The following is a 57671-nucleotide window of genomic DNA, read 5'->3' as shown; positions in this document are numbered from 1 at the left end:
ATGAACACGAACTGGAGCTGGCGCCGCGTTTCCTTGCACCGGACTACGCCGGCAGCGGCAAGCTGCAGGGCATGCGCGCGATCGTCACCGGTGGCGATTCGGGCATTGGCCGTGCGGTGGCGGTGCTGTTCGCACGCGAAGGCGCCGATGTGGCAGTGCTGCACCTGGACGAGGTCGAAGACGCGGACATCACCCGCCAGCACGTGGAGCGCGAAGGCGGCCGCTGCGTGGTGATCGCCGGTGATGTGCGCGATCCGCGCTTCTGCAACAAGGCGGTCAAGCAGGTGGCCAAGGCGTTCGGCGGCATCGACATCCTGGTCAACAACGCCGCGTTCCAGCTGCATTGCAAGCGGCTGGAAGACCTGGAAGACGCGCACCTGCAGGAGACCCTGCAGACCAACATCGGCGGCTACATCCAGATGGCGCGCGCGGTACTGCCGCATCTGGGCGAGGGGGCCAGCATCATCAACACCGGTTCGGAAACCGGCATTTTCGGCAGCAAGGCGCTGATCGATTACTCGGCCACCAAGGGCGCCATCCATGCCTTCACCAAGGCGCTGGCCAGCCAGCTGCTGCCACGCGGCATCCGGGTCAACTGCGTGGCGCCGGGGCCGGTATGGACGCCGCTGAACCCGGCCGACAAGCAGGCCGGGGACGTCGCCGAGTTCGGCAGGGACAGCGATATGGGCCGGCCTGCACAGCCCGAAGAGTTGTCACCGGCGTATGTGTTCCTGGCCTCGCCGGTCTGTGCCAGTTACATCAGCGGGGTGATCCTGCCGGTGATGGGCGGCCCACGGGGCTGAGTGCCGGCGTGATCTGCCTGAATACGGCGTGGCAGTGAGGGTGTGCAGTGCGTCAAACGCCCCAGCGGGGGGCTGGGGTAGGCTGACCCTGTACTGATCACGTCCCAGGACCGACCATGCCCGAGATGGATATCAATGCGGCGGCCGACGAAGTCGTCGCCCTGCTGCGGCAGAACGATGCGCGCGCTGCCGCCACCCGTCTGCAGGTCCTGCACGACGGCCAGAGCGCCGTGGTGCAGGAATCGCTGGATCGTTACATATCGGTGCGTGCCGCCACCGAGCTCGAGGCGTTGCGACGGAATGGTGGTGTTGCCGCAGCGGATGCGGCAACGGTGAACCCGATGCTGGATCGCCTGGGCGAGGCGACGCGGCCACCGCGAATGCCGGATGCGGCGGAGACCGCAGCCCTGAGCCAGGCCCAGCAGTACGATGTGTATGGCAGCATGGTGGCCCAGCGCGGCAACACCGCAGCGAATGACGCGATGGCAACGCAGGACCGCGTGGTGCTGGGGCTGCGCGACGAGAACCGCACCACCGAGGCACGTGGGCGTGGCGTCTACGACGATCGCATCGTGGTGCTGTGGAGGGATGCGCAGGGCCACGGCCATGTGCGCGAGTTCAACCAGGCCACGACTGAGCCGACCGCCCAGTACGACGGGCATGCCAAGACCACGCCACGCAGCCCGGGCTTTGGCAACGTGGCGCCGCGCACCAAGACCGAGGGTGAGGACGTCAACGGCGACCGGGTCAAGGATCTGGGGCGCCTGGGTGAGGGCACCACCGAGATGCGCGCAACGACCCATCCGCGCAATGGCCATCCGAATGAGTTCGCGCTGCGTCCTTCGCAGGACGCGATCACTGCTGGCGCCGGACGGGTGGAGCGCGACAGCAATGGCGACGGCTGGTTCGATGCGCGAGATACGCAGGGCGTGCAGGACCTCAACGACACCTTCAAGATCCATCGGGGCAGCCGCTCCAACACCGATTCGGCCGGCTGCCAGACCATCGGCGGCGGCGAGTACGACGACTTCGTGTCGACGGTGCGCGGCACGCCCGGGCAGAACCGTTGGCAGTACGTGCTGACCTCGGTCGCACCCGGCCAGGCGCGTGAGCTGGGGCAGGACGTGCCGCTCGCGGCCAATGACGACCCCCGTCAGCCGCAGCATCGCGACCATGCCCTGCAGCAGCAGATCAGCACGCGCCTGCAGGCCTTGGGCGGACGCTACGCCGAGCATGCTGATGACTATAGTCTGGTGATGCTGCGCGAAGCGAAGGCCGCGGGCATCACCCGGGTCGACCAGATCGTGGCCAGCAATCCCAGTGCTGGACGTGCGGCGGGCGAGACACTGTTCCTGGTGCAGGGCAGTCCGGGCGATCCTGCGGCGCTGCGCGCAGGCGTCAATGCGGCCGAGGTACGCGAGACTTCGGTGGAAAGCAGCCTGCGCCAACTGCAGCAGCAATCGCGCGAACAGGCGGCACCCACACCCGCGCCTGCACAACTGCAGGAAGCGCCGGCGATGGGAGGGCGTTGAGCGATGATCCGATCACACCTGATGCCGGGCATTTCGTTGATGCTGTTGCTGGCCTGCAGTGCCTGCGCGCCCGCTGGAGAGCGCGTCGCGCCGGTAGCGCCCACTGCCAGCCCGGCGGCGAAACCGGAGGCCTTGCCTGCGCAGACCCTGCCCACTGATCGTGGATTGCCCGCACTGCCGGAAGCCTCCGGCAGCGCCTATCCCGGCGGCCGCTACGCTGCGCTGCCCGAACCTGACAGGCAGGTGCTGGCGCAGTTGAAGTGCAACGTGGAGGGCGCCAGCAAGGTGCAGGTGCTTTCCATTCCCGCGCAGGATGGCCAGCAGGATTTCATGGTTACTGATCGCAGCGGGCCGCGTTTCCGCTACTGGATGCGGTCGTTCTCCGGCACTGGCGGTACCACCGGGTATCTGGTGCAGCTGCAGGATTGCCCGGCAACCACCACGGGCATGCGCGCCTACATCGCACAGGGAGCCGCACCGCTGCAGGATGTCACTGCATCCATCCTGGCGCAGGCGGGGTTGCCCGATGCGGCGACCCTGACGGCGTACCAGGACAAGGGCGCGGGCGATCTGTTCGCCTTCATCGGCGTGCTGGACAAAGTGCCAGTGCTGCGCTGGGTGGCCGAAGCCGACCCCGAACAGCCACTGGCCGCCGATGCGCGGAGCTTCGACCATGGCAATGCCATCCACGCCGGTTTCCTGCGCTGGAACCAGGACCACTTCGAAGTGGCCAGGACCGTTCCCGCCACGCTATGGCCCTGCGACGACAGCCCGTTGCTGCCGTGCAAGGGCGACCCGTTCGTGACGGGGCGCTGAGGGGGTAGGCCGCCCCTACCGTTCGTCGGCCCATGACTTTCGGGGGGTTGACTACAGTTGTCGTCACGCAGACAGTGACGACACGTGTAGTCAAGGGAGTGGTGTCATGCGTGGCAAGACGATCGGGGACCAGGAACTGGCCCTGCTGCAGTACATCGATGAACATGCGCCGGCCACGGTCGGCGAGGTCGCCAGTGGCTATGGGGAGGCCCGTGGCCTGGCCCGCTCCACCGTGCTGACGATGATGGAGCGGCTGCGGGCGAAGGGGTATCTTCAGCGCCAGCAGCAGGACGGTGTCTATCGCTACCAGGCCACGCGTGGCCCGGAGAGCGTGCTGCAGGGCGCCGTGGCCCAGTTCGTCGACAACACCCTGCAGGGCTCGGTGTCGCCGTTCGTGGCCTATCTGTCGCAGCGCAAGCAGGTCAGCGACAACGAGCTGGCCGAGCTGGAAGCGCTGGTCGCCCAACTCCAATCGCGCCGCCACGAGGGCTGAGCCATGGACACCACGATGCTGATCCCGATGTTGGAACGGCTGGGCTGGACCAGCCTGCAGACCGTGCTGCTGGTGGCCCTGGTGTATGGCGTATGCCGCGCGCTGCCGTCGCTGTCGGCGGCGACCCGCTGCCGCCTGTGGTGGCTCGTCTCGCTGCAGGCCGTGCTCGGCCTGTTCTGGAGCCAGCCGCTGCAGCTGGCCTGGCTGCCGGCGCCGCAGGCGGTGGCGATGAGCGCGACTGACGTGGCCGCCGATATCGTCTACCCGCTGGCCCCGGAGGCCTCGGCACAGCTGTTGGCCGCAATGCCGGTGCCTGCCGCGGATGTGCCGGCGGTGGCATGGTGGGCCGTCGCACTGGCCGCGCTGTGGATGTCCGGCGTGCTGCTGATGGCACTGCGTACCTTCGGTGAGTGGCGTCGCTGCCGTGCGCTGCTGGCAGCGGCCTATCCCTGCGAGGACCAGGCGCTGGTGCAGGCCCTGCAGCTGGCTTCCGATGCACATGGCGTGCGTCCTGCGCCGCGGTTGTGGATGAGCACGCAGGTGGACGCACCGCAGCTGGTCGGTCCGTTCCGCCCGGTGCTGCTGCTGCCGGCCGGCGACAACGCCCTGCAGGGCGATGCGCTGGACCTGGCCCTGACCCATGAATTGCAGCACCTGCAGCGGCGTGACCTGCAGTGGGGCCTGCTGCCGGCGCTGGCCCAGCATCTGTTCTTCTTCCACCCACTGCTGCGCCTGTCGGTGCGCGAATACGCACAGGCCCGCGAAGAAGCGGTGGATGCAGCGGTGGTTGGCCAGCATGGCGCGAGCCGCCAGGCCTATGGGCGCCTGCTGCTGCAGCTGGGTGTGGCACCGCAGCCGCACCTGGGCGTGGCCAGTGCCGCACCGGATACCACCAGCCTCAAGCGTCGCCTGCTCTCGTTGCAGCCACGCCGGGCCTGCCCGCGCATCCTGGCGATGGCGTTGACCGCTGTGGTGCTGGTGGTGGGCGTGGCGCCGATGCGACTGGTCGCTGCGCCGGTGCCGCCGGCACCGCCCGCGCCTCCTGCGGCGCCGAAGGTCGCTGTGCCGTCGCCGCCGAAGGCTCCGAAAGCACCGCCCGCACCGCCTTCGTCCGCGCGCGTTCCGGCCGTGCCTGTGGCGCCCGCGCCGCCTGCCGAGCCGGCTGATGCCGAGGCGTTGTCAGGTCCGGACGATGCGGATGTGGCGGTCGACGTGGATGCGGATGTCGATGTCGATACCGGCATGCACAGTCAACACACGACCTCCCGCGCCACCTCCATCACCACCTACGGCCGCCTGGACCTGGGCAAGTCGCCGCCGGAGGCCTTCGTGCTGGTCGATGGCGATTCGACCTTCGCCAATGGCGGCATGGACGACGTGACGGTCGCCCGCAGGCAGCTCGGCAAGGGCCCGGCGCTGTGGTTCCGCCAGGGCGACAAGCGCTACGTGGTGCGTGATCCGATGATGATCCAGACCCTGCAGCGTGCCTACAGCGGCGCGGCGGATCTGGGCCGCCAGCAGAGCGAACTGGGCCGCCAGCAGAGTGCGCTGGGTCGCCAGCAGGGCGAACTCGGCAAGCAGATGGGCGAGATGGGCCGCCTGCAGGGCGAGGAGGCGCGCCGCATGGCACTGGCTGCCGCCGAGGCCGCGCGCAGCGCGATGGCCGCGCATGACATCAACCGCGAAGCGGCGGCGGAAGCGGCGAAGGCGGCGCGCGGCGCGACCAACGATGCGGCTGTTGCCCGTGAGGCCGCACGTGAGGCCGCTGCAGAGGCACGTCGTGCGATGCAGGAAGTTGATAAAGAAACCGCGCGGGCCACTCACACCCGCGACATGCAGCGCCTGGCCAGCCAGCAGTCTGAACTGGCCAGCCGCCAGGCGGCGCTGGGCAGCCAGCAGGCCGCGTTGGGTGAGCGCCAGGCACGCGTGCATGAGCAGGCGTCGCGGCAGGCGCAGCAGGTGATCGCGCGCGCACTGGCCAGCGGCAAGGCCGAGCGGCTCTGATCGGTGGTGCCGGCCGCTGGCCGGCAATGTGTGGGGTGCCGGCCAGCGGCCGGCACCCCGTTGATCAACCGCAGCTGGCGCGCTCGATCCGGTTCTGACCGTCCACCTGCACCGTCACGCGGTCCTGGCGGAAGTCCATGGTCACCGCCATGCCCGGCTTGACCACCCGCGCGTTGCGCGCGCCGCTGTCGGCCACCAGCTTCTTGATCGTGGCCTCGTCGGCGGTCTTGCCGGTGAAGGCTTCCAGCGCTTCCGGCCTGCATTCGTGCGCGGCATCGGCCACCGGCGCCGGTGCGGCATCGTGGCGGGTGGTGCTGCCGGCGTGGCTGCAGGCGGCCAGCGGCAGGATGGCGAGCAGGGCAAGGGGATTGAGGCGCATCGTCGGGCTCCAGGCGTGGATGGTGGCGGCAGTGTCACCGCTGCCAGCGTCAGGGCATGTCAACGCGGCCCCATGCCGTTACTGCCCGACCAGCGCCAGCGTCTCACGTTCGCGTTGTTCCTCGTGCACCAGCCGCTGCAGCAGCAGGGCCAGGGTCACCACGTCCTGGTGGTTGTGGTCGGCGACCCGGCGCAGGTCCACCGCGTCGCCTCCACGCAGGAAACGCAGCCATGCGCCCGGGGCTTCGGAGCCAGGCAGGTCGTCCTCGCGTACCACGCGCAGCAGCTGGCGCTCGATGGTGGACAGCTTGCAGTTCTCCCACGTGCCGCGATAGCGGCGGCGGGTCGGATAGAGCAGGTCGACGTGATCCAGCGCGCTGATCGGGCAACGCTGGCGGGCCAGCCGGTAGCGCGCCTTCAGCAGCGGCGCATCGTAGCTGCGCCCGTTGTAGCTGCAGAACACGGTGGACGGCTGCAGCCAGCGGGCGAAGGTGGCCAGCATCGCGTCCTCGGCGGCCATCGTGGCCATCAGCAACTGGCGGATGCGCAGGCCTTCGCCACGTTGCGGGCACACATGCCAGTCGGCGGCGCCGATCATGAAGGCGCGGGTGCCGGTGCCGCCGGCCAGGCCGGTGGTCTCGGTATCGAAGAACAGCAGGTCGCGCGCGGCGACGTATTCGTGCTCGCGCTTGGCGAAAGCCAGGGAAAGCGGTTCTGCGGGAATCGGCTGCGGCTGCAGCGATTCGATCAGGAACAGGCCCGGTGCGATTTCCTCACCGGGAAGCTGGCGATCCTGCGCACTGGCGCGTGCCGGTGCGGCTCCGCCCCGCGAGCGCAGGCCGAGCAGGCGGTGCAGGCTGCCCACTTCCGGTCGACGCAGCGGTGCGGCGGCCGTCACGGGCGCGGCAGCGCCGGTCGGCTTGTGGCGGATCTCCTGCTCGACCCAGGCGAACACCGAACGCTCGGCCGGCGGCTGCTGTGCATCGTTGGCGGCTACCGGGGCCGGCGCTGGCGGCGGTGGCTCGGGCGCCACCGGCGTGACTGCTTTCGGGTCGCCGGCCTGCTTCCGCAGCAGGCGCAGCTTGTCCAGGCTCAGGCTCACGGGGCCAGCAGCTCCATCGGGTCGCGCGCGGTCACCACCACGTCGGGTACGTGCTGGCAGGCGTCGGCATCGAACAGGTCCAGCACGCGCAGCGCCAGCGCACGCGGCGAAGTTTCATCTTCTTCCTGCGCGGCCAGTACCGGGCCCACGCAGGCCGGGCAGCCGGCCTTGCAGTCGCAGCGCTGCACCAGTTCGCGCGCGCGCTGCACCAGCTCGGCCTGGCGCTGCCACAGCGGTTCGCTGAGGCCGACACCCCCGGGGAAGTTGTCGTACAGGTAAACAGTGGGCACGAACTCCTGCAGCAGCTCGACAACGCCAGGATCGCCCTCGCTGCCGCGCAGCTGGCCACGGCCACTCTGGTCGGCAATCGCGAACCAGGCACCATCGCCGTTGCCGACCGACTTCTGCAGGTCGCGCGCATCGGCCATCACCGCCACGGTGGCGACGATGTGCAGCGCGTAGGCCGCGCCGAGGAAGCCATCCAGTGCATCCTGCCTGCTGGCGAACGCGCGCAGCAGCAGCGCCTGCGGCAGCTGCCACCACACCGCGGTGGTGTGCAGTTCCTGGTCGGGCAGGTTCACCGGTCCATAGCCGATGTTCTCGTGGGTGTAGTAGCGGATCTTCTTGTAGCCGGCCACGCGCCGTACCACGTGCACTTCGCCATGGTGCGAATCGCCACGCCCGGCCACGCCGCCGTCGAAACGGTCCAGCACCTTGAGCTTGGTGAAGTCGATGCTGTCGGTGTAGTAGTCCACATGCGTGCGGGTGACATAGGCCTTGCGGCCGTCCCAGTCCAGCGTTTCCACCTGGTAGGGCGTGGACTGCACCATGTGGATGGCGCCTTCGTACAGGGTGAGTGCGGCGGCGGAATAATCGACTTCGGCGATGATCTGCTGGCGGCCGTCGCTGCGGTCGACCACCACGAAGTTGCCGTCGGCCACCGCACGCAGGCTGACCGCGTTGGCCGGATAGCTGTCGGCGATCCATTCCCAGCGCTCGCCTTCGCGGTGGATCACCTCGGTCTCGGCCAGCGCCTCCAGGAACACTTCCGGGTCGATCGGGCCGAAGCCATCGCCGACCCGGAACGGCAGCTCGAACGCCGCGCAGCGGATGTGGTCGAACAGGATCAGCGGCTGGTCCGGCGCGATGCGCGCGTGTTCGGGCGAGGCTTCGGCGAAGAAGTCCGGATGCCGCACCACGTACTGGTCCAGCGGCTGCGAACTGGCCACCATCACCCCGAGCGCCGGCTGCTGGCGGCGGCCGGCGCGGCCGAAGCGCTGCCAGGTGGCGGCCACGCTGCCGGGGTAGCCATTGAGGATGACCACGTCCAGGCTGCCGATATCCACGCCCAGTTCCAGCGCCGACGTGCTGACGATGCCGTCGATGGTGCCGGCGCGCATCGCACGCTCGGTCTCGCGGCGCTCGGTGGGCAGGTAACCGCCGCGGTAGGCGCGGATGCGTGGCGGCTTGCGTGGGTCGTGGTCGAAGATGTCCTTCAGGTACTTGGTCAGCACCTCGACCATCAAGCGGGTCTGCGCGAACACCAGGGTCTTCAGCCCGGACTTGATCGCGATGCGCGCGATGCGGTTGCTCTGCGAACGTGCCGAGGCGCGCAGGCCCAGGTCTGGATTGATCACCGGCGGGTTCCACAGCAGTACCTGTTTCGGTCCGCTGGGCGCGCCGGATTCGGTGATGGCGGTGACCGGTGCCTCGATCAACGCCTCGGCATGCGCCTGCGGATTGCCGATGGTGGCCGAGCACAGGATGAACTGTGGTTGCACGCCATAGAACGCGCAGATGCGCTTGAGCCGGCGCAGCACGTTGGTGACGTGGCTGCCGAATACGCCGCGGTAGGTGTGTACTTCGTCGATGACGATGTAGCGCAGGTTCTCGAAGAACTGCGCCCACTTGGTGTGATGCGGCAGGATGGCCTGGTGCAGCATGTCCGGGTTGGACACCACGATGTCGCCATGCAGGCGGATCGCCTGCCGCGCATCGCCGGGGGTGTCGCCATCGAAGGTGAAGGCCTTCACGCCGAGGTCGCCGGCACGGTTGAGTTCCAGCAGCTCGGCCACCTGGTCCTGCGCCAGCGCCTTGGTCGGGAACAGGTACAGCGCCTTGGCCTTGTCCTGCATCGCCGCGCTGACCACCGGCAGGGTGTAGCACAGCGACTTGCCGCTGGCGGTGGGGGTGACGATGGCCACGTGCTCGCCGCGCTGGCTGGCCTCCCAGGCCTCGGCCTGGTGGCTGTAGAGCTGCTCGATGCCACGTGCCTTCAGGGCCGCGGCCAGTGCCGGTGGCACCGAGTCGGGAATGGGGGCGTAGCGGCCCTCGCGGCCGGGAATGGCGAAGCTGCCGGTGATGCGGTCCTGGTAGCGGCGCTGCAGTCGCGCGCTGAGCAGGGCGCCGTCGCGGGCGGGCAGGCCATCGCGGGTGGCGAGCTTCTGCTCGGCATCGGCGGTGCGCTTGGCGAGTTCGTAAGCCATGGAAAGTGGAGCCGGGACGGATTGCGAGGGGTCACATGGCACCACATCCACGTCTCAGGATGTGAGACATCGGCATGGGACGGAGTGAACCGTTCAGTGCGCTGGCGGCGGCCGATTGGCCAGTGCGGCGGTGTACCGGGCCGTCCGACGCAGCGCATGCCGTGTCCTGCGCAGGAACCCGATGGGCTGCCACAGCGTGATGGCCAGGGCCAGCAGCCACCACAGCCGCCACGCGTCCGCACGCGCGGCGCCCGCATCGCTGATCAGGTCCGGGCTTGTCCCGCCGAACAACAGCACCACCAGCATCATCCCCAGCCAGGCCAGTGGCCACAGCGCGCCGCTCGGCGGATAGTGGTGGTGGTCCTCCACGCGGGACCAATGCGGTCCCGCACCCAGTACGACGCCGTCGCTCTCGCGCACGTCCAGCCGCACGCATCTGCCGCTGACGAAGTGCCCGCTGCCCAGCCACTCCGCCGGCAGTTCAATGCGGCGGTCACTGCCGATCAGCCACAACGGCGGATGCTGTGGGTGCAGCGCGAAGTCGGCGAGCCTGCCGCGGACCTGCAGGACACGCTGCGGCACCGCCGGCCCGCGTCGTCGCGGCCGCGACAACCAGAGCGCAAGCGCGGCGATCGCGAGCAGCGGACTGCACAGCAGCAGCTGCAACCAGAACGGCGAGTCGTCATGCAGGGCGGCCGCTGCTCCGAGGGCCAGCAATGCCACCAGCAACCCCGTCCAGCGTGGGGGGCGGTGGCGGCGAAGACGGACTTCCGCAGCATTCTCCATTCGCATGCCAAGTACTTCACTGGGTGCCAGCGAATGCACCCGGTGTCGCCGGGGCCGCAGGACGAGGGGTTCGAAAGGGGCCTCCTCGACCGCAGCTGCGCGGTCGGCTCGCCGCTGTGCGCCGACGATATGGAAGCCGTTCAGACGCACGACCACGGCCATGCCATCGGCCAGTACCACCTCGGCGTGATTGTCGGTGGCGATGTGGCGCCAGGCATCGAAGGGCAGCAGGACCGGGATCTCCCCCAGGTCGGCATGATTGATCGCGCGCGCGCCGAACAACGAGGCATTGCCGAATGCCCCGGATACCACGCGGACCTGATGGTCGTGGGCGCAGCCGGTCAGTGCGCGCACCACGGCCAGGGCTGCGTCTTCGTTGTCGCTGAGCACGCGGCAAGGTGGCTGCCGGCGCAGCTCGGCAAAGGCCCGCCTGCGGCGCGACGCCCATTCGGCACGGGCGATCAGCACCATCGGGGCCAGCAGGAACACCAGGACCAACGCCAGCGCCGGCGACATCAGCGGTGCCCGTGGCGTGGACGGCGGGAGGGGAGCGGCATGGGCTTCATCGACAGCGGGTGCAGGGCAGTCCGCAGACTGGGTTCTTCTGCCTGCAAGGGGAATGCAAGTAGTTGCAGATCGCGGTCGGGGTCACCACGTAGGGGGCGCCGATGGAAGCTGAACACCGACGCAGGTCACAACGAAATCTGAAGCCGGCATCCGTATCCTTGAGCGCTGGACGCAACCAACAGGGCGGATGGCTGTGGCACGACGTGGAACGCAGGGAGCACTCCTGGCCGGCCTGCTGCTGGCGGGTCTCGCGCAGGCGCAGCAGGCCGCACCGGCAGCGGCGCGTGATCCCGCGCCCGTTCCCCCCGCAGATGCGCCGGCTGCAACCACCGCACCGGTCTCCACCGCCTTGCCGCAGGACAACGTCACCACCCTTGGCGAAGTGCGTGCGCTCAAGCCCGATGACGAGCCGCTGGACCTGTACCGCTTCAAGAACCCGGTGAAGTTCGGCGACAACCGTTTCAGCCGCGACTGGAGCGAGCCACCGTCACCCGAGCAGGTCAGCATGGGCGGCGGCTACATCATGATGGGCGTGGTCAAGGGCGTGCTGGCGGCGGGCCGGGGGTTGAACAAGCTCACCGGCGGCCCCGACCAGATCCAGTCCGCCATTGCCCGGCCACCGCCGGAGCTCAGTCCCGAACAGCAGCAGCGTGCGCTGCGTTTCTGCCAGCAGCAGGACGGCTGCGATCCGCCGCCGGTGAAGTAGGCCGGTATATCCTGCCGGTTCCTCAACCGGTAGCGCTGCCATGTTCCTGCGTTCGTTCTGCCTGCTGGCTGCCCTGTTGCCGGCGTCCGCCTTTGCTGCCGGCATCGCCGGTGATGGCGCCTGCCGCAATGGTGCGTTCCCCTCTGAACAGAGCCGGTTCGCGCTGGCGCGGGTGGTCGATGCACCGCGCCTGTACCTGCTCGGCGACATGGACGGCTGCCCGCAAAAGGGCGAGCCGGCCTGCCGGCAGCGCAGCTACGTGGTCAACGGCGATACGGTGGTGACCGGTCGCGACCTGGGCCGCTACCGCTGCGCGTTCTTCCCGAACAAGGTGGGCGGCAGCGCCGGCTGGGTCGACCGCAGCAAGCTGCAGCCGTTGCCCGTGGTCGTGCCAACGCTGCAGGAGTGGACGGGCCACTGGAAAGATGGCGACAACGGCCTGCGCATCACCGTGCAGGGTGGACAACTGCATGTGGATGGCGACGCCTACTGGCCCTCTGCCAACCCCACGCCGGAACAGCGCCCGTATGGGCCGAACCTGGGCCAGGTGGAAGCACGCGCGACGCCGCGCGGCGCCGATGTGGAATTCGTTGAAGACACCTGCAAGGTGCGGGTGCACTCGCTGGGTGATGTACTGGTCGTGGCCGACAACAGCGAATGCGGTGGCATGAACGTGCGCTTCAATGGCGTGTACCGGCGCGCGGGGAAACGTTGAAGGACGCATGAGGGGGGGGCCAGTAGATCCACGCCATGCGTGGATGCTGTTTGCGATCCAATCGGTGGGGTCAGAGCCCTTTCGTGGACGAATGGGATCCGACCCCGGGCTCAGCGCCGCCGCTCCAGCCACCACAGCAGCGATGCGCAGAGCACGAACGCCAGCCACCACGGCCAGCGCGAGCCCGGCACGGGCTGCATCACCGACGCGTTTGCCGGCGTGCTGGTCGCCAGTGCACGTGTGGTCGCGTCGATCATTGCCTGCCGATGCAGTGCAGGTGCGTCCTTCGGGTCGAACACATAGCGCCAGACCGTGATATCGCCGTGCTGCAGGCGCTGCCAGCCCCCCTCACGCGGCCACCAGCCGGCGCAGCGCAGGGCCGACGTCGCGCCGTCGACGATCAGGGGCACGCTGTCGCCGCGTGCGTTGAACACCTGCAGTGGCGACTGCACGCCGCACAGCGCCTGCCGTTCGCCCGCCCAGCTGAGCGCCTGCGGCGACCACAGCGCATCACCGCTGCCCTGCGCACGTGCCAGCGTGGCGACCACGCTGCTCCAGAGTTCACCGTGGCGGTCATCGCGCCCGGCCAGCACCCAGCGCCAGCTGTCGGTGATTGGCAGCAGGCCGATGCGGCCCTTGCCGGCAGCGCGCCAGCCGCCGACAGCCTTGCCGGTGCCATCCTGCAGCAGGGCGGTGCTGCCCGGTGCCTGCAGCGCGAGTGCTTCCAGCGCAGGCAGGGGAGCATTGTGCGAGCTGCGGTCAGCTTCCTCGCCGTAGCCCGTCGGCAGCGTACCCGCGGCGAGCGGGCCACGCCGTGCGGCGAGGACCGCGCTGTCGCCGCCGCCGGGAAGTTCGAGGGCGTGGCTGCTGCCATCGCCCTGCACCGGTAGACCCAGGTCGTGCAGGCGCTGGCGCGCGCTGGCAGCAGGTGTGCCCGCACTACGCACCAGAACGCCGAGGCCGTCGCGCAACGCCTGCCGCACGGCAGCCAGCTGGCCGGCACTCAAGGCGGCCAGACTGCGCTCGTCCAGCAGCAACAGATCGCTGCGCGTGAGTGACGCTGCATCCAGCGCGACCACGCCATCTCCCACGCTGACGCCCGCCCCGGTATCGGCCTGCACCTGCACGCGGATGCCGGTATCGGCGGCCCAGCGGCGCAGGTACTTCAGCTCCGGGCCCGGCGTACTGGCGCGCACCAGCAGGCGCAGCGGTGCCGCCGGCAGGGTCTGCTGCGGTACCGGCGTGCTGTCCACCACATGACCCTCGGCATCGAGCAGGCGCAGCTGGAACACGCTGCGGCCTTCGGCACGGGCGATGCCGCTGAGCTGCACGCGGCCGTCCTCGGCAACGTCCACGCGATCGACCACGCTGTCGGCGGGGTCCAGCAGTTCCGCCCGGGCCCTGGCGACGCCGCGCGCCTGTGCATGCACGTCGAAGCGTGCGCCGGGCGCGGTGTCGGCGGGTGGCTGCAGTGCGATCCACCCGCGCGGCGGAGCTGCCGACTGCCAACGCACGTCGCGTGGCAGTACCGCGTCGCGGTCACGAGCGACCAGGCCGGCACCGACCAGCGTCAGCGTGGAGGCCGGATGCTGGCGCAGCGCGGTGGCCAGGTCCGGCACGCGCTGGCCACCGGGCACATCGGTAGCTTCCGGCAACAGCAGCAGCGGGCCTGCGCTGGCCGGCAGCGCGCCGGCCTTGCCGGCATCGATTCCCAGCACGACCAGGCCGACCGCGGGTTGCTGGCGGGTGGGGGGGACCAGGCAGAAGTACAGCAGCGCGGCAGCGATCAGCTGCAGCGCGATCACGATCCACTGGCGGCCACGACGCGTGGCAGTGCCACGCAGCTGGCGCACGCTGGCGATGACCACGATCAGGACGAGTGCCGGCGCAATCCACAGGTTCACGGCGGAGGCGTTCATGGCTGCGCCTCCAGCGCATCAAGGTACCGCTGCCCCATCGCATCGGCGGCGTTGCGCCGCATTGCCTGCGGCAGTGGTCGCTGCAGCGCCCGCCACAGCTGTGCGCGCAGGCGCTGGCGGCAGTCACGGCAACTGGGTTCGATGCGCAGCTGCTCGATGGCGGCGGCCAGATCCAGTGCATCGGGCAGGTAGGCGGCATTGCGCTGCTGCCAGCTGGCGAGTGCGTCGAGGTCGGGCACGCTGGTGTCATCGCCGAGGCGTTGCCAGGCTTCGATGATGGCCGGGTCGGGCGGCGTGCGTGCGGCCAGTGGCAGTTCGCGACTGGCCAGTCCGGCGCGATCGCCACCCAGCCGGCGGCCTTCATCGATCGGTGGCAGCTCCGGCCCGACCCGCGCCAGGTAGATGCGTTCGGCCTGCTGCACCTGCTTGATGAAAGCCAGCGCCTTGTAGGCAAACGGCAGCGCCTGCTCTGGCCGGCCCTGGCGCAGCTCGCCTTCGGCCGACCACATCTGGTCCAGCGCGGCCTTCAGCGTGGCGCGGGTCTGCGGGTCGAGCAGGGTCGCGGCCTCGGCATGGTCGTGGGTGTGGCCGTATTCGGAGAGCACATCGGTGGCGCTGCCGAACACCGGTGGCGCATCGGCATTGGACGCCTTGCCGCCGTGATCGTGGCCATGCTCATCGTGCGCTCCGGCCTCGGCGCCATGGTCGTGATCGTGATCGTCGTCGTGGCTGTCTGCAGCCGGTGCATCGCTGGTGGGCAGGTCGCTGGCCGGCGGCGGCTTCGGTGCGCCCTCGCTTTCTTCGCCCAGGAACTGGCCATAGCGCAGGCGCAGGATGCGCTGGTCGACGCCGATCGCATCGCTGCGCTTCATGAAGTCCTCGGCGGCGAGACTGCGTCGCTGCCGGATCAACGCTTCGGCATCGATGATGATCTGCCGCTGGCTGCGGAAGTAGGCCGGCAGGGTCTTCTTGATGCGGCCTTCCAGTTCGGCACCGAGTGCAACCTCGGCACTGGGCAGGCGAAGGATCACGCTGCTGCTGCGCCCGGTCTGCGGTGTTGGCGCGTGGTTGTCGCGCACTTCCAGCTGGGCGATGACATCGTTGCCCGGTTGTGCGCCCAGCGCAGCCAGATCAAGAGTGTGGGCGAAACGCCGCGCGGTGGCTTCGCCGCTGCCGGCAAGCGTGACGCTGCGTTTCACGAAGGTGATGTTCTCACCGCTGCCCTGGGTGGTGGTGATCGACAGTGTTGCCTGCGCGGCCACGCCGTAGTCGTCGCTGGCCTCGAAGCGCAGCGTCCACTGGCGTTGCCCGGGCGCGCCCAGCACCAGGCTGGCGGCCGGCTCCAGCACGCGTACGCTGGGCGCGCGGTCGGCGACCACGTCCAGGCGATGCAGGCGGGTTCCGGCCAATGCCGGTTCGCTCACCACGCGGTACAGCACCGGCGTGCGCGCCACATCCTGTGCCTGCCACTGGCCATCGTGTTCGTTCAGCGGCAGCCGGCGACCATCGTGGAACTGCAGCCATGCCTTGTCCGGCGCGCGATCGAAGCGCAACGACCACGACAGCCGGCTGTCGGCGGCGACCTTGGCATCCAGTGCGTTCTGGGTGAGCGTCGCCTGGCCGGTATAGGCCGGCGCGTCGATGCGCAGGCGGGTGGACTGCAGGTGCAGTGGGCCCGCGGCAGCCGTGCTGCCAGGCGCCGACGCACCGGCCGGCGCGGAGCCGGGGCTGGAACGTGGCCAGCCGACGACCAGCGCAACGATGGCCAGGCCTGCAATCCAGTACAGCGCCAATGCCGCGCGCGGCCAGCGCGGACGCAGTTCCGGCATCGCACGTTCCAGCGCGGCCAGCACATGCGCTCGCTGACGCTGCTGCAGCGGATTGAGCATGGCTGCATCGGCGAACAGCAGGTCGGCACTGTCCTCGCTGGCGCCGCTGCCATCGAGCTGGCGCTGCAACCACTGCGGGTCCAGCTGGCGGGAGCGAGCCGTGGCGAGCGCTGCGCAGGCTAGCAGGCCGACGGTGCCAACCACGCAGGCGATATCGAAGCCCGCCAGGCGCAGCGCCAGCGCCGTTGCGGCCAGCGCCCACGGCAGGCCCAGCAGCAGGGTGATGAGTGCACGGCGGCGGCGCGCGCGTTGCCAGGCGTGCTGCAGGATTTTCATGCGGGCACCCTGCGTCGGCGACTGCTGGCCATCCAGCGCTCCAGCGCGAACAGCAGCACGATGGCCAGCAGCAGCCACGGGGTGAGCTCGCGCAGCGGCGGCGTTGCCGCAGGCAGTGCCGCCCGCTGGGGTGCCTGATCCTGTGCATCGCCGAGGCGCGGCAGCGGAGGCGGCTGCAGGGCCAGCAGCAGGGCATGCGGCAACTGCGGATCGCGCAGCGCAGCGTTGCCTGAGGCATCCCAGTCGCCGGTCAGAGACAGCAGGACACCGTGGCCGATGCGTTGCTGCCACAGCAGCGGGGCGCCCTCGGCGTTGCGCAGCAGGATGCTGGCCTCGGCGGCAGGCTTGCCGGCAGTCACTACACGTCCGCCATCTTGCAGCCACGCCTGCCAGTTCGCCGGCAGTGCGCCGTTCCGGCTCCACACGCCGATCTCGCCGCGTTCGGGCAGCGCATCCGCCACCAGGGGGGCGAGCGGCGCCTGCACGCCCCACGCGCGCTGCAACGCATTCAACCAATGCTGGGCGGCGGCCGAAGCATCGCTGTGCACGCGCAGGCGCGGCGACGTTGCGGCACTCGGTTGCGCAGTGACCGGCATCGGCTGCGGCCGCCACTGCATCTCGCGCGACAGCTGCAGGCGTGCGCCGTCCAGGCCGGGCAGGGGATCGGGAACGTGCACGGTCAATGCGGTGCCCGCGGGCAGTTGTGCGTCCAGTTCGCGCAGCAGGCTGGGCAGGGAGGCCGTGGACGCAGGTGGCACTTGATCAATGGCCGGGAAGCCGGGCGCCAGCCAATGCCAGTTGCCCGCTTCGGCGGTGCCGCGCAGTGCGGTCGCGTCCAGTCCGGGAGCCACCACCGTCCATGCACTGGAGGCCGGCGCGGGGCCGGTCAACGCAGGTCGTGCCAGCAGCAAGGCCAGCGCGGCCAGCAACAGCAGGCGCACCAGCAGCAACGGCCAGTCATCGAAGCGGATGCGCTGGCGCGGCCGGATCTGTGCACGCAGCCAGCGCAGCGCGGCGAAATCCAACGGTGTGTACGGATGGCGCCGTGCGAGGTGGATCAGCAGCGGCAGCAGCCCTGCAGCGAGCGCGGCCAGGCCGAGCGGGAACAGCAGGGTCATGCACCGCCCCCACGGCCGAACAGCGCCTGCAGTGCCTGGTCCAGCGGCTGGTCGAGCCAGCCGGTGGCACTGGCGATGCCGCTGGCCTGCAGACGCGACTGCAATGCGTTGCGTGCGTCAGCGAAGCGCTGCAGGTAGTCGGTGCGGATCGCCGCGCCATCGCCCAGCAGTTCATCGCCGGTCTCCGGATCGCGGAAGCGATGGCCGGCGTCGAACGGGAAGTCACGCTCGTCGGCGGTGAGGATCTGCAGCAGCGCCACTTCGCGGCGCGCGCTGGCCAGTTGTTCCAGCAACACGATGCCGGCTTCGTCGAAGCCGTCGCCGATCGCCAGCAGCAGGTCGCCCGGGCGCACACGCTCCCACAGTGGACGCAGGCGATCGGCTGCAGGCCAGCCGCCGCGTGCCTGCAGGGCATGCAGTTGCAGATGCACGCGATCACGCTGGCGTGCGCCGTTCGCTGCGGGCACCAGTTGCAGTCCTTCGCCATTGATCGCCAGCAGGCCGAAACGGTCGCCCTGCTGCAGGGCCAGCTCCACCACGCACGCGGCCACGCCGCGCATGTGGTCCAGGCGCGTGCGCTGCGGTGCCGCGCGATCAGCCTGACCGGCCGAGGCGGTGGCATCGAGCAGCAGCCAGACCGTGATCGGGCTTTCGCGTTCGGATTCGCGCACGAAGAAGCGGTCCGAGCGTGCGTACAGCTTCCAGTCGATCTGGCGCAGCGCGTCGCCTGGCTCGTAGGCCCGGTACTGGGCGAATTCGAGGCCGGCACCGCGGCTGCGGCTGGCGTGCTGGCCGATGCCACTGGCACCGCTGGCCAGGCGCGGCCGCAACCGCAGCATGCGCAGGCGCGCACGAAGTTCCGGTGGCAACGTCAGCGGGGCACCTGCGTTCACGCGTGGCTCAACCCGGGAACGGCACGGCCTGCAGCAGGGCGGCGACCACGTCGTCGGCACGCTTCTGCTCGGCCTCGGCGGCGAACGACAGCAGCAGGCGATGACGCATCACCGGCGCGGCCAGTGTCTGCACATCCTCGCGGGTGGCGGCGAAACGACCCTGCAGCAACGCGCGTGCCTTCGCCGCCAGCACCAGCGACTGCCCGGCGCGCGGGCCGGCGCCCCACTTCACCCACTGGTTGATCGCCGCCGGTGCGCCTTCGCCTGGACGGCTGGCGCGCACCAGACGGGTGATCCAGGCCAGCACATCAGGGCTGACATGCACCTGGCGTACTGCGGCCTGCAGCGCGATCACCGCTTCGGCATCCATCACCTTCGGCACCGCGTCGGTGGCACCGCCGGTGGTCTGCTCCAGGATCTGCCGTTCCTCGTCCTCGCTGGGGTAATCCACCAGCACGTGCAGCAGGAAGCGATCGAGCTGTGCCTCCGGCAGCGGGTAGGTACCAGCCTGCTCGATCGGGTTCTGCGTGGCCAGCACGAAGAACGGCGCGGGCAATGCGTAGGTGGTGCCGGCGTAGCTGACCGTGCGCTCCTGCATCGCTTCCAGCAGCGCGGCCTGGGTCTTGGGCGGGGTGCGGTTGAGTTCGTCGGCCAGCAGCAGATGGGTGAAGATCGGGCCCTGCTGGAAGCGGAAATGGCGATGGCCGGTGCCGTGGTCTTCCTCCAGCAGCTCGGTGCCGAGGATGTCGCTGGGCATCAGGTCGGGGGTGAACTGCACGCGCCGGAACTGCAGTTCCAGCGCTTGCCCGAGCGAGCGCACCAGCAGGGTCTTGCCGAGCCCCGGCGCGCCTTCCAGCAGGCAGTGGCCGCCGGCCAGCAGGCCGATCAGCAGCTGCTCGACCACGGTGTGCTGGCCCACCACGGCGCGTGCGAGCGCGGCGCGCAGCGCATCCAGGCGCGGCAACAGGGAGTCGAGGTCGGGGGAGGTCATGGGCGTGCAGGTCCTATCAATTGTTCAACGCGTACATCACGATGTTGACGCCGAAGCGGGTGTTGTCTTCGGCCAGGAAACGCTTGTTGCGCCAGTCGTAGTCCCACTCGCAGCCGTAGTCCTTGTTGCTGTACAGCAGGCCCAGGCGGCCGTCGACCTCGATGCCCTTCAGGTAGTCGTGCACCAGGTCGTCGCCCCAGCCGTTGAGTTCGAAGCTGGTGGCGGGCGGGCCATCCGGGAAGCGGAAGAAACTGCGGTACAGCGCGTGGCTGTTGGGCAGCTTCTGCAATGCCTTCGGACCGAACAGGCGGCCCATCTGTGCCTCGAACGAGGTGGCGAACAGCCCATCGATATCATGGTTGCAGTCGTCGACGAAGACGAAGCCGCCATTGCGCACGTAGCGCACGAAGTTCTGCCGCTCGGCGGCATTGAACTCCACCAGCGTGTGCCCGGCCAGGTAGCAGAACGGCGCTTCCAGCATGCGCGGGTCGGCCAGCGCCACCACGTGTTCCTGCGGGTCCACGCGCAGCGAGGTGTAATCAATCAGCGAGGTGATCAGGTTGGACGGCATGCGCGCGTCCACGTCCCAGTCACCGGAGTCGTACTGCAGGCGGGTGAACCAGAAGTCGTAGCGCGAACTGCGCGGGCCTGACTGCGCCCAGGCTGGCAGCGCCGCCGCCGAAGCGGCAGCGGCCAACCAGCGCAGGCAGGCCCGGCGATCCATCAGACGGCGTCGGACAGCGAGGTGAAGGTGAAATCGCGCAGCTTCATCGGCGGGATCATCATCACGTAGCTGGATTCATCACCGGCCACGCGCACCGGCTTGCCCAGCTCCTCGATGTTGTTGAGCATGATCACCGGCGACTCGTTGAATCGGAAGTTCTTCACCGGGTGCTTGATCTGGCCGTTCTCGATGTAGAAGGTGCCGTCGCGGGTCAGGCCGGTCAGCAGCACGGTCTGCGGATCGACCATGCGGATGTACCAGGTACGGGTGACCAGGATGCCCTTCTGGGTACCGCGCACCAGCTCGGCGGTGCTCTTGTCGCCACCGCTCATCAGCAGGTTGCCCGGCGAGGCCTTGGCGGTCTTGCCCTGCTTCTGCGCCCAGAAGCGCGAGTAGTCCAGGTTGGCGACCTTGCCGTTCTCGATGATGGCCATGCGCTCGCGCGGCAGGCCTTCGTTGTCCCACGGCAGCACCGGTGCGTCCGGATGCCACGGGTCGGCGATCATGGTCACGCGCGGGTCGTAGACCTGCTCGCCCAGCTTGTTGCCACCGCCCTTCTTCGACAGGAAGCTGCGGCCTTCATCGGCCGAGCGTGCGCTGAAGAAGTTCATCATGAAGCTGATCAGGCCCGCGGCCGCGGCCGGCTCCAGGATCACCGTGTACTTGCCCGGCTCCAGCGCCTTGGCTTCGGCCGATTCGGTGGCCTTGCGCATGGCGATGCGGATGTCCTGGTCGGCCTTGAAGTCGGCGGCATCCTTCAGGTTGCGGCCGACCCAGCCCGAACCGCGGCCATCTTCGGTGCGCACGGTGCAGGTGTAATCGAAGTTGGTGGTGCGCTGGTAGGCGAAGTTGCCGTTGCTGTTGGCGGTGGCCTGGAAGCCCTGGCCGTCCTCGAGGAAGCCGGCGGCGACCAAGCCGTGGCCACGGCACGGGGCGATCGAATCGGCGGCGACCTTGGCGCGGAACGCCGGATCGATCGCAGCGGTGGATTCGCTGAAGGTCGGGCTGGCGCGGTAGCTCTGCTTGCCGATGGCCGGCATGAACTCAGGGTTTTCCGGGGCCAGGCGCGCCAGGTCTTCGGCTCGGCGCACCACGCGTTCCAGCGCGGCATCGTCGAACTCATTGATCGAGGCCGTGCCGACGCGCTTGCCGAAGGCGACGGTGACCGCCAGCTCGGTGTTGTCGACGATGCCGCTGGTGGAGACATTGTTCAGCGCGAAACGGATGTTGCCGCTGATCGCGCCGGCCAGCACGGCGGTGCACTCGTCGGCCTTGGACAGGGCGATGACCTTGTCGAGGATGGCCTTGGCCTGGGCTTCGGTGAAGATACTCATGGTGTAAGGGCTCCTGACCGGTCAGCCGAGGCTGCGCGCGGTGTTGATGACGTTGATGCCGTTGAAGCGCGCGGTCGACGAACCGTGCGAGACCGCCGAGACCTGGCCGGGCTGGCCCTTGCCGTCGAAGAACGAACCGCCCAGGCGGTAGTCGCGCTCGTCGGCCACGGCGGTGCAGGCATTCCAGAACTCCGGCGTGCGGATCTGGTAGGCCACGTCTTCCAGCATGCGGGTGATCTGGCCGTTCTTGATCTCGTAGAACAGCTGGCCGCCGAACTGCGCGTTGTAGCGCTGCTGGTCGATCGAGAACGAGCCGTCACCGATGATGTAGATGCCGTTCTCCACGTCCTTGATCAGGTCGGGCACGCTCAGCGGCTTCTTGCCCGGTGCCATCGACACGTTGGCCATGCGCTGGAACTGCACGCTGGACCACGAGTCGGCATAGCAGCAGCCGTCGGACTCGGTCTTGCCGAGGATGTGGGCCTGGTCGCGGATGGTCTGGTAGTCCACCAGCTTGCCGTTGCTGATCAGGTCCCAGCGCTTGCACTTCACGCCTTCGTCGTCGTACGCCACCGCGCCGAGGCTGCCCGGCTGGGTCTTGTCGGCGAAGATGTTGACCAGCTCGCTGCCATACTGGAAATGCTGTTCGCGCTTGTCCAGGGTGGCGAAGCTGGTGCCGGCGTAGTTGGCCTCGTAGCCGAGCACGCGGTCCAGTTCCAGTGGGTGGCCGATCGATTCGTGGATGGTCAGCCAGGTGTGCGACGGATCGAGCACCAGGTCGTACTTGCCCGGCTTCACCGACGGTGCCTTCAGCTTTTCCTGCGCCTGCCTGGCGGCGGCGATGGCGTCTTCCTTCATGTCGTAGGAAGAACTGTAGTTGACCACGCCATTGGGGCTGACCACCTTGCCGGCGGCGGCGCCATCCAGGTACTCGTAGCCCAGGCCCATCGGCGAGGACAGGCCCGAGCGGGTGCGGAACTTGCCGCTGGTCTTGTCGATGGCGGTGACCGTCATCGGCGCCCAGATGCGGTGCACGTCCTGGTCGATGTAGGAACCATCGGTGGAAGCGAAGTACTTCTGCTCGTTGACCAGGAACAGCATCGAATTGACGAAGCTGGCACCGGCGCCCATCGCGGCGGCGTTGACGTCCAGCAGCAGGCCGACCTTGTCCTTGATCGGCACCTCCATCGCATTCTTGCGGATCGGCGTGCGCCAGCTCACCTCACCCACGCCCGGCGCCTTGGCCAGCTGTACGGGGGCGGTCTGCACGCCGGCATTGGCCTTGGCGATCGCCGCGGCCTGCTGCGCGGCCTTGGCCACGTCGGCGGTGCCCAGCGCATTGGTGGCGGCGAAGCCCCAGGCACCGTTGACGATCACGCGGATGCCCACGCCGGTGGACTCGGTGTTCACCACGTTCTGCACCTTGTCCTCGCGGGTGATCACGAACTGCCGCAGGTAGCGGCCGATGCGCACGTCGCAGTAGGTGGCACCGGCGCTGCGCGCGGCCTGCAGGGCGGCGTCGGCCAGGCGCTTCTTCAGCGCCGGGTCGAGGCTGGACTGCAGCTGTTCGGCGGCGATCACCTTGCCGAAGAAGGAGGGCACGATCAGCCCGCCCGCGGTAAGCCCGGTCAGGGCCAGGAAGTCACGTCTTTGCAAGGCTGCTCTCCATGTCGAAGGATGGGTGGCTCAAGCGCCGAGACTGCGCGCGGTGTTGATGATGTTGATGCCGTTGAAGCGGGTGGTGGACGAACCGTGCGAGACCGCCGAGACCTGGCCGGGCTGGCCCTTGCCGTCGAAGAACGAACCGCCCAGGCGGAAGTCACGCTCATCGCAGATGGCGGTGCAGGCATTCCAGAATTCCGGCGTGCGGATCTGGTAGGCCGCATCCTCGACCATGCCGGCGATCTTTCCGTCCTTGATCTGGTAGTACAGCTGGCCGCCGAACTGCGCGTTGTAGCGTTGCTGGTCGATCGAATACGAACCGCGGCCGTGGATGTAGATGCCGTTCTCCACGTCCTTGATCATGTCCTCGACGCTGAGCGGCTGCTTGCCCGGCGCCAGCGAGACATTGGCCATGCGCTGGAACTGCACGCTGGACCAGGAATCGGCATAGCTGCAGCCATGCGATGCATCGCGGCCGAGGATGTGGGCTTCATCACGGGTGGCCTGGTAATCGACCAGGATGCCGTCGCGCACCAGGTCCCAGCGCTGGGTCTTGACGCCTTCGTCGTCGTAGCCGACTGCACCGAGGCTGCCGGGCTGGGTCTTGTCGGCGAAGAAGGTGACGATGTCGCTGCCCCAGCGGAAACCGGCATCGCGCTTGTCCAGCGTGGCGAAGCTGGTCCCGGCGTAGTTGGCTTCGTAGCCGAGCACGCGGTCCAGCTCCAGCGGGTGGCCGACGTTCTCGTGGATGGTCAGGAACAGGTTGGACGGGTCCAGCACCAGGTCGTACTTGCCGGGCTTCACCGACGGCGCCTTCAGTTTCTCGCGCGCGTGGCGGGCGGCCGCAATGGCGTCCTCGACCGGGTCGTAGGAATCGCGGTAAGCGGTGATGCCACCGGGCAGGTGTACCTTGCCGCGCGCATCGCCATCAAGGAACTCGTAGCCCATGCCCATCGGCGACGACAGGCCGGCACGGGTGCGGAACTTGCCGCTGGCCTTGTCGATGGCGGTGGCGGTGAACGGCAACCAGATGCGGTGGATGTCCTGGTCGATGAACGAGCCGTCGCTGGACGCGAAGTACTTCTGTTCGTTGACCAGGAACAGGGTGGAATTGATGTAGTCGGCGCCCGCATTCAGCGCGGCGGCATTGAGTGCCAGCAGCAGCTCGACCTTGTCCTGGATCGGCACCGCCATCGCGTTCCTGCGGACGGGCGTCTGCCAGCGCACCTCACCGACCGAGGGCGTCGGCGCCAGCTGCACCGGCCGGGTCTGGATGCTGGCGTTGGCACGGGCGATTGCCGCAGCCTGCTCGACCGCAGCGCGCACGGCGGCCTCGGTCTGCTGATGGGTCGCGGCAAATCCCCAGGCACCGTTGACGATCACCCGCACGCCCACGCCGGACGATTCCCGGTTGGTCACATTGCCGACCTGGTGCTCGCGGGTGATGACCGATTGGTTGAGGTAGCGGCCGATGCGCACATCGCAGTAGCTGGCCTTGGCCGTGCGTGCGGTGGCCAGCGCCACGTCCGCCAGGCGCCTGCGCTGGAGGGTGTCGACCGGGGCGAGCAGTTGCTCGGCGGCGATGGCACGGGAATGCGGCAGCAGCAGGCCCGCCAGGCCCAGACCGGAAAAAGCCAGGAACTCACGTCGTTGCACAGCGTTTCTCTCTCTCGCTTGCGTGCGGCCGGCAACAGGCCGAGCCGATCACGTCAACTGCCTGACTTTCGCCAGCGCAGCGCGTCCGGGCAAGTGACTGCAGTCATGGTTGGGGAGGGTTTCGGCAGGGCTTGCAGCCCTGCACCTGCTCAGAGCCGGAGCAACAGCAACAGCGGGCATTCCGTGGGTTGGCGGGGCGGTGTGGGTGGGCAGGACACGCCGTAAACCCATCCATGGGGGTTCGATGGCGCCATCCATGGCGCCAACGGTCCTGCCCACCCACACCGCCCCACCTCTGACAGATCGTTGCGGCTGTTGGTGGGTGTCGACCTTGGTCGACACATCTGTCAGATATCGAAATGAATCCGGGGTCAGATCCGTTTTCCTGCGGAAAACGGATCTGACCCCGAGAGCCGGTCCAACAGACCGCAGAAAACTGTCGAAGGCGGGGTGGGTCCGGTTGCGGGGGCGTAAGCGCCATGGATGGCGCGACCGAGCCTCCAGGGACGGATTCACGGCGTCCCCCGCAACCGGACCCACCCTGCCATCCCACGGAATGCCAGCTTTTGACGTTGCTTCGGCCTTTGCCGTTGCTCCTGCGGGTGCAGGGCTGCAAGCCCTGCAGACACCCCCTCATGCACAATGGGGCCGACCCCGCCTGGACACCGTCCTGATGTCGAGCAAGCCGTATTCAGAAGCCTGCGAGCGCAACCGCGAACCGATCGCCGCCGCACTCGACCCGTGGATGGGCGACCGTCACCGGCTGCTGGAAATCGGCAGTGGTACCGGCCAGCATGCGGCCTTCTTCGCCGAGCATTGGCCGTGGCTGCGCTGGCAGCCCAGCGACCATCCGGACCATCTGCCGGGCATCGAGGCCTGGCGCGCGGAGGCAGCGCTGCTGAACCTGCTGCCGCCGGTGGCACTGCAGGTGGAGCTGCCGCCGGCGACCGGCCTGAGCCTGCCGGAAGGCAGCATGTTCGACGCCGCATTCAGTGCCAACACACTGCACATCATGAGCTGGGAGCACGTGCAGGCGCTGTTCGCCGCGCTGCCACCGGTGCTGCGGCATGGTGCGCTGCTGGCGGTGTACGGCCCGTTCAACTACGGTGGCCGCTACACCAGCGACAGCAACGCGCAGTTCGATGCCTGGCTGAAGGCGCGCGACCCGCGCAGCGGCATCCGCGATAGCGAAGCGGTACAGGCGCTGGCCGCCGACCACGGATTCACCCGCCTGGGCGATGTGGCGATGCCGGCCAACAACCGGTTGCTGCTGTGGCGGCTGGGGTGAACCGCCAGTAGTGCCGGCCGCTGGCCGGCAACCGAGCGCCAGGATGGCTGCCGGCCAGCGGCCGGCACTCCCTGTTCCGCGGCGTTACGCCACCTGCACGATATGCAGCGCCTTCGGGTTGCGCCACTGCGCCAGCAGGGCGGCTTCGCGCGCCTTGGCCTGCTCGAAATGCGCTTCCTTGACGTGGCCGAAGCCGCGGATGTGCTCGGGCACGCTGGCGATCTCCACCGCCAGCGCCAGGCGGTCGTCATCCAGGCCGTCCAGCAGCAGCTGCACGGTGGCTTCGTAATCGCCGATCAGCTTGCGTTCCATGCGGCGTTCCCCGGTGCGTCCGAACACGTCGAAGCGGCCACCACGCAGGAACTTCAGCCTGGCCAGCAGGCCGAAGGCCTTGAACATCCACGGGCCGTATTCCTTTTTCAGCAACCGGCCCTGCTCGTCCTTCTTGGCGAACAGCGGCGGCGCCAGGTGGAAGCGCAGCTGGTAATCGCCTTCGAACTGCTGCTGCAGACGGCGCTGGAAGTCGCCGCTGGTGTACAGGCGGGCCACTTCGTACTCGTCCTTGTAGGCCATCAGCTTGAACAGGTAGCGGGCCACGGTCTCGGTCAGCGCGGTGGAACCGCCGATGCGGTCGGCTTCGGCGGCGCGCACGCGCTCGACCAGGCTGCGGTAGCGGTTGGCGTAGGCAGCGTCCTGGTACTCGACCAGGAACGCGGCGCGGCGCTCGATCATTTCATCCAGCGAGCGCGACAGGCGGGCGTCGTCCAGCGGCAGGAACGCAACATCGCCACCGTGCGAGGGCAGGCCACGCAGTTCGCGTTCGTCGCCGGTATTGCGCGGCGCCGCAGTGGCGCCCCATTCGTTGCCCTCCCACTCGCCCGGCGGCAGCGGATGCAGCGGACCCGGGGTGGATTCGGTATCGGTGTGGCGGTTGCGCACCAGGCCCGCGGCCTGCTGCACGGCCTGCGGGTCGACCACGGCCAGGCGGCCCCAGGCGAAGGCCTGCTGGTTCATCGCCACGGCGGCGCCGTTGAGCTCGATGGCGCGCATCAGCGACTCGAACGACAGCGGCACCAGGCCCTGTTGCCACGCGTAGCCGAGGATGAACAGGTTGGCGGCGATCGCATCGCCCAGCAGCGCGGTGGCCAGCTGGGTGGCATCCAGCAGCAGCGGCTCCTGCCCACCCAGTGCCACGCGCACACCGGCCACGATGTCGGCGGCGGGGAACTGCATGTCCGGGCGGGTGGTGAAGGTGCCCGGCATCGCTTCATAGGTGTTCAGCACCACCTGCGAACGGCCGGCGCGCACCTTCGACAGCGCCCAGTAATCGTTGACCACCACCATGTCGCAGCCCAGCACCAGGTCGGCCTCGCCGGCGGCGATGCGCACGGCGTGGATGTCTTCAGGGCGACGGGCAATGCGGATATGCGTGGTCACCGCGCCGCCCTTCTGTGCCAGGCCGGTCTGGTCGAGCACGGTCGCGCCCTTGCCTTCCAGGTGGCCGGCCATGCCCAGCAGCGCACCGATGGTCACCACGCCGGTACCGCCGACGCCGGTGATCAGGATGTTCCAGGGCTGCTCCAGCGTGCCGCGGAGGGACGGTGCCGGCAGGTTGTCCAGCAGCGTGGAGGCATCGCGCTTGCTGCCCTTGCGCGGCTGTCCACCGTGCACGGTGACGAAGCTCGGGCAGAAGCCGTTCACGCACGAATAGTCCTTGTTGCAGTTGGACTGGTCGATCTCGCGCTTGCGCCCGAACTCGGTTTCCTTCGGCAGTACCGACACGCAGAAGCTCTTCTTGCCGCAGTCGCCGCAGCCTTCGCAGACCAGCGAGTTGATCAGCACCCGCTTCTGCGGGTCTTCCAGCTTGCCGCGCTTGCGGCGGCGGCGCTTCTCGGTGGCGCAGGTCTGTTCGTAGATCAGGATCGAAACACCCTTCACCTCGCGCAGGCGCTTCTGCACGTCATCCAGTTCGCTGCGGTCGTGGAACTCGACATCGCTGGGGAAGTGCTCGCGCTGGCCGGTCCACTTGCCGATGTTGTCCGACAGCACCACGATGGTGTGGATGCCTTCGGCGCGCATCTGCTTTGCGATGTCCGGCACGCTCAGCGGGCCGTCCACCGGCTGGCCGCCGGTCATCGCCACCGCATCGTTGTAGAGGATCTTGTAGGTGATGTTGACGCCGGCCGCGACTGCCTGGCGGATCGCCAGCGAACCGCTGTGGAAGTAGGTGCCGTCGCCGAGGTTCTGGAACACGTGCGGGGTGTCGGTGAACGGCGCCTGCCCGGCCCAGGTCACGCCTTCGCCGCCCATGTGGGTGAAGGTGTCGGTGCTGCGGTCCATCCAGGTCACCATGTAATGGCAACCGATGCCGGCCAGCGCGCGCGAGCCTTCCGGCACGTTGGTGGAGGTGTTGTGCGGGCAGCCGGAGCAGTAGTGCGGGACGCGCGGGAAGCTGGCGCGCGGCAGCGCAAGCTCGGCTTCCTTTTCCTGCATCCACTGCAGGCGCTGCTCGATCGACTCGTTGTTGAAGAACTTCTGGATGCGGCGGCCGATCACGCCGGCAATGGTGGCCGGGGTCAGTTCGCCGGTGGATGGCAGGATCCACTCACCGCTCTCGTCGTACTTGCCGACGATCGACGGGCGCTGGCCCCAGCTGGCCGGCCAGTTGAAGAACTGTTCCTTCATCTGGCGCTCGATGAAGGCACGCTTCTCCTCCACCACGATGATGTCTTCCAGGCCCTGCGCGAAGCGCGCGATGCCCTGCGGCTCCAGCGGCCAGGTCATGCCGACCTTGTACACGCGGATGCCGATGTCGGCGCACGCGGCTTCATCCAGGCCCAGGTATTCCAGCGCCTGCAGCACGTCCAGGTAGCTCTTGCCGGTGGTGACGATGCCCAGCCGCGCACGCGGCGCGTCCATCACCACCTTGTCGATGCCGTTGGCGCGGGCGAATGCCTGTGCGGCCTTCACCGCATAGCGGTGCAGGCGCATTTCCTGGTCCAGCGGCGGGTCCGGCCAGCGGATGTTGAGGCCGCCCGAGGGCATTTCGAAGTCTTCCGGCAGCACGATGCGGCGCGCCATCGGGTCGACCTCGACCGAGGCCGACGATTCCACCGTTTCGGCGATTGTCTTGAAGCCGACCCAACGGCCGGTGTAGCGGCTCATCGCCCAGCCCAGCAGGCCCATGTCCAGGATGTCCTGCACGCCGGCCGGATTCAGCACCGGCATCATCGCGCTGACGAACTCATCCTCGCTGCCATGCGGCAGGGTTGAACTGCGGCAGGCATGGTCGTCGGCGGCCAGCGCCAGCACGCCGCCGTAGCGCGAGGTGCCAGCGGCATTGGCGTGCTTGAACACGTCGCCGCAGCGGTCCACGCCCGGGCCCTTGCCGTACCACATGCCGAACACGCCCTGCACGTTGGCGCCGGGGAACAGGTTGGTCTGCTGGGTGCCCCACACCATGGTGGCGCCCAGGTCCTCGTTCAGGCCGGGGGTGAACTTCACCTTGGCCGCGTCCAGGTGCTTGCGCGCGCGCCACAGTTCCAGGTCGAAGCCGCCCAGCGGGCTGCCACGGTAGCCACTGACGAAGCCGGCGCTGTCGATGCCTTCGTGCGCGTCGCGCAGCCGCTGCATCAACGGCAGTTTCACCAGCGCCTGCACGCCACTCAGGTAGATCCGCCCCTCGTTGCGGGTGTACTTGTGGTCGAGCGTGTAGTCACGGTCGATCAGGTCGGCGGAAGAGGGCGAAGTGAGTTGCGCGGTACTGGTCATGGCTGGCCCGGTCAGGATCGGCTGGCACCGGCCGCGTGCAGGCACGCGGCGGGAAAGGCGCGAATTGTAGCAGCGAGGCCCTTCCGCCCCGGCACTCGCGCCGGCGGCCATGCTGGGGTTAGGATCGGGGAGAGAGAGGGAGGCTGCGGTTGCGGCCTGGGGAGAAGGGATGTCAGTTGCAGGAAAGATCCTGGGCAGCATGTTGCTGGTCTCGGGAACGGCCCCGGTGTGGGCCGCGCCGGCGGTGCCGGCACCACAGGAGTTCTACTTCGACAGCGATGCGGCCGCCGTGCCGATGGTCGTGGTCCAGTCCGACGGGGATGAACTGGTGGCGCAGCTGCTCAAGCAGCGCGAGCGCGGCCGGCGTACCGTGGAGGCCACCGTGCAGCTGGCGTCAGTGGCCATTGCGCAGGGCCGCACCGAACTGGGTGAACAGCTGTATCGCGAAGCACTGAAGGATGCGCCGGTGCAGGGCAGCCTGGGCCGTGGCGTGCGCTGGAACTACGGCTGGGACCTGCTGCGGCAGGGCCAGGCCGAGGCGGCCCTGGAGCAATGGCAGGCCGCCGCAGGTGGTTCGCTGAGCAAGCCGGGCTGGTTGCCACCCACCTATGCGCTGGCGCTGTGGCGGGCCGGGCAGAAGCAGGAGGCGGTGCAGTGGTATGCCGCAGCGGTGCGTACCGAGCCGACGCAATGGAGCGACAGCAGCCGCTATGCGCAGTTGTTGCCGTTGTGGCGTGACGACGAGCGCGCCTCGCTGGCGGAAGTGCAGCAGGCCTGGGCGGCCGCCCCGCCGGCCTGGCCCTGAGGGAAGGGGGTTGGCCGGGTTGCACCCGGCACCCGCAGAGGCAACGGCTGGAGCAACAGCAACAGCCGGCTCTGAGCTATCTGTGGCTTGGTCGGGGCGGTCTGGGGCTGCAGGACACGCCGTAAACCCCCCTCCGGGGTCCGGCCCAGCCGCTGGCGGCTGTGCGTTCGGGCGCTTGCGAGGCATGCCTCGCAGGCAAAGCGCCCTCACCCCTGGGGGCTCGATGGCGCCATCCATGGCGCCAACGGTCCTGCAGCCCCAGACCGCCCCGACCCCGACAGGTTCTCGGCGACGGTGGGTAGATCCACGCCATGCGTGGATGCATCCGCATCGGAATCAACTATTCGATATCTGATCGAAATGCAGCCGAGCGTGGGCTCGGCTCTACAAAAAGCAGCCAGCCAAGCGCTTTTGCTTTTGCTCTTCTACTTTCTTCTACGTGGATGGACGCCCCGGGAACTGTCAGAGGCCGGGCGGGTAGGCTGCGCAGGGGCGTGAGCCGCATGGATGCGGCGATCGAGCTTACAGGGACGTACTTGCAGCGCCCCCTGCGCAGCCTACCCGGCATTTGCGTTGAGCGACCAGCCACGAGGGGCTGCGCCGTTCGCGGGAACCTCAGTCGTCCGCGGAAACCGTCCGCCCCGACGCCCACGCCCGCAATGCCTCGACCTGCTCGGCCATCAGCACCGACAGCGGCCGCGTCGCACGGATCTCGTTCATCAGCAGCTCGGTATCCAGCGGCCGGCCTTCGGCGTGCGCCGCATACAGCCCGGCCACGATCGCCTGCTCGATCTCGGCGCCGGAAAAACCATTCGCCGCCGCCGCCAGCGCCGGCAGCGCGAAGTCGTCGCCATTGAGCTGGCGTCGCCCCAGGTGCAGCCGCAGCAGTTCCACGCGCACTTCGGGGGTGGGCAGGTCGACGAAGAAGATCTCGTCGAAGCGGCCCTTGCGCAGCAGTTCGGCGGGCAGCTCGTGCACCTGGTTGGCCGTGGCGACGATGAAGACCGGCGCCTTGCGTTCGGCCATCCAGGTCAGCAGGTAGCCGAGCACGCGGCGCGATACGCCACCGTCCTCGCCACCGCTGGCCAGGCCTTTCTCGATCTCGTCCATCCACAACACGCAGGGCGCCAGCTGCTCGGCCGAGGCCAGCGCCTGGCGCAGGTTGGCCTCGGTCTCGCCGTGGTACTTGTTGTACAGCGCGCCCACGTCCAGGCGCAGCAGCGGTACGCCGAAGCCGGCGGCGGTGGCCTTGGCCAGCATCGATTTGCCGCAGCCCTGCACGCCCAGCAGCAACATGCCGCGCGGCGGGTCCAGGCCGGCCGGTGCCGAGCCGGCGATGAAAGCCACCCGGCGCTGGCTGATCCAGCGCTTGAGCCGGTTGGCGCCGGCCACGTCGCCGAAGCGCGCGCTGTCATGCTCGAAGAACAGGTGGCCGCTGCGGTTGAGCAGCTCGAACTTCAGCCGTGCCAGCTGCGGCAGGTCGTCGTCGCGCAGCGCGCCGTCTGCGTAGATCAGCTGGCGGGCGATGCGGCGGGCATCGACCAGGCTCAGGCCCTGCAGGTTCTTCAGGATCTTCTTCACCGCCTCGCTGTCGACCTCGACGCGGCGGCCGCCGTGCTCGCGCGCATAGGCATCGGCCTCCTCGCGTAGCATCTTCAGCAGGGCATTGGCATCGGGCAGGCGCGGGTTGAAGCGCACCGCCAGCGCTTCCAGCTCGGCCGGCAACTCGACCTTGGCGCCGATCAGCACCAGCACGTGCGGCTCGCTGTGGCGGCGCTGGATCAGGTCGCGCAGCGCGCGCTGGTGGCTGGCATAACCCAGGTAGGGGTGGAAATCGAGCAGCAGGTAGACGCCCCGCTGGTCGGCCTGGCGGATCATCTGCAGGGCGGCGCTGGCATCGGGCGGACCGACCGGCGGGTCCTCGCGGTCCAGGTCGATGCGACGCAGGCCCTCGGTGATGGACCAGCGGTGCAGGGCCCGCCACACGTGCATCAGCGTCTGCCGGAACAGCTCGACGATGCGGCCCTCATCCTGGGTCTCGATCACGATCAGGGGGGTATTGGCGCGGATCAGTGCGCTCAGGTCCTGCAGTTCGCTCATGCCGGTTCGATCCTTCGGGGGCGCCACGATAGCAAAGGCGATGGCCACTGGTTCAGCACGGTGCTACCTCCCGTCACCACCGCCGGTGTACGCTCGGGGCACGTACCCGGAAGCGAGGCTGGCATGAAGACGATCCTGGTGGCCGGTTCCAAGGGCGGGGTGGGCAAGACCACCGTCGCCACCCACCTGGCCGCGTACGCGGCATTGCAGGGCAAGGCCACGGTGATCGCCGATGCCGACCCGCAGGGCTCCAGCACCCGCTGGGCACAACGGCGTGCCGGGCTGGAAAGCGCGGTGCTCCCCATCGATGTGTATCGGAAGAAGCAGTGGGCGCAGAAGCTGCCGGACGGTACCGATACCGTCATCATCGATGCACCAGCCGGTGCGCTGGCCGACGATATCCCCCATTTCCTGGACGCGGCCGACGCCGTGGTGGTGCCGGTGCTGCCCTCGGCACTGGATATCGAAGCCATCGTCGGCTTCCTCAACAGCCTGGCCCAGAACCCGCGCGTGCACAGCCGCAAGCTGCCGGTGGGGCTGGTCCTCAACCGCACCAAACCCTGGACCCAGACCTCGCAGCAGGCGCTGCAGATGCTGGGCGAGTGGCCGTACCCGGTGGTCGCGCAGCTGCGTGACAGCCAGAGCTACGTGGTCATGACCGGCCTGGGCCGCAGCCTGTTCGACTACCGCTCGGCCCAGGTGCGCGAGCACCAGGCCGACTGGGAGCCGCTGCTGTCCTGGTTGAAGCTGTAACGCTGCACGTCTCCACCCTCTTTTCATGGAAACCCGCGATGCGTGAACTGATCCTGCTGCGCCATGCCCATGCCGAACCCGCCGTTTCCGGCCAGGCCGACCTCGACCGGCCGCTGTCGCCGGTAGGGCTCGCCGAGGCCGAAGCCGCCGGCAAGTGGTTGAAGGAAAACAACCTGCTGCCCGACTGCGTGCTGTGCTCGCCGTCGCGACGTACCCGCGAGACTCTGGAAGCGGTGATGACGGCCATCGGCTATGTCGAAAAGCGCCTGGAAGACCGTATCTACGAAGCCACCCCGGGCACCCTGGCGGCGCTGGTGGACGAGCGTCGTGACATGGACCGGGTGCTGATCGTCGGCCACAACCCGGGCCTGGAGCAGCTGGTGGCCCTGATGACCGACGGCACCAGCAGTGACTATCGCGGCATGCCGCCGGGCGGCGTGGCCGTGCTTGGCTTCCCGCGTGAGGCCTCGATCGAACCCGGCGTGGCCAGCCTGAACGCGTTCTGGTGGCCGTGATCCGATGAGCCTGGCGCGGCGCAGCCGCTTCCTGCTGCCCGCGTTGCTGGCGCTCGGCCCGGCCTGGGCCGCGGCGCCGCCACCGACCCCGTTGCCGCCCGTGTCCGCCGAAGCGCCACGGGTATTGCGCCTGGATACCCAGCGCTCGCGGATCGGCTTCGAGGTGCGCACCCGCTTCGGCCAGCGCATCGAAGGCGTGTTCCCGCACTTCGAGGGGCGTATCGAGATCCTGTCCGATGGCCGCCACCAGGTGCACCTGAAGATGTTCACCCGTTCGGTGGAGATCCCCGGCAAGGCACGCTATACGGGCTGGATGCGTGGCGAGGAGTTCTTCGATGCCGGGCGCCATCCGGTGGTCGAGTTCGACTCGCTGCCATACTGGCCGGAGACCGTGGAACAGGGCGGCGACATCAACGGCCGGCTGACCCTGCGCGGCATCAGCCACCCCGAGTCGCTGCAGGTCGAGAAAGCGGAGTGCGCCCGACCCGGCTATGATTGCGACGTCGTCAGCCGCGGTACCGTGCAGCGAGGCCGGTATGGAATGGACAGCTGGCAGCTTGCCTTGAGTGACCGAGTGACCTTCGTATTGCGTGCGCGCCTGAGCGAGGCGCCGAAACCGTGAACCTCCTGCTGCGTGTACTGGCGCTGGCAACCGTGTTGCTGGGCAGCGGTTGTGCATCGCTCTCGCATGCCGAGCGTGACCGCGCCGAAGCGATCGCCGTGCAGGCGCGCTCGACCGACGTCGACTGCCAGCGTGCCGACCGTTGTGCGCAGGACTCGCCGCTGCGTGCGCTGGCCGGGCGGGCGTTCACCGAATCCACCCCGGAACAGCCGCGCCACTACGCCACCCTGCTCGACGAGGGCGAGGGCGCCCTGGTGGCGCGCCTGAACCTGCTGCGCAGCGCCACCCGCAGCATCGACCTGCAGACCTACATCTTCGACAAGGACGACAGCGCCCGGCTGGTCATCGACGAGCTGCTGGCCGCGTCGCGGCGTGGGGTGAAGGTGCGGGTGCTGATCGACCAGCTCTCGGCGATCTCCGACCTGCAGATCCTCGGCGCGCTGTCCGGGGCGCACCAGAACTTCCAGCTGCGGGTCTACAACCCGACCTTCGGCAAGGCCCGGCTGAACTACTTCGACTATGCCGGCAGCGTGCTGTGCTGCTTCCGCCGCTTCAACCAGCGCATGCACAACAAGCTGCTGGTGATCGACGATGCGATCGGCGTGGTCGGCGGCCGCAACTACCAGGACGACTATTACGACTGGGACCGCGAGTACAACTTCCGCGACCGCGACGTGCTGATCGCCGGCCCGGAGGCGCGGGCGATGGCGGCCAACTTCGATGCCTTCTGGCGCGCCAGGCGCAGCGTGCCGGCCGAGCGCCTGAACGATGTCGGCCGCACCCTGCTGCGCGAGGGCGTGCCGACCCTGCCGCCGGCCAGCTTCCGACGCCCCGAGCGGGTGCAGCGGGTCAGTGCCGAAGCCAACGACATGGACTTCGTCAGCCGTTCCTTCGTCGATACCGCGTTGCCGGTGGCCTCGGTGCGCTATGTCGCCGACCTGCCGCGCAAGCACCGGCGCGAGAAGGCCGATGCGCCGCTGGCCGGCCAGCACGTGACCGAGCCGCAGCTGGATGCGCTGATCGCCGGCGCGCAGAAGGAAGTGATCCTGCAGACGCCGTACCTGGTGCTGTCCAAGCCGGCGCAGAAGCTGTTCCGCGAGCTGCGCAAGCGCCCGCAGCCGCCGCGCGTGGTGGTGTCCAGCAACAGCCTGGCGGCTACCGACAACCCGATCGTGTATGCGCTGTCGTACAAGTACAAGCGGCGCAACATGCGCGAACTGGGCTTCAACATCTTCGAATACAAGCCGTTCCCGCTGGATGCACCGGTCGATTACCGCAACCTGCTGCCCGACCCGATCGCCGCGGCGGAAGGCGACGACGACGGCGGGCGCAATCCGCTGATCGGCGGCAGCGCCGCCGGCAGCAACGCCGGCGACAGCCGCGATCGCGATGAGCCCCCGGCACCCACCGGCAAGCAGGGGCCGGTGAACCATCCGCGCACCGGCAGTGCCTACCAGAACGCGCGCGAGCGCCGCCGCGCGGCCGGCAGCGAGGTCGAGACCCGCCTGCTGCGCACCGAGACCCGTCCCTCGTTCCTGGGCAGCAAGGCGGTCAACAAGCCGTTGCCGGTCACCCGCAAGGGCGCGCGCATGGGCCTGCATGCCAAGTCGCTGGTGGTCGATCGCCGCATCGGCGTGGTCGGTACCCACAACTTCGATCCGCGCAGCGAGAACTACAACACCGAAGGCGCGGTGATCATCGATGACCCGGCCTTCGCCGAGCAGCTGGCCGAGAGCATCCTGCGCGACACCCACCCGCAGAACTCGTGGACGGTGGCGCCGCGGGCCAAGCCGCCGGTGCTGTCCGGGCTCAACTACAGCGTCGGCAAGGCTTCCGAAGCACTGCCGATCCTCGACTTCTGGCCGTGGCGCTATGCCACCGACTACGAGTTCAAGCCCGGTCCGGACTGCCCGCAGCCGCTGCCGCGGCAGGACCCGGGCTTCCACCGCTGCTATGTCGCCGTGGGCGACTTCCCCGAGGTCAATGTCGGCCCGAAGTGGCTGCTGGTACGCATGCTGACCGCATTCGGCGCTGGCCTCGTTCCCATCCTCTGAAGGTGCCCGCATGACCCAGGTGTTCCGCGAAGCCGTTTCCCTCGAGCAGCTCAACACGCTCAGCCGCAACACCGCGATCGAGTCGCTGGGCATCGTCTTCAGCGCGGCCGGTGACGACTGGCTGCAGGCCACCATGCCGGTGGACGAGCGCACCCGCCAGCCCTACGGCATCCTGCATGGCGGCGCCTCGGTGGTGCTGGCCGAGACCCTGGGCAGCAGCGCCGGCAACCTGTGCGTGGATACCGCGAAACAGATCTGCGTGGGCCTGGAAATCAACGCCAACCACGTGCGTGCGGTGCGTTCGGGCACCGTGACCGGCACTGCCCGCGCGCTGCACGTGGGCCGCAGCACCCAGCTGTGGGAGATCCGCATCGAGGACGAGCAGGGCCGGCTGGTATGCATCTCGCGGCTGACCCTGGCGGTGGTGGCGGCCGGCCACGGCTGAGCCTCGGACGGCCGGTGACGGCAGCGGAACCCAGCGTTCCCTGCCGATTGCCCCGGTCGATGGAGGTTATGGCCTAAATCGGCTGGCAGCGATGACGGCCCTCCGGTATCGTGCGCGGATGACTTCCCCCACTCCGGCCCCCCGTGGCGGCGTGGCGCGTGTGTGCCGTTACCTGTACCGCGTACCGCTGCTGTTGGTCCACATCCTCGTGTTCCTGCCGCTCATCCTGATCGGCATGCTTCGGCCGTGGGGCGAACTGCGCGTGGGCGAAGCGACCTTCGGTGCCAAGGTGGTGAACTGGTGGCAGGGCGGGCTGATGTGGATCTTCGGCTTCCGCCTGGTGCAGATCGGCAGGCCGCTGCCCGGTGCCGTGCTGTTCGTCGCCAACCACGTCAGCTGGGTCGACATCTGCATCCTGCACAGCCAGCGCATGATGGGCTTCGTCGCCAAGCGCGAGATCGCCAGCTGGCCGCTGGTCGGGTGGCTGGCCGCGCGTGGCCAGACCATCTTCCACCAGCGCGGCAACACCGAATCACTCGGTGGCGTGATGCAGGTGATGGCCGATCGCCTGCGCGAAGGCAAGGCGGTGGGCGTGTTCCCGGAAGGGCGTACCCGCGGCGGCCATGAAGTCGGCCCGTTCCATGCCCGCATCTTCCAGGCGGCGGTTGAAACCGGCGTGCCGGTGCAGCCGGTGGCCCTGGTGTACGGCGTCAGGGGCGATGCGCAGACCATTGTCGCATTCGGTCCCGGCGAGAGTTTCTTCGCCAATTTCCTGCGCCTGCTCGGTGAGCCGGCGCGGCGTGCAGAAGTGCATTTCCTGGCACCGATCGGTGCGCAGGACCTGGAAGGCCGTCGGCGCATCGCGGAGACTTCGCGCGCGCGCATCGTGGCGGCCATGAGCACCGGGTGAGGGTGCGGTGGCCCTGATCCCGCCACCCGTCCTGGACGCCGGCACGCCGACGCTGCACGCGGCTGACTACCAGCCTCCGCGCTGGCTGCGCAATCCGCACCTGCAGTCGATGCTCAGCTCCAGCCGCATGCGCCTGCAGCGCGGCCTACTGCTGCTGGCCGCGACCGGCGCGATCAGCGAAGAACTGATCCTCGACGGCGGCGATGGCGTGCGCCTGCAGGGCTGGCACAGCCACGTCGAAGGCCGCGAACCCAAGGGCATGGCCCTGCTGCTGCACGGCTGGGAAGGCAGCGCCGAATCCAGCTACATGCGCATGGCGGCCGCGCGCATGCTCGAACAGGGCTTCGACGTGGTGCGGCTGAATTTCCGCGACCACGGCAATACCCATCATCTCAACCCCGGCATCTTCCACTCCAACCTGATCGACGAAGTCGTGCATGCCGCGGGCGATATCGCCCAGCGCTGGCCGCAGTTGCCGCTGGTGGCGGCCGGTTATTCGCTGGGCGGCAACTTCGTGCTGCGCCTGGCCCTGCGCGCGCCAGCGGCCGGCGTGCCGCTGCTGCGCGTGGCCTCGGTATGCCCGGTGCTGGACCCGGCGCTGACCATGGAAAGCATCGAGAACGGCCCGGCGATGTACGACTGGTACTTCCGCCGCAAGTGGGCCGGTTCGCTGCGGCGCAAGCGCGACCTGTTCCCCGAGCTGAGCGACTGCGACGACCGCGTGCTGAAGCTGGACATCCGCGCGCTGACCGCCTGGCTGGTCGAACGCCACACCAGTTTCGGCTCGTTGCAGGCCTATTTCGATGGCTACTCGATTGCCGGCGATCGCCTGTCCACCCTGCAGGTGCCGGCCGACATCCTGATGGCGCAGGACGACCCGGTGATCCCGTACGCGACCTTCAGCGACTGGCAGCTGCCGCGCCAGGCGCACCTGGAAACCGCCTGCTGGGGAGGCCACTGCGGCTTCCTGGAAAACTGGCGCGGTGACGGCTTCTCCGAGCGCTGGGTGGCGCAGCGCCTGCAGCGCGTGCTGCAAGGCTGAACCGGCACGGGCGCGCAGGCCGCTACAATGCGGGTTTGCCCTTGAACCGGACCGCCATGCAAGACCAGATCATCCAAGCGTTGCGCCAGAACGAGGCCGACCAGGCCGTGCAGCTGGCCCAGGCGTGGACCCGTGATGAACCCGGCCAGGCCGAGGCCCACCGCTGGCTGGCGCTTGCGCTGCAGCAGCAGGGCAAGGCCGAGGACGCGATGCAGGCCCTGCAGCAGGCGCTGCAGCTGGCCCCGGACAATGCCCAGCTGCACCTGCAGCACGCCGGCCTGCTGCTGGCCCTGCGCCAGTTCGACGGCGCGGGCGAGGCACTGACGCGCACCACCGGGCTGGACCCGAACGCATTCGCCGCCTACCTGATGCAGGCCCACCTGGCGATCGGCCGCAACGATTTCGATGAAGCGCAGCGCTTGTCCACCCTGGCCTCGCGTGTCGAACCGGACCACCCGGAACTGCTGACCATCGACGGCATGATCGCGCTGCGCCGCGATGATGCCGATCGCGCGCTGACGCTGCTGTCGGCCGCCAACCAGGCCCAGCCCAACGACATTCGCGTGCTCTACGCACTGGGCTTTGCCTACCTGGGCAAGAACATGCTGGCCTTCGCCGAGCAGGCGTTCCGCCGCGTGCTGGAACTGAACCCCACCATTGCCTCGTTGCATGGCCTGGTGGTGCAGCTGGCCATGCGCCAGGGCAACCTGGACGCTGCCGCCGAAGCGATGCAGATCGCGCTGCAGCAGCAGGGCCTGGATACGCCATCGATGCGCCGCCTGGCCGGCGAACTGGCACTGCGCGGCGGCCAGCCGCTGCAGGCGCTGGAGCACCTGCTGCCGCTGCTGGAGTCGCTGCCTGACGACCGCGACGTGCTGCAGCTGCTGCTGATGTCCTGGCAGCGCCTGGGCCGCGAAGACGAGGCCCGCGCCCGCCTGGATGCCGCCCTGGAGCAGCACCCGCAGCTGCACGACCTGTGGCTGGCACGCCTGGCGGTGGAAGAGGTTGGCAGTGCCACCGCCGCCGCCACGGTCGAGCGCTGGATGGACGCGATGCCGGGCCACCTGCCGGCGCTGGAAGCGCGCCTGCGCCTGCACGACATGGTGGGCGAACACGCCCAGGCCGAAGCGATCGCCGAGCGCATCGTCAGCCTCGAACCGGGTCGTGTCAGCGGCGAAACCCGTTTGGTCGAAGGCCTGCTGCAACGCGATCCGGCCGCCGCGGTCGCCCGCGTGCAGGCGCTGATCGACATGGCACCGGAAGGCCACCGCGCCGACCTGCGCACCTGGCTGGGTGAGATCCAGGATCGCGCCGGCCAGCACGAAGATGCGCTGCAGACCTGGCTGGCACTGCAGGCCGACCAGGCCTCGCAGCGCCTGCCGCTGCCGCCGCAGGCCAAGGCGCCGCCGAGCTGGCCGGACAAGGGCGAGATCGACGGTGATGCCACCTCCGCGCCGATCTTCCTGTGGGGCGCGCCGGGTTCGGGCGTGGAGCGCGTGGCGACCGGCCTGGCCGCCGCCAGCCCGGTGCTGCGCAGCGACCGCTATACCTCCAACGCGCCTGACGACGCCTTCCAGAACTACCACACGCTGCAGGACCTAGCCTCCGGCGTGCTGACCCCGGAGCGGCTGGTGCAGCGTTGGCGCGAACAGCTGCCGTCGCGCGGCGTGCAGGACGACGCGGTCATCGACTGGCTGCTGTGGTGGGACAACGCGCTGCTGTGGGCGCTGCGCCCGCAGCTGCCGCAGGGCCGCCTGCTGGTGGTGCTGCGTGATCCGCGCGACATGCTGCTGGACTGGGTGGCCTACGGTGCGGCTGCACCGCTGGCGATGACCTCGCTGGCCGAAGCCAGCGAATGGCTGGCGCGCGCGCTGGCCCAGGTCGCCGCGCTGCACGAGGACGACCTGTACCCGCAGGTGCTGCTGCGCATCGACCAGATCGGCAACGATCCGCAGGCAATGGCCGATCTGCTGGGCCGCCTGTTCGAGCGGCCGATGCCGCCGGCCGCGCAGCTGGGCGCGCCGCGCTTCCCGCCGGGCCACTGGCGCAACTACCGCGACGTGATGAGCGCCGCCTTCGCCAAGCTCACCCCGATCGCGGTGCGCCTGGGTTACCCGGAAGAGTGAGGACACGCCGATGCAACTGAGCAGCCACAGCCTGACCAACGGTGCACCGATCGACCGCGAATTCGCCGCCGGCGATGCCGCGGGCTTCGCACCCGACCGCAATCCGCACCTGGCCTGGAGCGATGTGCCGGAGGGCACCCGTTCGTTCCTGCTGGTGTGCGTCGATCCGGACGTGCCGACCGTGCCGGAAACGGTTGGCCGCACCGACATGAGCGTGCCGCGCGATCAGCCACGCTGTGATTTCGTGCATTGGGTAATGGCCGATATCCCGGCCTCGGTGCACGAGATCGCCGCAGGCAGCTGCAGCGACGGCTTCGTGGTGAAGGGCAAGTCCGCACCGGCCGGCCCGGCAGGCAGCCGCCAGGGCCTGAACGACTTCACCGGCTGGTTTGCCGGCAACCCGGACATGGCCGGCGACTACCTGGGCTACGACGGCCCGTACCCGCCGTTCAACGACGAGCGCGTGCACCGCTACTTCTTCCGTGTGTTCGCGCTGGACGTGGCCTCGCTGCAGCTGCCGGCACGCTTCACCGCCGCCGACGCCTACCGCGCCATGCACGGCCACGTGCTGGCCGAAGCGACGCTGCATGGCACCTACACGTTGAACCCCGCGCTGGGCTGAGGCGGCATAACGGGTCGTGCCGGCCGCTGGCCGGCAACGTCCGTGTGCTGCCTGAGCCAGACGTGGCAGCCGGCCAGCGGCCGGCTCTACCCACCATGAAGAAGGGCGGCCTTTCGGCCGCCCTTTTCATTCGTCCGTACCGGATACCGGCGCGAGCTCCAGCACATCGCCATGTGCGTTGCGCAGCAGCAGGCGGCCACGCCCATCCAGCGCAAGTGTCATCTCTGCGCGCGCATTCACCACCGTCCCGGCGACACGTTCCTGTTCGGCCACCTCGGCCCGGATGCAGGCGGCCGTGGTGATGATGCCGCCCTCAAGAACCAGCCGGTCACCTTGCAGGCGATAGGTGCTGCTGGCCTGGTTGCACAGGTTCAACTGGCTCATGTAACCGGGCTGGAAGCGCAGCGTGTAGGGCGGTCGACCGCGCACGAACAACGCATCGATGCGCCGGCCCTGCGCGTCGGTGGCGCGCTCCAGTTGCCACCGGTGTGCCTCGAGCTGATCGGTGCTGGGTGTGCTGGCAGCGGCCACATCCGCAGACATGGCCAGCAGCGCAGCAACGATGAGGGCGGGGACATGCTTCATGCCGATCTCCCGATGCATGTGGGTAGTGCCGGCCGCTGGCCGGCAACATCCGTGTGTTGGCGGTGCTCCGCAGGGCAGCCGGCCAGCGGCCGGCTCTACCCACCACGAAGAAGGGCGACCTCGCGGCCGCCCTTCTGTGGTTTTACTTCTTCTCGATGGCCGACTCGACCACCATGTCCAGCACGTACGCCTGCGACGGCGCATCGGCCGGCGGGTTCTTCACTTCGTAGCGCTTCACGCGCACCACGTTGCGCACGCCGTCTTCGTGGGTGTAGCCCTCGATGTTGCCGTAGAAGTTCTCGAACTTGCCCGGCTCACCCTGCTTCAGGCCCTTGTCGTCGAACTTCACTTCGCGCACCTGCAGGCACTGGTAGTCCGGGATCAGCGGATGCGAGCACTTCTCGGTCTTGGCGGCCACTTCCAGGAACACGGTTTCGCCGGCGCCGCCGTAGCGGGTTTCAGCGGTCGGTTCCGGGTTGAACACCAGCACGTCGCCCTTGGCGTTGGTCAGGGTCAGCTTGCCATCGGCATCCTGCTCGGCCTTCAGCTCGCCCTGCAGGCGGCTCGACACGGCCTCGTCCAGCGCCATCAGCGCCTTGTCGGTGCAGGCCATCAGGGTCGAGGCCATCGCACTGACCGTCAGCTTGCCGTCGGCCAGGGTGTAGCCGCCGCCCATGTGGTTGCAGGCGTTGCTGACCGACAGGCGGCCATCAGCGAAGTCCAGGGTGACCGGCTTGTCTTCGCGGGCGAACAGCGCGTCGATGCGCTTGCCGTCGGCGCCGGTGGCCTGCTGCAGCAGCCAGTGCTGGCTCTGCAGGCGCTGCGCATCCAGGTGCGCCAGCGTCTGCTGGTCTGCTGCCTTGGCCGCGGCCGGGGCCACGTCGTCGCCGCCGTTGCCGGCCGGGGCCGGGGTCTGGCTGCAGGCGGCCATCAGGGCCAGCGGGAGGAGCAGGGTGAGCTTGCGGTTCATGGTGATTCTCCTTGGGGAACCGTGGGGGAAACGGGGTGGGGCCGGCAACGGGGTTACCGTGCCCCGGCGCTGTTCAGCTGCCGGAGGGCAACCACAGCAGCAGCGCCGCGCCCAGCGCGATGCGGTAGATCGCGAAGGCGGTGAACCTGTGCGACTTGATGTAGCCCATCAGCCACTTCACTACGACGAAGCCGGTGATGGCCGCGGCAACGAAGGCCACGCCCACGTCGGTCCAGTTCTCGCTGCCCAGCTGCCCGGCCTTGGCCATTTCCAGGAAGGTGTAGGCGCTGGCGGCGAACATGGTGGGAATGCCGACCAGGAACACGAACTCGGCGGCGGCGGCGCGGCGGCTCAGGCCCAGCAGCATGGCCAGGAAGATCGCCGAGGCCGAGCGCGAAGTGCCGGGGAATACGCCGGCCACCACCTGCGCCAGGCCCACGCCGATCGCCACCGTCCAGGTCACCTGGTCGCGGTCGGGCAGGCGCGCGGTGTAGGCCTCCACCAGCAGCATCCAGACGCCACCGATGATCAGCGCCCAGGCCACCGGGCTGACCGTCTCCGGCAGCGACCAGCCGGCCTTGCGCACCACCAGGCCCACCACCGCAGTGACCAGGAAGGCGGCGCCCAGCTTGAACACGTACTCGCGGTTCTCGCGCTGGTTGAAGCCGGTGGCCAGCTGCAGCAGGCGCTGGCGGAACACCAGCACCACGGCCACGATCGCGCCGGCCTGGATGACGATGTTGAAGAAGTCCGAGCGGGCCCCCAGCCAGTGCTGGGCGATGAGCAGGTGGCCGGTGCTGGAGATCGGCAGGAATTCGGTGAGGCCTTCGAGGATGCCCAGCAGCAGGGCGGAGAGCAGGTCGGACATGGACGGTGCGTGCACGCGCGGCGGAAGGAAGAAGGTCGAGAGGATAGACGATCCCTGCTGCACCAAACGGGTGCGTCTGGTGACGGGCGCACCCGTTTGGTGCGCACGGTTCCGCACCGCCACGGGGCGCCCTTTTTGAAATCAATGACTTGCGGCCAGCGAAAAGTTGGCACGGTCGTTGCTGTACCTCAGCAGGCATTCATCCCCATCCGAGGTCGTACCGATGTCCGTGGAAAACGTAGAAAAGCTGATCAAGGACAACCAGATCGAGTTCGTCGACCTGCGCTTCGTCGACATGCGTGGCGTCGAGCAGCACGTGACCTTCCCGGTCAGCATCGTTGAGCCGTCGCTGTTCGAAGAAGGCAAGATGTTCGATGGCAGCTCGATCGCCGGCTGGAAGGGCATCGCCGAATCGGACATGGTGCTGCTGCCGGATACCGCCAGTGCCTACGTCGACCCGTTCTACGCCGATCCGACCATCGTGATCAGCTGTGACATCCTCGACCCGGCCACCATGCAGCCGTATGGCCGCTGCCCGCGCGGCATCGCCAAGCGCGCCGAGGCCTACCTGAAGTCCTCCGGCATCGCCGAAACCGCGTTCTTCGGCCCGGAGCCGGAATTCTTCATCTTCGACTCGGTCCGCTTCGCCAATGAAATGGGCCACACCTTCTTCCAGGTCGACTCGGAAGAAGCGGCGTGGAACAGCGGCGCCAAGTACGACGGCGCCAACAGCGGCTACCGCCCGGGCGTGAAGGGCGGCTACTTCCCCGTTCCGCCGACCGACACCCTGCACGACCTGCGCGCCGAGATGTGCAAGACCCTGGAACAGGTCGGCATCGAAGTGGAAGTGCAGCACCACGAAGTGGCCACCGCCGGCCAGTGCGAGATCGGCACCAAGTTCAGCACCCTGGTGCAGAAGGCCGACGAACTGCTGCGCATGAAGTACGTGATCAAGAACGTCGCGCACCGCAACGGCAAGACCGTCACCTTCATGCCCAAGCCGATCGTCGGCGACAACGGCAGCGGCATGCACGTGCACCAGTCGCTGTCCAAGGGCGGCACCAACCTGTTCTCCGGTGACGGCTACGGTGGCCTGAGCCAGCTGGCGCTGTGGTACATCGGCGGCATCTTCAAGCATGCCAAGGCCATCAACGCCTTCGCCAACTCGGGCACCAACAGCTACAAGCGCCTGGTGCCGGGCTACGAAGCACCGGTGATGCTGGCCTACTCGGCCCGCAACCGTTCGGCGTCGTGCCGCATTCCGTGGGTCTCCAACCCGAAGGCGCGCCGCATCGAAATGCGCTTCCCGGACCCGATCCAGTCCGGCTACCTCACCTTCACCGCGCTGATGATGGCCGGCCTGGACGGCATCAAGAACCAGATCGACCCGGGCGCACCGAGCGACAAGGACCTGTACGACCTGCCGCCGGAAGAAGAGAAGCTGATCCCGCAGGTCTGCTCTTCGCTGGACCAGGCGCTGGAAGCGCTGGACAAGGACCGCGAGTTCCTGAAGGCCGGCGGCGTGATGAGCGATGACTTCATCGACGGCTACATCGCGCTGAAGATGCAGGAAGTGACCAAGTTCCGCGCGGCCACCCACCCGCTGGAATACCAGCTGTACTACGCCAGCTGACCGGGCGCGATGGCGGTGGGCATCCCCCTCCCACCCGCCGCCATCGCACCCGTTTTCGCGGCTGGGGAGCCGCGGTCAGATCGGGGTCGGATCCCGTTCGTTTACGAATGGGCTCTGACCCCTGATCCAGGGGCAAGAGAGAGACCGGATACGCGACCAGGGCTGCCCTCCCTCCCGCGTCGGTCGTGCAAGGAGAGAGGCACGGCCGTCCCGGCCCTGTACGTGTCCGGTGCAACAGCCACGGCCATCACCCTGATGGCCGCTGGTTGCCTGATGCCAACGCGCGCTGGCGCGCTGGCCCCATCCACCCTCGGGACATGCGCATGAAACTGATCTCCGCCATCATCCGGCCGTTCAAGCTCGACGAGGTCCGCGAGGCCCTGTCCGACGCGGGCGTGTCGGGCATCACCGTGACCGAAGTGAAAGGCTTCGGTCGTCAGAAGGGCCACACCGAGCTGTATCGCGGCGCCGAGTACGTCGTCGATTTCCTGCCCAAGATCAAGATCGAAACCGTGGTCACCGACGAGCGTGCCGACGCGGTGATCGAAGCGATCCAGTCGTCGGCAGGCACCGGCAAGATCGGTGACGGCAAGATCTTCGTCACTGCCGTCGAACAGGTCATCCGCATCCGCACCGGCGAAATCGGTGCCGACGCGCTGTAACCCCCTTCCGGAGACTCCCCCATGAAGATGCGCCTTCTCACCGGGTGGCAAGCCCGGTTCCATCTGGTGTGCCTGTTGATGCTGCTCAGCGCGCTGGCGGCCGGTGCCTGGCCGGGCAGTGCCCATGCCCAGGTGCAGGTGTCGCCGTTGCCGAGCGAGAGCGTGGCAGTTGAACCGCTGCAGGATCCGGTTGCCGCAGCGGCTGCACCGGCCGTGGCCGAAGCGGCGGCCGCCTATGACCGCGGCGACGTCGCGTGGATGCTCACCTCCACCCTGCTGGTGCTGTTGATGGTGGTGCCGGGGCTGGCGTTGTTCTACGGCGGCCTTGTGCGTTCGAAGAACGTGCTGTCGGTGCTCAGCCAGATCCTGGTGGTGTTCTCGCTGGTCCTGCTGCTGTGGGTGTCCTATGGCTACAGCGCGGTGTTCAGCGTGGGCAACCCGTTCTTCGGCTCGTTCACCGAATTCGCCTTCCTCAAGGGCTTCACGCCCGACTCGGTTGGCAACACGCCGATCAAGGGCCTGCCGGATTACCTGTTCGTCGCCTTCCAGTCGACCTTCGCCGGCATCACCACCGCGCTGATCGTCGGTGCTTTCGCCGAGCGCATCAAGTTCCGTGCGGTGCTGCTGTTCTCGGCGCTGTGGTTCACCCTCAGCTACATCCCGATGGCGCACATCGTCTGGGGCGGCGGCTATCTGGGTGAGATGGGCGCGATCGATTTCGCCGGTGGCACCGTGGTCCACATCAACGCAGGTGTGGCTGGCCTGGTGGCCGCATGGTTCGTCGGCAAGCGCCTGGGCTATGGCCAGACCGCGCTGAAGCCGCACAACGTGCCGTTCACCTATATCGGCGCGATGCTGCTGTGGGTGGGCTGGTTCGGCTTCAACGCGGGCTCCGCCGCCGCTGCCGATACCGTGGCGTCACTGGCCTTCCTCAACACCGTGCTGGCCACCGCCGCCGCCGTGCTCGGTTGGACCCTGGTGGAAGCAATCAGCAAGGGCAAGCCGTCGGCACTGGGTGCCGCTTCGGGCGCGGTGGCCGGCCTGGTCGGCATCACCCCGGCCTGCGGCACCGTCGGCCCGCTCGGCGCGATCATCATCGGCTTCGTCGCCGGCGTGGTCTGCGTGTGGGGCGTGACCGGTTTGAAGCGCCTGCTGAAGGTGGACGACACCGCCGACGTATTCGGTGTGCATGGTGTCGGCGGCATCGTCGGCGCGATTCTTACCGGTGTGTTCAGCGCACAGTCGCTGGGCGGTACCAAGCCCGATCTGGATATCGCCCATCAGGTCTGGGTGCAGGTGGTCAGCGTCGGCCTGACCGTGGTCTGGTCGGCGGTGGTGACCACGCTGATCCTGCTGGTGGTGCGCAGCGTGGTCGGCCTGCGCGTCACCGAGGAAGCCGAACGCACGGGTCTGGATGTGACTTCGCATGGCGAGTCCGCCTACGAGGCCTGATCGGTTTCACGGTTTCGGTGGACGCCCCGTCACTACTGCGCCGCAGTCAGTGGCGGGCGTCCATCACCGGCAGCCTTAGTGCGGCCGGTGTCTGCTGGTACGCGGGCAGATCCGGCACAGATTCCAAGCATCGCCGGCTCGCGAAAGACGCTCCGTCGGACATCACACTTTGCCGGGAAAGCCCCGCTCCGCTTGGCTCGCCGGCCCTGTTGCCTGCGATGCGATTCCCCTAAAGTGCTGCCTCTTCCAGCCGACTATTCGTCGGACTGGCAGCTATCCGCAGGGAACAGAGCATCGTGAAACAGGGACGTAGTGTGCGCAGCCGCGCGTTGCAGTGGCGGTTGTCCGTGGGCGTGGCACTGGCCATCGTTGGCATCCCGGCACCTGTCCTGGCGCAGGTAGTGTCACCGGAGCAGGAGCTGCTCCGGCAGCAGGAGCGCGAGCGCGCGCTGCGGGAACAACAGGAATCCGCGCCGGATGTCCGGCTGCAGCCGGCCACCGAAGGTCTCGGCCATCTGCCGGCGGACGAGTCGCCCTGCTTCACCATCAACCGCATCGCGCTGCAGGGTGATCTGGCCGAACGCTTCCGCTGGGCACTGGCGGCGGCCGATCCGCGCAGCGACCCCGCCACCGGGCGCTGCCTGGGCACCGCCGGCGTGGACATCGTGATGAAGCGCGTGCAGAACGCAATCATCGAGCGTGGCTACGTCACCACCCGCATTCTCGCTGCGCCGCAGGACCTGAAGTCCGGCGTGCTGACGCTCACGGTCGTGCCAGGGCGCGTCAATGCCATCCGCTTCGCCGATGGCGAAGGCCGTACGCCCGCGCTCTGGAACGCGGTGCGGGTCGCGCGCGGCGAAGTACTGAACCTGCGTGACATCGAGCAGGCGCTGGAAAACCTGCAGCGTGTGCCGACCGCTTCGGTGGACATCCAGATCGCCCCCCCGGCCGAGGGCGCGGCTGCCAAACCGGGCGAGAGCGACCTGGTGATCAGCTGGCAGCAGGCGCATCTGGTACGGGTCAACCTGACCCTGGACGATGCCGGCAGCCAGTCCACGGGCAAGATGCAGGCCGGTACCACGGTGTCGGTGGACAACGCGGCCGGTCTCAGCGATCTGTTCTACATCAACGTGGGCAAATCGGTGTTCAACGGCAGCGAGCGTGGCACCGACAGCTGGGCGGTGCATTACAGCGTGCCGCTGGGCGGATGGCTGCTGGGCGCCAACGCCAGCAACTTCGACTATGAGCAGACCGTTGCCGGCGCGTTCGAGAACTACGTCTACAGTGGCTCCAGCCGCAACGCCGAGCTGCGCCTGACACGCATGCTGTTCCGCAACGCGCGTGCCAAGACCAGCATGTATGCGCGCGGCTGGTATCGCGAATCGGACAACTTCATCAACGATACCGAGATCGAAGTGCAGCGCCGCCGCATGGCGGGCTGGGAACTGGGCCTCGGCCACCGTCATTTCATCGGCAAGGCGACGCTGGATGTGAATCTGGCATACCGCCAGGGCACCGGCGCCTTCAACGCGCTGCGTGCGCCGGAAGAGGCGTTTGGCGAAGGTACGGCGCATGGCCGCATCTACACCGCCGATGCGCAGCTGGTGCTGCCGATGCAATGGGGCCGCCAGAGCCTGCGCTATACCGGCAGCTGGCGAGCGCAATGGAACCGCTCGCCGCTGGTGCCGCAGGATCGATTCTCGATTGGTGGCCGCTACACGGTGCGTGGCTTCGATGGCGAAATGTCGCTGACCGGCGAGCGCGGCTGGTTGCTGCGCAATGAACTCGGCGTGCCCCTGGGCGGTGGCGTGGAGGCCTATGTCGTCGTCGATCACGGGCGTGTCGGTGGACCTTCCATGGCGCGATTGGCGGGCGACCGGCTCACCGGCACCGCACTCGGGCTTCGCGGCGGCAGCCGCCACATCAACTGGGAAGCGTTCGTCGGCAGCCCCCTGTCCAAGCCACGCGGCTTCCAGACTGCCTACACCACGTTCGGAATGAACATGGGCGTCTCGTTCTGACGCCTGCACATGGCCGGCCTGCGCTGCTTGCTGCGCGGCCAGCACGATGCGGTACCGCGCAGCCTGCTGCGCATACAACCCAACAGCACCGAAAGGAATCAGCAGCGTGAACAGAATCTACCGTCTGGTCTTCAACCGTACGCTCGGGGTCATGCAGGTTGTGTCCGAGCTGGTCAACGCCGCGCATGGCGGCGCCGACAACCGGGAAGGCCGTGCGGTTGGCACGCTGCGTCCGATCAGTTTCGCGCTGTGGCTGATGCTGGGGTGGGTGGGTCTGGTGCAGCCGTTGTCCGCGCAGCAGGCGCCGGCCGACCCGGGCCGGATTTCCGCAGACCCCGGCGCGCCGGCGAACCAGCGCCCGACAGTGATCACCTCGGCCAACGGCACGCCCCAGGTGAACATCACCACGCCCAGTGCTGGCGGAGTGTCGCGCAATACCTACCAGCAGTTCGACGTCGGCCAGCAGGGCGTCATCCTCAACAACTCGCGCGGTGAGGTGCAGACCCAGCTGGGCGGCTGGGTGCAGGGCAATCCGTGGCTGGCCACAGGTACCGCGCGCGTCATCCTCAACGAGGTCAACAGCAGCAATCCGAGCCACCTCAATGGCTATGTCGAGGTGGCGGGTGCGCGGGCGCAGGTGGTCATCGCCAACCCGGCTGGAATCCAGGTCAATGGCGCGGGCTTCCTCAATGCCAGCCGGGTGACCCTCACCACCGGTACGCCGATCGTGAACAATGGCGTGCTGGAGGGCTATCGCGTGCAGGGCGGCAGCATCGGTGTCGGTGGCGCAGGCCTGGATACCAGTCGCGCCGACTACACCGACATCATCACCCGTTCGCTGCAGGTCAACGCCGGCATCTGGGCCAACCAGCTGCAGGCCAGCCTGGGCAGCAACGTGGTCAGCGCTGACCACAGCAGCGTGCAGCTGCAGAAGCCTGTATCCGCAGCGCCCACCTTTGCGCTGGATGTTGGCGCGCTCGGCGGCATGTACGCCAACCGCATCTGGCTGGTCGGCAACGAACACGGCGTGGGCGTGAGCAACGCCGGCAAGATCGGCGCACAGGCCGGCGAGCTGGTGGTCACTGCCGACGGCCGGCTGCAGAACACCGGCGCGATGCATGCGCAACAGGACCTGCGCATCGATGCCAGCGCGGGCATCGCCAATGCCGGCACGCTCAGTGCCGAGCGCGAGCTGCGCCTGCAGACCCCGGCAGATGTCGATAACAGCGGCGGCACGCTCAACGCGCGGCGCATCGACGTGACTGCCGACGCGCTGCGCAATCGTGGCGGCAGCATCGAACAGCTGGGAGCGCAGGCGCTGCAGCTGCAGGCGGCCGACGTCAGCAACCTGCAGGGCCGTATCGGCAACGTGGCCAGTGCGTCGCCGGGTACCGGCACTTCACCTGGCACGGGTACGCCGGGAACCGGGACACCGGGTACTGGCAACCCGGGCACCGGCACGCCAGGCACGGGTACTCCGGGCACCGGTTCTCCTGGCACCGGCACCCCGCCGGTCACGCAGCTCCCATCTCTGGCAACCGGCCTGCTCAACATCGCCGGAACCCTGAGCAACGATGGCGGCCGCATTGAAGCCAGCGGTGACCTGCAGCTCAGCGCCCGCAACAGCCTGGACAACAGCGACGGCATGCTGGGTGCAAGCACCCTGCAGGTGCAGGGAGAAGCGCTGCGCAACATGCGTGGCACCCTGCAGGTCCAGGGCGCGGCCAGCGCGCAGGTGCAGCAGCTGGACAACAGCGGCGGCCGCATGACCTTCGCCCGTGGCTTCGAGTTGAAGGCGCAGTCGGCGATCAATCGCGGCGGCAGCCTTGCCCACGGTGGCAGCGCCGAAACGACCTGGACGATTGGCCAGCTCGACAACAGCGAGGGCAACATCTCCAGCAATGCCACGCGCCTGGGCCTGGACATCGGCACCCTGGTCAACACGCGGGGTGGCATCAGCCACGCTGGCAGTGAGGGGCTGTTGCTGCGTGCGGAGGTACTGGACGGTGTGCAGGGCAGCATCGCCACCGCAGGCGCGGCAGACCTGCTGCTGGGCCGTGCCGACCACCGCGGTGCGCAGCTGGTCGCCCGCCAGCTCGAGCTGACCGCACAGGACTTCGACAACCGTGGCGGGCGCGTGCTGTCCACCGGGCAGCAGGCCAGTACGCTCAACGTCCGCAATCATCTGGACAACAGCGACGGCGGCCTGCTGGCCAGCAATGCCGACCTGCAGATCGATGCAGCGTCCTTCGGCAATGCCGGCGGCACCGTGCAGCAGGCGGGCACCGGCAACCTGGGCATCACCACCGCCAGCCTGCAGGGCCAGGGCGGCACCGTTCTCAGCAATGGCACCCTGCAGCTGCACGGCGATACCCTGAACATGCGCAATGGCACCACCGCCGCGCAGCGCATCGATGTGCGCGCCGGCGACCTGACCACCGCCGGTGGCATGCTGACCTCCACGGGCAGCGACGCGCTGCAGCTGCAGGTATCGCGCACCCTGGACAACAGCGGCGGCACCGTTGGCGCCAATGGTGCGCTGGACATCAACGGCGGCATCCTCATCAACGATGGCGGCAAACTGATCGCCGCAGGCACCGGCACCAGCCGCATCCATGCCAGCCAGCGGCTGCAGAACCAGCGCGGCCTGCTGTCCGGCAATGGCGATCTGGACATCAAGGCCGATGGCCTGCTGAATGAGGGCGGCAGCATCGACCATGCTGGCACCGGCACGCTGCAGATCGAAGTGACCACCATGCAGGGGGTTGGCGGCAGCATCGCCAGCAACGGCCAGCTGCAGTTGAGCGGGCAGCAGCTGGACCTGCAGAAGGGCAACACCCGCGCCCGTGACGTGAAGATCACGGCCACGGGCCTGGACACCAGCGGTGGCAGCCTGTTGTCACTGGGCAACAACGTGATGCAGCTGCAGGTGCAGGGCCTGCTGCGTAACGACGGCGGCAGCATCAGCGCCAATGGTGCGCAGCAGGTCCAGGCGGGCGCGCTGTCCAACCGCGGCGGCGCGCTCAACTCGGCGGGCACGGCGGCTTCGGAGATCCGGGTCGACGGCACGCTCGACAACAGCGGCGGCAGCATCGCCAGCAATGCGGCCAATCTGCAGCTGAAGAGCGGCGCACTGGTCAATGCCAACGGTACCCTCAGCCATGCGGGCAGCGCCGGCCTGGCCATCGACACCGGGCGCCTGGACGGGGCGAAGGGACAGATCGCCACTGCTGGCGCTCTGCAGCTCACTGCGGGCGAGGTCGACCACCAGGACGCATCGCTGGCTGCCGCGCAACTGGACATCACGGCGACCGGGTTCGACAACCGCGGCGGGCGCATCATCGCCACCGGCACCGGCGGCAATACGCTGCGCGTGCAGGGCACGCTGGACAACGGCAATGGCGGCACCCTGGCCAGCAATGGCAACCTGGATATCCACGCGCGTACCTTCGGCAATGCCGGTGGAACCGTGCAGCAGGCCGGGTCCGGCAGCCTGGTCATCACCACGCAGGACCTGACCGGCGCCGGTGGCACCCTGCTCAGCAACGGTTCGCTGGAGCTGCAGGGCGACACCCTCGATCTGCGCAACGGCACCACGACCGCGCAGCGCATCAGCATCGACGGTGACAGCGTGATCACCGCGGGCGGCAAACTGAGTGCGCTGGGCACCGGGGCGCTGCAGCTGCAGGCCCGCAGCCTGCTCGACAATGCCGGCGGAACGCTGGGCAGCAATGGCACCGTCGATGTGCGCGCAGGCCGCTTCGCCAACGACCATGGCACGCTGATTGCTGCCGGTGATGCTGCATCCGTGATCCGCGCCGCGCAGCTGGAGAACCGCAGCGGCTCGATCTCCGCCAACGGCAAGCTGCACATCGAGGCGGATACGCTGTCGGGCCAGGGCGGCAGCATCGGTGCCGCAAGCGCGCTGTCACTGCAGGGCGGGTCATTGGATCTCCGCGGCGGCAGCGTGGCGGCCGAGCAGCTCGATATCGTGGCCGACAGCCTGGACAACAGCGCAGGCGCGCTGCGCGCAACCGGCAGCGGGACAATGGCACTGCAGGTAAGCGGCCGCTTGGCCAACGACGCGGGCACCATCGCCAGCAACGGTGCGCAGCGCATCGAAGCCGGCGAACTCTCCAACCGCGGTGGCACGCTCAGTTCGGCAGGCAGCGCCACGACCGAGCTGCACGTAGCGGGCCTGTTCGACAACAGCAACGGCGTGCTCGCCAGCAACGGCGCCGCGCTGAAGATCGATGCCGGCCACATGACCAACGTCAAGGGAACGCTCAGCCATGCCGGCACCCAGGGCCTGCTGCTGCGCACCGGGCAACTGGATGGCCAGGGCGGCACCATCGCCACCGCAGGCGGCATCACCCTGCAGGCGGGCAGCGTGGACCATCGCGGCGCCACCCTGCAGGCCGAGCGCATCGAACTGGATGCACAGTCGTTCGACAACCGGGCCGGCAAGGTCATCGCGACCGGTGCAGAGGGTAGCCGTATCGACGTGGTCGGCAACCTGGACAACGGTGAGGGCGGTCTGCTGGCCAGCAACGGCGACCTGGATGTCCAGGCGGCGGTGTTCGGCAATGCCGGCGGTACTGTGCAGCACGCCGGCGAAGGGGTGCTGTCGATCAACGCCGGAACGCTCGACGGTACTGGCGGCACGCTGGTCAGCAATGGCAGCCTGCTGCTCAAGGGCACCACCACCAACCTGCGGGCGGGTGTCACCTCGGCCAAGCGGATCGAGGTGGATACCGGCACCCTGATCACCGCCGGCGGCACGCTCACTGCGACCGGCAGCGACATGCTGAGGCTGAACGCGCGCGAGCGCATCGACAACAGCGGCGGCACCATGTCCAGCAACGGTGGGCTGGATCTGCGTAGCGCCGTGCTGGTCAACGCTGGCGGTACGCTGCAGTCCGCTGGCACGGCGGCCAGCCAGCTGATCATCGGCCAGGACCTCAACAACCGCGGCGGCCGCATCCTGGCCAACGGCGGGCTCGGCATCACCTCCGGCAGCATCGACAACCAGGGCGGCACGCTGCACAGCGCAGCACGGCTGGTGGTCAAGGCCGATGGCCTGCTCGACAACAGCAACAAGGGCACCATCGCCAGCGGCGCGGGCATGCAGGTGGCGGCGGCTTCGCTGGACAACCGCAGCGGCAGCATCGAGCAGGCGGGCAACGGCCTGCTGCAGATCGATGCCACCACACTGCAGGGCCACGCCGGCCGCATCGTCAGCAACGGCGAGCTGCAGCTGAAGGGTGAGACACTGGATCTCAGCGCAGGCACCACTTCCGCGCAGCAGGTCAGCATCGAGGCCGGGCAGCTGGACAACACGGGCGGTACGCTGAACGCCACCGGCAACCAGGCGATGGCGCTGCAGGTGCTCGGCGCGCTGGGCAATGACGGCGGCACCATTGCCGCCAACGGCGCGCAGCAGATCAGTGCCGATTCGCTGTCGAATGCAGGCGGCACGTTGAGCTCGGCAGGTACGTCCGACAGCCGGATCTCCGTCACCGGCCGATTCAACAATGGTGGCGGCACCATCGCCAGCAATGCCGCCAACCTGCGTATCGATGCCGGGCAGTTGGTCAACGCCGCGGGCAGCATCGTCCATGCAGGCAAGGGCGTGTTGAACGTGCATGCCGACCAGCTGGATGGAGCCGCCGGAAGCATCGCCACGGCAGGCGCATTGCAGCTGGATGCGATGACTGTGGACCATCGCGACGCCACGCTCAGTGCCGATCACTTCAACATCAATACCGACCGCTTCGACAACCAGAATGGCAAGCTGCTGGCGACGGGCACGCAGGCCAGCGGCGTGCAGGCCACCACCTCACTGGACAATGGTGGCAACGGTCTGATCGCCAGCAATGGCGACCTGACCCTGACCAGCGCACGGTTCGGCAATGCCGGCGGCACCGTGCAGCAGGCCGGTACCGGCACGCTGGCCATCAACGCGCACACCTTGAATGGCCAGGGCGGCAAGCTGCTCAGCAATGGCGCCCTGCAGTTGACCGGCGAGACCACCGACCTGCGTGATGGCACGCTGTCCGCGGTCCGCATCGCCGTGGATACGGGCACGCTGCTCAACGCGGGCGGTTCGATCATCGCCTCCGGCGCCGATGCGTTGAAGGTGTCCGCCCGCGATCGGCTGGACAACAGCGGAGGCACTCTTGCCGGCAATGGCGCGCTGGATCTGCGCAGCGCGCAACTGCTCAACAATCGGGGCACGATCCAGGCCGCCGGCAGCGGCAGCAGCACCTTGGCGATCACCCACGCGCTGGACAATCGCGGCGGCCGCATCCTGACCACAGGCAACGCAGGCATCAGCGCGGGCACGCTCGACAATCGTGGCGGCACCGTGCACAGCGATGGCAACAGCGCATTGACCGTGCGCGTGGACGGACTGCTCGACAACAGTGACAAGGGCACCCTGTCCGCGGGAGGCACGCTGCTGGCCGAGGCACAGGCCATCAACAATAGCGGCGGTACTGTGGCCGCGGGGCAGGATCTGCAACTGACCAGTGCCGATCTGCTGCGCAACGGCGGCGGCCTGGTCCAGGCAGGCAAGCACCTGCAGGTCTCGGCCGGTGGCCTGAACAACAACAGTGGCCGGATCATTGCCAACGACCTGCAGCTGGATAGTCGCGGCCAGGCGCTGGACAACCGCAGCGGGATCATTGCCAGTCTTTCCGGAAATGCGGAGCTGAACAGTGGTGCGCTGGACAACACCGGTGGGCTGTTGCAGTCGGCGGCGGCACTCAGCATCAACACCGCGGGACAGCGGCTGACCAATGCCGGTTCCAATGGCAATGGCATCGTCAGCAGCGGCACGCTGCAGATCCGCAGCGGCGATCTCGACAATCGTGGTGGCGCCGTGTTCGCCAAGGCCGGTGCCGACGTGCAGGCCATCAACATCGACAACGGTGGTGGCGGCTCGCTGGTGAGTGCTGCCGATCTACTGCTGCGCGCGCAGCAGCTGGCCAACAGCGGTGGCAGCGTGACCGCCGGTGGCAATGCCGACATCGGCTTGCAGGGCGCCCTGCTCAACAGCGGTGGCCTGGTGGCGGCGACCGGCCGCCTCGACCTGCAGGCCGGTTACATCGACAACCGCAATACGCTCAGCCAGGCCAATGGCCCTGCGCTGGGCTTGCAGGGCAAGACCCTGCAGGTGACCACCGGCAACCTGGACAACCAGAACGGCCAGGTGATTGCCGACAACCTGCTGCTGCAGGTGAACCAGCGCCTGGACAACAGCGGTGGCCAGGTGTCGGCGGCACTGACCTCCGATGTCCGCGCCGATACCCTGGTCAACAGCGGAGGCACCCTGGTGGCCGGCCGGCAGCAGACGCTCCGCACCCGCGAGATCATCGGCGACGGCCGGCTGATGTCGCAGGGTGACATGACCCTGGAGCTGGGCCAGAGCCACACCAACCGTGGCGAGATGGTGGCCAACGGCACGCTGAGCCTGTCCATCCAGGGCAACCTGGACAACAGCGGCAAGCTGGCCGGCGCCAACGTCAACATCAACGCCGGCAACATCACCAACGCCTCCACCGGCGAGATCAGCA

Annotated in this window: 40 protein-coding genes and 1 pseudogene (2 of these 41 cut by a window edge); 23 read left to right on the top strand and 18 right to left on the bottom strand. The window is 68.4% G+C overall.

What is annotated here, in order from left to right:
• The 5 genes from ACXI0D_RS11615 to ACXI0D_RS11595 form a co-directional block, all read left to right on the top strand.
• Positions 1 to 803 carry the 3' portion of an SDR family oxidoreductase gene (locus ACXI0D_RS11615; protein ID WP_479642595.1) on the top strand. The gene continues 304 nt to the left of window position 1, outside the view, so 803 of the gene's 1107 nt are visible here — the last part of the coding sequence; its start codon lies beyond the left edge, outside the window; it ends in the stop codon at positions 801 to 803.
• Between the two features lie 116 nt (positions 804 to 919).
• Positions 920 to 2335 (top strand): XVIPCD domain-containing protein, encoded by a 1416-nt coding sequence (locus ACXI0D_RS11610; protein ID WP_101764654.1) that lies wholly within the window; start codon positions 920 to 922, stop codon positions 2333 to 2335.
• A 3-nt stretch (positions 2336 to 2338) separates the two neighbouring features.
• On the top strand, positions 2339 to 3151 hold the full coding sequence (locus tag ACXI0D_RS11605) for a hypothetical protein (RefSeq protein WP_119007372.1): 813 nt from the start codon (positions 2339 to 2341) through the stop codon (positions 3149 to 3151).
• 106 nt (positions 3152 to 3257) lie between these two features.
• Positions 3258 to 3644 (top strand): BlaI/MecI/CopY family transcriptional regulator, encoded by a 387-nt coding sequence (locus tag ACXI0D_RS11600; protein WP_119007371.1) that lies wholly within the window; start codon positions 3258 to 3260, stop codon positions 3642 to 3644.
• A gap of 3 nt (positions 3645 to 3647) precedes the next feature.
• Positions 3648 to 5648 (top strand): M56 family metallopeptidase, encoded by a 2001-nt coding sequence (locus ACXI0D_RS11595; protein WP_119007370.1) that lies wholly within the window; start codon positions 3648 to 3650, stop codon positions 5646 to 5648.
• A gap of 64 nt (positions 5649 to 5712) precedes the next feature.
• Here ACXI0D_RS11595 and ACXI0D_RS11590 read toward each other — a convergent pair whose 3' ends face one another.
• From ACXI0D_RS11590 to ACXI0D_RS11575, 4 genes are all read right to left on the bottom strand, one after another.
• Positions 5713 to 6027 (bottom strand): I78 family peptidase inhibitor, encoded by a 315-nt coding sequence (locus ACXI0D_RS11590; RefSeq protein WP_049443590.1) that lies wholly within the window; start codon positions 6025 to 6027, stop codon positions 5713 to 5715.
• Positions 6028 to 6105: 78 nt separating this feature from the next.
• The gene (locus ACXI0D_RS11585) at positions 6106 to 7128 is read right to left on the bottom strand and encodes a ribonuclease H-like domain-containing protein (protein WP_119007369.1); all 1023 of its coding nucleotides are present in this window, start codon (positions 7126 to 7128) and stop codon (positions 6106 to 6108) included.
• Positions 7125 to 9614 (bottom strand): DEAD/DEAH box helicase, encoded by a 2490-nt coding sequence (locus tag ACXI0D_RS11580; RefSeq protein WP_119007368.1) that lies wholly within the window; start codon positions 9612 to 9614, stop codon positions 7125 to 7127. The genes ACXI0D_RS11585 and ACXI0D_RS11580 overlap by 4 nt, the downstream gene beginning before the upstream one ends.
• Positions 9615 to 9707: 93 nt before the next feature.
• Positions 9708 to 10916 carry a hypothetical protein gene (locus ACXI0D_RS11575; protein ID WP_101764659.1) on the bottom strand — a complete coding sequence of 403 codons (1209 nt, stop codon included), beginning with the start codon at positions 10914 to 10916 and terminating at the stop codon, positions 9708 to 9710.
• A gap of 238 nt (positions 10917 to 11154) precedes the next feature.
• Here ACXI0D_RS11575 and ACXI0D_RS11570 point away from each other — a divergent pair, with 238 nt between their 5' ends.
• Together ACXI0D_RS11570 and ACXI0D_RS11565 are read left to right on the top strand one after the other, a co-directional pair.
• Complete coding sequence (locus ACXI0D_RS11570) at positions 11155 to 11673, top strand: hypothetical protein (RefSeq protein WP_479642594.1); 519 nt, start codon at positions 11155 to 11157, stop codon at positions 11671 to 11673.
• Between the two features lie 40 nt (positions 11674 to 11713).
• Positions 11714 to 12388, top strand: a complete 675-nt coding sequence (locus ACXI0D_RS11565; protein ID WP_119007367.1) for a hypothetical protein — start codon at positions 11714 to 11716, stop codon at positions 12386 to 12388.
• Between the two features lie 110 nt (positions 12389 to 12498).
• Here ACXI0D_RS11565 and ACXI0D_RS11560 read toward each other — a convergent pair whose 3' ends face one another.
• The 9 genes from ACXI0D_RS11560 to ACXI0D_RS11520 are packed head-to-tail and all read right to left on the bottom strand — an operon-like array spanning position 12499 to position 24850.
• On the bottom strand, positions 12499 to 14307 hold the full coding sequence (locus ACXI0D_RS11560; protein WP_479642593.1) for a hypothetical protein: 1809 nt from the start codon (positions 14305 to 14307) through the stop codon (positions 12499 to 12501).
• Positions 14304 to 16472, bottom strand: coding sequence for a hypothetical protein (locus ACXI0D_RS11555; protein WP_479642592.1), 2169 nt, complete (start codon positions 16470 to 16472; stop codon positions 14304 to 14306). The genes ACXI0D_RS11560 and ACXI0D_RS11555 overlap by 4 nt, the downstream gene beginning before the upstream one ends.
• Positions 16469 to 17590, bottom strand: a complete 1122-nt coding sequence (locus ACXI0D_RS11550) for a BatA domain-containing protein (RefSeq protein WP_479642591.1) — start codon at positions 17588 to 17590, stop codon at positions 16469 to 16471. Before ACXI0D_RS11550 ends, ACXI0D_RS11555 begins: the two co-directional genes overlap by 4 nt.
• A complete protein-coding gene (locus ACXI0D_RS11545) occupies positions 17587 to 18483 on the bottom strand; it encodes a DUF58 domain-containing protein (protein WP_479642590.1) in 897 nt (298 codons plus the stop codon). The genes ACXI0D_RS11550 and ACXI0D_RS11545 overlap by 4 nt, the downstream gene beginning before the upstream one ends.
• 7 nt (positions 18484 to 18490) lie before the next feature.
• Complete coding sequence (locus ACXI0D_RS11540) at positions 18491 to 19474, bottom strand: AAA family ATPase (RefSeq protein ID WP_135966738.1); 984 nt, start codon at positions 19472 to 19474, stop codon at positions 18491 to 18493.
• 16 nt (positions 19475 to 19490) lie between these two features.
• Positions 19491 to 20198 carry a DUF4159 domain-containing protein gene (locus ACXI0D_RS11535; RefSeq protein ID WP_014035491.1) on the bottom strand — a complete coding sequence of 236 codons (708 nt, stop codon included), beginning with the start codon at positions 20196 to 20198 and terminating at the stop codon, positions 19491 to 19493.
• Positions 20198 to 21532, bottom strand: coding sequence for a TldD/PmbA family protein (locus tag ACXI0D_RS11530; protein ID WP_119007363.1), 1335 nt, complete (start codon positions 21530 to 21532; stop codon positions 20198 to 20200). Before ACXI0D_RS11530 ends, ACXI0D_RS11535 begins: the two co-directional genes overlap by 1 nt.
• Before the next feature lie 21 nt (positions 21533 to 21553).
• On the bottom strand, positions 21554 to 23188 hold the full coding sequence (locus tag ACXI0D_RS11525) for a TldD/PmbA family protein (RefSeq protein WP_014035493.1): 1635 nt from the start codon (positions 23186 to 23188) through the stop codon (positions 21554 to 21556).
• A 30-nt stretch (positions 23189 to 23218) separates the two neighbouring features.
• Positions 23219 to 24850 (bottom strand): TldD/PmbA family protein, encoded by a 1632-nt coding sequence (locus ACXI0D_RS11520; RefSeq protein ID WP_182474435.1) that lies wholly within the window; start codon positions 24848 to 24850, stop codon positions 23219 to 23221.
• A 673-nt stretch (positions 24851 to 25523) separates the two neighbouring features.
• On the opposite strand from ACXI0D_RS11520, the gene ACXI0D_RS11515 reads away from it, so the two are divergent.
• A complete protein-coding gene (locus ACXI0D_RS11515; RefSeq protein ID WP_479642589.1) occupies positions 25524 to 26138 on the top strand; it encodes a DUF938 domain-containing protein in 615 nt (204 codons plus the stop codon).
• A gap of 84 nt (positions 26139 to 26222) precedes the next feature.
• On the opposite strand, the gene ACXI0D_RS11510 is transcribed toward ACXI0D_RS11515, so the two are convergent.
• The gene (locus ACXI0D_RS11510) at positions 26223 to 29909 is read right to left on the bottom strand and encodes an indolepyruvate ferredoxin oxidoreductase family protein (RefSeq protein ID WP_119007361.1); all 3687 of its coding nucleotides are present in this window, start codon (positions 29907 to 29909) and stop codon (positions 26223 to 26225) included.
• A gap of 169 nt (positions 29910 to 30078) precedes the next feature.
• Here ACXI0D_RS11510 and ACXI0D_RS11505 point away from each other — a divergent pair, with 169 nt between their 5' ends.
• Positions 30079 to 30714, top strand: a complete 636-nt coding sequence (locus ACXI0D_RS11505) for a tetratricopeptide repeat protein (RefSeq protein WP_049444419.1) — start codon at positions 30079 to 30081, stop codon at positions 30712 to 30714.
• Positions 30715 to 31329: 615 nt separating this feature from the next.
• Here the strand turns inward: ACXI0D_RS11505 and ACXI0D_RS11500 are convergent.
• Positions 31330 to 32814, bottom strand: coding sequence for an AAA family ATPase (locus tag ACXI0D_RS11500; protein ID WP_005420987.1), 1485 nt, complete (start codon positions 32812 to 32814; stop codon positions 31330 to 31332).
• A 123-nt stretch (positions 32815 to 32937) separates the two neighbouring features.
• On the opposite strand from ACXI0D_RS11500, the gene ACXI0D_RS11495 reads away from it, so the two are divergent.
• From ACXI0D_RS11495 to ACXI0D_RS11455, 9 genes are all read left to right on the top strand, one after another.
• Positions 32938 to 33567, top strand: coding sequence for a ParA family protein (locus ACXI0D_RS11495; protein WP_010487235.1), 630 nt, complete (start codon positions 32938 to 32940; stop codon positions 33565 to 33567).
• 38 nt (positions 33568 to 33605) lie between these two features.
• Complete coding sequence (locus ACXI0D_RS11490) at positions 33606 to 34082, top strand: SixA phosphatase family protein (RefSeq protein ID WP_101764668.1); 477 nt, start codon at positions 33606 to 33608, stop codon at positions 34080 to 34082.
• A gap of 4 nt (positions 34083 to 34086) precedes the next feature.
• A complete protein-coding gene (locus ACXI0D_RS11485; RefSeq protein ID WP_049444423.1) occupies positions 34087 to 34704 on the top strand; it encodes a YceI family protein in 618 nt (205 codons plus the stop codon).
• Positions 34701 to 36758, top strand: a complete 2058-nt coding sequence (locus ACXI0D_RS11480; RefSeq protein ID WP_049444424.1) for a phospholipase D family protein — start codon at positions 34701 to 34703, stop codon at positions 36756 to 36758. Before ACXI0D_RS11485 ends, ACXI0D_RS11480 begins: the two co-directional genes overlap by 4 nt.
• A gap of 10 nt (positions 36759 to 36768) precedes the next feature.
• Positions 36769 to 37203 carry a hotdog fold thioesterase gene (locus ACXI0D_RS11475; protein ID WP_075675718.1) on the top strand — a complete coding sequence of 145 codons (435 nt, stop codon included), beginning with the start codon at positions 36769 to 36771 and terminating at the stop codon, positions 37201 to 37203.
• Positions 37204 to 37321: 118 nt separating this feature from the next.
• The gene (locus ACXI0D_RS11470) at positions 37322 to 38113 is read left to right on the top strand and encodes a lysophospholipid acyltransferase family protein (RefSeq protein ID WP_101764669.1); all 792 of its coding nucleotides are present in this window, start codon (positions 37322 to 37324) and stop codon (positions 38111 to 38113) included.
• Positions 38114 to 38165: 52 nt separating this feature from the next.
• Positions 38166 to 39155, top strand: a complete 990-nt coding sequence (locus ACXI0D_RS11465) for a YheT family hydrolase (protein ID WP_042359058.1) — start codon at positions 38166 to 38168, stop codon at positions 39153 to 39155.
• A 56-nt stretch (positions 39156 to 39211) separates the two neighbouring features.
• Positions 39212 to 41281 carry a tetratricopeptide repeat protein gene (locus ACXI0D_RS11460; protein ID WP_049444430.1) on the top strand — a complete coding sequence of 690 codons (2070 nt, stop codon included), beginning with the start codon at positions 39212 to 39214 and terminating at the stop codon, positions 41279 to 41281.
• Positions 41282 to 41291: 10 nt separating this feature from the next.
• Positions 41292 to 41903 carry a YbhB/YbcL family Raf kinase inhibitor-like protein gene (locus ACXI0D_RS11455; protein ID WP_101764671.1) on the top strand — a complete coding sequence of 204 codons (612 nt, stop codon included), beginning with the start codon at positions 41292 to 41294 and terminating at the stop codon, positions 41901 to 41903.
• A gap of 126 nt (positions 41904 to 42029) precedes the next feature.
• Here ACXI0D_RS11455 and ACXI0D_RS11450 read toward each other — a convergent pair whose 3' ends face one another.
• The 3 genes from ACXI0D_RS11450 to ACXI0D_RS11440 form a co-directional block, all read right to left on the bottom strand.
• Positions 42030 to 42506: an META domain-containing protein gene (locus tag ACXI0D_RS11450; protein WP_479642588.1), complete on the bottom strand. Its 477-nt coding sequence runs from the start codon at positions 42504 to 42506 to the stop codon at positions 42030 to 42032.
• A 124-nt stretch (positions 42507 to 42630) separates the two neighbouring features.
• Positions 42631 to 43458: a DUF4377 domain-containing protein gene (locus ACXI0D_RS11445; RefSeq protein WP_432593279.1), complete on the bottom strand. Its 828-nt coding sequence runs from the start codon at positions 43456 to 43458 to the stop codon at positions 42631 to 42633.
• A 73-nt stretch (positions 43459 to 43531) separates the two neighbouring features.
• The gene (locus ACXI0D_RS11440) at positions 43532 to 44326 is read right to left on the bottom strand and encodes an undecaprenyl-diphosphate phosphatase (RefSeq protein WP_049444436.1); all 795 of its coding nucleotides are present in this window, start codon (positions 44324 to 44326) and stop codon (positions 43532 to 43534) included.
• Between the two features lie 223 nt (positions 44327 to 44549).
• On the opposite strand from ACXI0D_RS11440, the gene glnA reads away from it, so the two are divergent.
• The 5 genes and pseudogenes from glnA to ACXI0D_RS11415 all read left to right on the top strand — a co-directional run.
• Complete coding sequence (gene glnA / locus ACXI0D_RS11435) at positions 44550 to 45959, top strand: type I glutamate--ammonia ligase (protein ID WP_004153533.1); 1410 nt, start codon at positions 44550 to 44552, stop codon at positions 45957 to 45959.
• A 323-nt stretch (positions 45960 to 46282) separates the two neighbouring features.
• The gene (locus ACXI0D_RS11430; RefSeq protein ID WP_004134334.1) at positions 46283 to 46621 is read left to right on the top strand and encodes a P-II family nitrogen regulator; all 339 of its coding nucleotides are present in this window, start codon (positions 46283 to 46285) and stop codon (positions 46619 to 46621) included.
• Positions 46622 to 46642: 21 nt separating this feature from the next.
• Positions 46643 to 48073, top strand: a complete 1431-nt coding sequence (locus tag ACXI0D_RS11425; RefSeq protein WP_101764672.1) for an ammonium transporter — start codon at positions 46643 to 46645, stop codon at positions 48071 to 48073.
• A gap of 296 nt (positions 48074 to 48369) precedes the next feature.
• The gene (locus ACXI0D_RS11420) at positions 48370 to 50094 is read left to right on the top strand and encodes a ShlB/FhaC/HecB family hemolysin secretion/activation protein (protein WP_479642587.1); all 1725 of its coding nucleotides are present in this window, start codon (positions 48370 to 48372) and stop codon (positions 50092 to 50094) included.
• 46 nt (positions 50095 to 50140) lie between these two features.
• Positions 50141 to 57671 (top strand): annotated as a pseudogene (locus tag ACXI0D_RS11415) (two-partner secretion domain-containing protein); its annotated part runs 4298 nt beyond the window's last position; the annotation flags it as partial.

The organism is Stenotrophomonas sp. C9D9 (assembly GCF_056491205.1).
This window is presented reverse-complemented; position numbering and strand designations above follow the sequence as displayed.

Excerpts from the sequence above, each read along its gene's own strand:
- ACXI0D_RS11610 (WP_101764654.1), top strand. The coding sequence starts at position 920 with ATGCCCGAGATGGATATCAATGCGGCGGCCGACGAAGTCGTCGCCCTG.
- ACXI0D_RS11605 (WP_119007372.1), top strand. The coding sequence starts at position 2,339 with ATGATCCGATCACACCTGATGCCGGGCATTTCGTTGATGCTGTTGCTG.
- ACXI0D_RS11600 (WP_119007371.1), top strand. The coding sequence starts at position 3,258 with ATGCGTGGCAAGACGATCGGGGACCAGGAACTGGCCCTGCTGCAGTAC.
- ACXI0D_RS11595 (WP_119007370.1), top strand. The coding sequence starts at position 3,648 with ATGGACACCACGATGCTGATCCCGATGTTGGAACGGCTGGGCTGGACC.
- ACXI0D_RS11590 (WP_049443590.1), bottom strand. The coding sequence starts at position 6,027 with ATGCGCCTCAATCCCCTTGCCCTGCTCGCCATCCTGCCGCTGGCCGCC.
- ACXI0D_RS11580 (WP_119007368.1), bottom strand. The coding sequence starts at position 9,614 with ATGGCTTACGAACTCGCCAAGCGCACCGCCGATGCCGAGCAGAAGCTC.
- ACXI0D_RS11575 (WP_101764659.1), bottom strand. The coding sequence starts at position 10,916 with ATGTCGCCGGCGCTGGCGTTGGTCCTGGTGTTCCTGCTGGCCCCGATG.
- ACXI0D_RS11570 (WP_479642594.1), top strand. The coding sequence starts at position 11,155 with ATGGCTGTGGCACGACGTGGAACGCAGGGAGCACTCCTGGCCGGCCTG.
- ACXI0D_RS11565 (WP_119007367.1), top strand. The coding sequence starts at position 11,714 with ATGTTCCTGCGTTCGTTCTGCCTGCTGGCTGCCCTGTTGCCGGCGTCC.
- ACXI0D_RS11560 (WP_479642593.1), bottom strand. The coding sequence starts at position 14,307 with ATGAACGCCTCCGCCGTGAACCTGTGGATTGCGCCGGCACTCGTCCTG.
- ACXI0D_RS11555 (WP_479642592.1), bottom strand. The coding sequence starts at position 16,472 with ATGAAAATCCTGCAGCACGCCTGGCAACGCGCGCGCCGCCGCCGTGCA.
- ACXI0D_RS11550 (WP_479642591.1), bottom strand. The coding sequence starts at position 17,590 with ATGACCCTGCTGTTCCCGCTCGGCCTGGCCGCGCTCGCTGCAGGGCTG.
- ACXI0D_RS11540 (WP_135966738.1), bottom strand. The coding sequence starts at position 19,474 with ATGACCTCCCCCGACCTCGACTCCCTGTTGCCGCGCCTGGATGCGCTG.
- ACXI0D_RS11535 (WP_014035491.1), bottom strand. The coding sequence starts at position 20,198 with ATGGATCGCCGGGCCTGCCTGCGCTGGTTGGCCGCTGCCGCTTCGGCG.
- ACXI0D_RS11530 (WP_119007363.1), bottom strand. The coding sequence starts at position 21,532 with ATGAGTATCTTCACCGAAGCCCAGGCCAAGGCCATCCTCGACAAGGTC.
- ACXI0D_RS11515 (WP_479642589.1), top strand. The coding sequence starts at position 25,524 with ATGTCGAGCAAGCCGTATTCAGAAGCCTGCGAGCGCAACCGCGAACCG.
- ACXI0D_RS11510 (WP_119007361.1), bottom strand. The coding sequence starts at position 29,909 with ATGACCAGTACCGCGCAACTCACTTCGCCCTCTTCCGCCGACCTGATC.
- ACXI0D_RS11505 (WP_049444419.1), top strand. The coding sequence starts at position 30,079 with ATGTCAGTTGCAGGAAAGATCCTGGGCAGCATGTTGCTGGTCTCGGGA.
- ACXI0D_RS11500 (WP_005420987.1), bottom strand. The coding sequence starts at position 32,814 with ATGAGCGAACTGCAGGACCTGAGCGCACTGATCCGCGCCAATACCCCC.
- ACXI0D_RS11495 (WP_010487235.1), top strand. The coding sequence starts at position 32,938 with ATGAAGACGATCCTGGTGGCCGGTTCCAAGGGCGGGGTGGGCAAGACC.
- ACXI0D_RS11490 (WP_101764668.1), top strand. The coding sequence starts at position 33,606 with ATGCGTGAACTGATCCTGCTGCGCCATGCCCATGCCGAACCCGCCGTT.
- ACXI0D_RS11485 (WP_049444423.1), top strand. The coding sequence starts at position 34,087 with ATGAGCCTGGCGCGGCGCAGCCGCTTCCTGCTGCCCGCGTTGCTGGCG.
- ACXI0D_RS11475 (WP_075675718.1), top strand. The coding sequence starts at position 36,769 with ATGACCCAGGTGTTCCGCGAAGCCGTTTCCCTCGAGCAGCTCAACACG.
- ACXI0D_RS11470 (WP_101764669.1), top strand. The coding sequence starts at position 37,322 with ATGACTTCCCCCACTCCGGCCCCCCGTGGCGGCGTGGCGCGTGTGTGC.
- ACXI0D_RS11460 (WP_049444430.1), top strand. The coding sequence starts at position 39,212 with ATGCAAGACCAGATCATCCAAGCGTTGCGCCAGAACGAGGCCGACCAG.
- ACXI0D_RS11455 (WP_101764671.1), top strand. The coding sequence starts at position 41,292 with ATGCAACTGAGCAGCCACAGCCTGACCAACGGTGCACCGATCGACCGC.
- ACXI0D_RS11450 (WP_479642588.1), bottom strand. The coding sequence starts at position 42,506 with ATGCATCGGGAGATCGGCATGAAGCATGTCCCCGCCCTCATCGTTGCT.
- ACXI0D_RS11445 (WP_432593279.1), bottom strand. The coding sequence starts at position 43,458 with ATGAACCGCAAGCTCACCCTGCTCCTCCCGCTGGCCCTGATGGCCGCC.
- ACXI0D_RS11440 (WP_049444436.1), bottom strand. The coding sequence starts at position 44,326 with ATGTCCGACCTGCTCTCCGCCCTGCTGCTGGGCATCCTCGAAGGCCTC.
- glnA (WP_004153533.1), top strand. The coding sequence starts at position 44,550 with ATGTCCGTGGAAAACGTAGAAAAGCTGATCAAGGACAACCAGATCGAG.
- ACXI0D_RS11430 (WP_004134334.1), top strand. The coding sequence starts at position 46,283 with ATGAAACTGATCTCCGCCATCATCCGGCCGTTCAAGCTCGACGAGGTC.
- ACXI0D_RS11425 (WP_101764672.1), top strand. The coding sequence starts at position 46,643 with ATGAAGATGCGCCTTCTCACCGGGTGGCAAGCCCGGTTCCATCTGGTG.